Raw genomic sequence first — 53,153 nt, forward strand, 5'->3', positions numbered from 1 at the left:
ATCTGCGCGGCAGCCGCGAGCAGGCCCCGGTTCTGCTGCGGGGACATGTTGAGGAGGCTGTCCAGAATTCCTGCCATGATGGCTCCTTAGCCGAAGTTAAAAATGCTCGACAGCGACCCGGGCATGGAGAGCGTGCCGGGATTCGTGAGGAGGTTGCCTGCTGACCCTGTGGTCCGGAGAGAAGTCGCACCAGACGGCCCGCCGAAAAGCCCAGCCAGCGAATTGCCGAAGCTCAGCCCAGCCAGGCCCCCGCCAAGCGCAGCCGCACCGGAATTCGATGACACCGGCTGTTGCGTTGGCGTGTTGGCCATAAACGGAGCCAGGAGGCTGTTTACCCCCTGCGCGCGGGATAGGCCCCAGTTGTCCTGGGCGTTGACTGCCGTGGACGCGCCACCGAGAAGGCCGGACAGCAGGCCGGCGCCGGCGAGCGACGAACTGTTGTTCTGGCCGTTGGTCTGCAACTGCGCGCCCAGGTTGGCCAGGTTGGTCTGCTGCGTGTTCCCCACGTTCATGAATTCGGCTGCGTTCTTGGTCTGGGCGTTCTGCTGCGCCACGCCGTACTGCTGGCCGCTCAGGCCCTGGGTGGCGGCGAGCTGGCGATTGCGGTCGGCGTCGTAGGCGCCGGCCTGGGCGGCAACGGCCGCGTCGGTGTTGTTCTGGCCGAACTGCGACGCCGCGCGCGACATATTCGTGTTGAACGAGTCGATGGCCTTGCCCTCGGCCAGCGCCTGGCGGGAGCCGCCGAACTGGCCGGCCGCGATCGAGCCACCGCGGATGTTGCCGAGCAGGTCCTGCGTAGCCGACTTCGCATCGGTCATCATGTTGCCGAAGGCGTTGCTGCTCTGGTTGATGCCCTTCTGGATCGCGCCGGTCAGGTAGGAGTTGCTGCCCGGAGCACCGTTGATTAGGCTGTTGAACGAGCCGCTCAGGTTCAGGTTGTTCTGTCCAGGCGCCTGCACATCGCTGCCGACGGCGTAGGCTGAGATTCCCGCCTGCGGCGCGCTCTTGCCGCCCATGGCCGTGTAGGCGGCATAGCGCGCGGCATCCAGGTCGGCTCCAGCATTGCTGTTGATGTAGTTCGAATTGGCGGTGCCGAAGTTCTGGCCGGCCGCCGATTGCGGGGTATCGAGCATTCCCTTGTAGCGGTCGAGCAGGCCCTGCTGGCCGTCCTTGCCGAACAACATCGCCTCGATACGTGGGTCGAGTTTCCCGCTGTCCGCTTGTGCGCGTGCGGCATCCTTAGCTCCTTTGCTGGCGATGAGTCCGCCCGCGAGCGCGCCGCCGGCGCCGATAACTGCTGCCCATGCCATGTTATTTTCCTTCCAATAGTTGTTGCTGCTCGGCGCAGAACGCCAGATAGTCTTGCTCGTTGTGCGCAATGAATTGCTGCTCGATCTTGTCCACGTCCGTCTCGTGCGTGCCGTGGACGGTCAGCCATCGGCAATCCGTGTGGGCGTAGGCGGCGCGCTTCGTTCCCGGTGGAGACACAATCAGAAAGCCAGGCCCAACTCGCTTTACACCCTCCTCGGTGACGACCGACATTTCCCCTTCCAGAAGAACGTTCATGTTCTCGAACTTGTGGATGTGGCCGACGACGACTGATCCCGCTGGAATGCGGAGCTCGCGGCCATAGACGCCGTGGGAAAAGTGGTTGACCACCTCGCCATCGAGCAGCGGCAGCTCGTTTCGGATTGCTTGCTCGAGCGCCGCAGCCTGCGCGATCGACGGTGTGCCGCTTGTTTCTTCTATCCGAGAAATATCCATGTCGTCCCATTGAATCGGTAAATGCCTTCGCCGCTGCCCGGGTTCCACTCGGTGCCGTCGGCATAGCGGAGATCTCCGTCGCGCGGCTTGGCCGGCTCCGCGAACACCTTGTCGATGTGGCCGGCGGCCACCAGCGTGAGCACCGCGGCGATCTTGTGCAGCTCGGCGTCGAGGTAGCGCGCGAACTCCTTCGGATCGCTCGGCACCGGATCGGGCTTGTACTGGGCCGTGGCAAGGGTTGGCGTTCTCAATATCGGCTCCCTCGCTGGACTTCCAGGTCATAGCTGTCCAGACGCCACTGTGGCGCCGTGCCGGACTCGAACCGGATGGCCGGATAGCGGTAGTCCACGATCATGTCGGCCGCCACCGTCTGGCCGATGACGTGCTCGATCTCGACCGGGTATTCCGGATCCGCGTAGGGGTCCGTCTGGTGGCCACCGACGCGGATCTTCACGGTCAGCCCCGGGTTGCCCGCGATTCGGGCGCGGACGCGGGTGATCCGCTTCGTGTACTCGTCTTCATCGAAGTGCAGCCCCCGCCGCTCGAGGTAGGCCTCGGGAGGCACGCCGTTGAAAGATGCCGAGGCGTCCAGCATGAAGAGCTGGCCGTCGTTCGACGCCATGAGCACCCTGGTCAGGTTTGGCGTGAAGTCCGGTCCGTTCCAGGCGGTCAGGTCGGTATCCCAGGAATCGTTGTCCGCCGCCCAGTTGCCGCCCAGCGTGTTGTCGACCGGGCCGTAGGCCGCGTGGTTCAGGTTGGGAATGTCCCGGTAGCTTACCGTCCGATCGCGGTAGTTCCAGACCAGCGCCTTGTTCGGCACGGTCGAGCCGATCGACACATAGCAGACGTAGACTTCGTTGAGGAACGGGTTCTTGAACACGAAGGCGCGGTCGTTGTAGGCCACGTCCATGTCCTGGAAGAGGGCGCGGCGCGCCACCTTGTCCAACACCGGGGTGGGCGACTGGCCGTCGTGCACGACCACATCGGAGCCGGTCAGCACGAAGTGGTAACCGTCGACCTCCACGATGCAGTTCCGGTTCATGGCGCCCGACACGCCCAGCACCTTGCGGAAACTGAACACGTAGGGGCCGCCGGTGAAGTCCATGCGCCAGACCGACTGCTGCTTGTAGATCATGAAGCTGTCGCGCAGCTGCAGGCCGTCGATCACGTAGTCGCCGCCCTCCGCCAGGTCGTACTCGCCGGCGTCCTGCGTGGCGTCGGCCTCGTTCCAGGTGGCCGGCACGCCGCCCGGGTCCGCCGGGCTGGACCACTTCACCATGAAGGGGAAGTTCGTCCCGCTCTTCGTGACGTTCAGCGCGATCAGGAAGTTCTTGTAGGCGCGCATCGCCTTGCAGAACGTCGCGGCTGGCCAGTTGTCTAGCTGCTGGAAGCGGTGCGTCGAGTCTAAGTCCCAGCGCTGTGGCGGGTCGACCTCGTTCCCAGGGTTCAGGATCGGAATACCCGACAGGACGGCGCTCGTCCAGGCGTTCTGCTTCCCGGTGTAGTTTACGTCGTTGCCGGCGGTCTGCCGGGTCAGGTTGGTGTGCGCTGGCGTGCCGCCGCTGATCGTGGCGCCGTAGATCTTCTCGGCGCCGGCGTAAAGCCAGTGCACGGCCTGGCCAATGTTCACCTGCACCACGTGGTAGGGGGTGACGGCCGGCCCGCCGTAGACCGGCCCGTGGCCGAAGAACTGGCGACAGTAGCCGTCGAGGAAGCGAATATTATTCGCGTCCGTCCAGGCCTGCGGCGGCAGCTCGTGCGCCGACAGGTCCTTGATGACCCCCGCCGCGCCGGCGTTGGAGATCGTGATCCTAGACATTCAGCGCTCCCGCCTTGATGAACAGCTGGTCGACCTCGGCTTCGGTCTTGCCCAGCACCGCCGGAATGGCCAGCACCAGGTCGTGGTCACGCGCCATCGTCAGCGCCTTATCGAAGTACGCCCGGGCTTTTTCGCCCTCGGGTCCGGGCATGGTGTCGAGGAAGGCGCGAAGCTCCGGCATCCAGCCCTCATCGATCAGCACCAGGTGCGCGTTTAGCATTGGGATGCGGTCGGGAACAACCGGTCGCGCTGCCTGCGCGCGCCTCTCGTCGATCTCGGCAATCTCCTCGGGCGTGCAGTCGCGCTCCACGCCGCTGTCCATCGTTTTGTACATGTCGATTCCTTATGCGGCGTTTCGGACGCCGTACACACGCACGGTTCCTTTTGTGAAGTTGACCCCTGTGTTCCAGAACAGACGGAACCCGGTAACGACACTGTTACTGTTGAAGAACGACTCCCCACAGATGCCTTCTCGGGTCGTATTGTTTTCGTGGACGAATACCCCTCGTGCGCCGATACCCTTCGGCCCAGTGGTCGAATTCACGTTGCGAAGCTCGATGGTGATGCCGGGCGCTTCGCTAGAGGGTGTGTAGTTGCCGGCGCCGCTGCCCATCTGGGCGAAGACGGCGGTCGACGCGCTGCTAGTGGCGTTGCCGAGCATCGGTGAATAAAGCCCAGTGGTCACCACCGCGCCCGCCACAGCCGCGCGTAGCGCCAGCATGCTCGCTGCACTGGGCTGAACACCTAGCACTTCGATGACGTACTTGTCATACGTCGCGGTGAAGATGTTCAAGAAGTCGATCTGCGCGACCGGAGACGCGACTACTGCAGTCCCAAGCAATGTATGAGTTTGCCCATCGACCGCAAGAGCCTTGCCGTCTGCACGCTGGTAGTGCGTCACGATCGCCCCAGCAGCATCGCCGCGCACGGTTGCGCGGTCTCCCGCCTGCGTAGCGATGTTCGCGGCGCCAGGGAGCAGCAGGGCAGCGCTGTGGGTAAGCGTCAGCGCGCCGTCGAAGATCAGTTCGCGTTCGGCGCCCACCGGGATGGTGATTGCCGTGATCCCGGTCGTGCCGGTCACGTGCACGAGATTGCCGGTTGCGGTCGTCAGGTTGATCGTGGCCGCCGACGCGATGTCGGCGCCCTTAACCTCGTTCTGCGCGTAGCCGGCGTGAGTTGTGCCGAAGCTGGCAGCGGCGCCGGTCGAGCGCAAGAAGCCCAGGACCTGCGCCGGCAAAGAAGTGGAGAAGGCGGCTTGGTCGACGTAATCCTTCGACGCAACCTGGTCGTGCGCGACCAGCATCGGGCCGGTGATGTTCGGGAAGCACTTCTTCAGCACCTTCTTGATCAGGCGGAGGTGGTCGTCGCCCTGCGCCTTCGGATCCCCCGGCGTCGGGTTGGTGTCGACGAGGTCGGAGATGTAGTCGCCAGTTTCCAGGCCCATCGGTATTCCTTTCGGATATTTAGCGGAGGCCGACCAGGTCGGCTAACTCGGTGCGCAGCGGCGCGACCGCGCGCGAGCGGCTCTCGGCTTGGTTGATTTCTTTCACAGCCCGGTCGTACATGACCTGCCAGAGCGCCAGGGAGTCCGCGTCGCGGATCCGCGGCGCCGACTCGAGCAGCGTCCCGTAGAGGTAAAGGTCCGGGTATTTCGTCAGCAGGGTGTTCGTCGGCGCGGCGTCGTTCAGCTTGAATCCGCCGCGGTAGCGCAGCGTCACGGGGTAGGCGGCGTCGGCCGGGCAGTCGAAGGCGAGATTGCCGCCGTCGACGGCCCAGTAGCGCGGCCTGCCGGCCTGGGAAGAGACGGGGAGCTGCTCGGGAACCACCGCCGACAGCACGTCGCGCGGCTGCACGTCCGCCAACCACACGGCAAGCGGCGCAGTGAACCCGTCCGGCAGAGCGATCGAGCGCGAACCAGCCGTCAGCGTGAGCGGCACCTCGTTTTCCATCAGCCGGACCTGGGCGATGCGGTTGAAGCGCCGTTCGGCCAGGTCGATGAAGTCGGGGATCTGGCCCGCGAGATCGCTACGGTGCAGCCAGCCGACCACGGCGGCCCGCAGCTCGGTGTAGTTGGCAAACGGCATATCAGGCTGCCTTCTTCTCGGCCACCAGTGCGGCGAGCTTCTCGGTGCTGATGTTGCGGGCGAACTCGATGCCGAGGGTTTCCGCCTCGGCCTTCAAGGCGTCGCGGTCGAGCGCGGCGTCGTCGGCGGTGTTCATGCGCTCATTGTCGGCGTGCCAGTCGTCGTAGCCGTTGGCGCGCGCCGCGTCTTCCTGCTCTTCGTCGTCCACCACCAGGGCTTGGCCGGACAGGTACAGGGCTTTCGGGTATTCGAGGAATTCCATGTGCTGCTCCAAAAAGAATGCCCCGCCGGCTTGCGCGGGCGGGGCGGGTGGGGTGGATTACTCGGTCACGCGGCAGGCGTGGTCCGGGCGGACAGCGGCGAAGCCGTACAGCACGTCGATACGGGTCGATTCGGTGTCGGACTGGCCGTTACCGAAGGTCATGACGCGCACCGAGAAGCCGCCCACTGTGGCGGTATAGCCCTCGCACGATGCCAGGACCGGCAGCGGCGCGAACGCGGCGGTGAAGGCGTCCTTGTGGAACGCCAGCTCCTGGCGATAGCCGGTCGAGGCCGAGCCCACCAGGGCTGCAGCTGCACCGTTGGCAGGCAGTGCCGACACGGTGCCCACCTGGGATGCAGTGGTCAGCTTCAGCTCTGGGAAGATGCTGATCGTGCCGGTGGTGCCGCCAGCGGTGAAATCAGCGGCGACCACGAACTGACGCAGTTTGCCGGTCGAGACGCCGATGATCGGGTGCACGGAGAAGACGCCCGGGATGCTGAAGACCGTCCCCTTCAGAATGGTCTGGCCCGCCGTAACGCCGCCGATGTTCAGGGTGGTACCGGTCTGACCAGCGCCGTTGACGGTGAAACCGGTCGCGGTGCCGTTCGCGAAGAAGGGCAGCGACTGGTTCTCGTACATGTCGAACATCTGGGCGCGGGTGATGTAGCCTTCCTTGAACGCCTTATTGCCGGTGTCGCTAGGATTCTGCTGGTTCTTGATCGCGTCGGCCAGCTCGTTGCTGGCGTCCGAGGTCACCAGGACGGTGCGGTCGCCGCCCGGGGTCAGGTAACGCTCCATCACCGCGCGTGCCTGGCCGTAGGTCTTGAAGGTGCTCGGCAGCGAGCCAGGGTTGCCGACCACGTTCGGGGTGGCCAGCACCGCGCGCTGGATCAGGTCAGCCTGCACGATCGAGGCGAGCGAGTTCATCGCCGGCTTGAGGAAGCGTTCCTTGAAGTCGCTGATCTGCAGAGCCTTTTCTTTCGCGGTGAAGGTCAGCGGCACGTGCTTCTGGGTGGTCAGCTGCAGGCTGACCTTCTGCTCCTTTTGATCCGGCGCATCACCGCCACCGGCAAAGAGGGCGCCGTCATAGACGGTCGGCACCGGCGGGATGCCGATGTCGACCTTGTCGCCCTTGCGATAGCCATTCGGCTGCGACTGGAATTCTTCTTCGCGGCCGCGGTTGATGTTCGACAGGAAGTTAGCTTCCTCGACGAGCATGGCGGCCGCCTCACGGGCCAGCATTTGATGAGTCAGGATGTTGTTGGTGGTAGGCATTCAAAGCTCCAGAAAAACAAAACCCGCCTCGGTGGGCGGGTTGAAGTGGAAGGGTGTGGTTTAGCGTTTCCGGTGCGACTGTTGGCGGTCGCGGTACCAGTCGGCGTCCGACTGCTTGGCCGGATCCGGTTTCGCGCTTGCGCGGGAAGCGCCTACGCGGGTGACCGGCGCCGGCGGCGCGGTCGGCGCCTGGGGCTTCGTGGACTGCTTTTTCGCGAGCTGGTTGAACATCTCGGCCTGGTGGAGGATCTTGATCAGCGCAGGCTGCTGAACCATCAGCTTGGCGAACGACTGGTCGATCTTCACGCCCTGGGCCTCGGCGTAGGAGTTCAGCCGGGTGGCCGTCTCCTGGTTCCAGCCCGGGATTTCACGCTGCACATACGCTTCCGCTTCCTGGACTTGCTTGGCAAGGGTTTGCTGCTCGGCCAGTGCATGCTCGTTCTGTTTCTGCGTGACGGCCTGGGCGGCCTGGTGACGCTGGTTCTGCAGGGCGTTCATCTGCGCCTGCAGCTTTTGGGCGCCGACGGGGTCGCGGTCGATGAGGTCTTGCCAGTCGAGCTTTTGATACTCGGCCAGCTGCTCATCGATCGCGACCACCTTGGCGATTTCCTGCACGTACTGCTGTTGCTGCTGCGCGTGCTGGCGGACCTGCTCGCGCTCGGCCTCGATGGCCTTGCGCGTTTCCGCCACTTCCTGCGTCTTGCGGGTGTAGTCGGCCTGCATCAGGCGCTCGGCCTTCAGCTGCTCGGCTGCACTCTTCGGCAGGGCGAACTTCTTGCCGCCGACCTCGATTTCCTCGTCTTCCTCGATTTGCTCTTGCGAGTTCAGGTCGACTTGGTCGTCGTGATGCTGCGCGTCGTGGTTGCGATCCTCGGCGGCAGCGGTGTCTGCGGCGTTGGAATCCGGCGTCGCCGCCAGTTGTTCCAGTTCATCCATGGGTGTTGCTCCTTTGTGTTCCGCAAGACGCGGAGGGTTGTGCGGCTATCGCCGCGAAACTGGTTGGCGCGGGCGCGTTCGGCGCCGCAGGATTGCGACGGCTCGCGCGACCACGCCGGAATTCGTGTAGCCGGCCGATCCGGCAAAGGTGATGCTCCCGGCGGCGGCCCGGATGGCGGTGGCCACGCGCTGGCCGACGCCCGAGAAAGCGATGCCGCCGGCAGCGACTACGACCAGCAGCTGCGCCGCCGCACCGGTGACGACGCTGGCCGCGCCCGAGAGCTGCAGGCCACCGGCAGGGATGACAGAGCGACTGCGCGCCTGGGCTGCGGCGCCGGCCAGGGAGAAGCCCCCGGCTGCGGAGACGATCAGCACTTGGCCACCGGTGGCCGCCTGGGGCAGCGTACCCAGCGGTATCGTGCCGAGAGGATGCAGGCCCAGGCTCACGAGGCCTCCGGCCAGCCGGTGGCGATGTCGAAGGCGAGCACGTCCTCGAACGTGGTCAGCGTGCCCAGCGCGGCCTCCTGGGCGTCCGAGGTCAGCCGGATGTTTGCGGCCCGGTGCCAGAGCGCCTGCAAGGCAACTACTTCATCCTGCTCGGCCGTGGTCCACTCGCGCGCCATGCGGATCATGTTCAGCTCGTTCATGCGCGCATTGCAGTTCGACTGCTTCCAGTCCGGGAGGAAGGCGAGGATCATGTCGCGGGCAAGCGCCTTGATCGCCAAGATCATCGGTGCGCGCGCCTGCTCCAGCGTGTAGCCGTCGATGATCGCCTGCACGGCGTCGTCGGCATTGGACACCCATACGCCGTTGACCTGGCGCAGCACGTGCCCGGCGGCCGCGACGGCGGCATGCATGCCTGGCCCTTTGTTGCGGTAGATGATTGGCATTATTCAACCCCCAGGTACACGATGGCCATTGCGCCGTTGCTCGTCCCGGTAGGAGCTGGCGTAGTGGGCAGCGATACCTCGGACAAGCTTTCAGTGCGTGAGTCGATGGGCACAAGTGAAGCATTCAAGCCCAGCGGCGTTGGTCCGATCACGTTGGACACATTACCGGTGTAACCGGTCAGGCGCAGGCTGCCGCTGCTCCCGACATAAGCCGTGTAGTACCAGCCCGGCGGCAGGAACAGTGGCGTTGGCAGGGAATAAGTTCGCAGGCCCAGTACGCTCATGTCCAGGTCGGTACTTTTGGCGATCAGCGCTCCTGGCTGGCCGTTCTCACCACAGGCGTACAGGCCAATTTGCGCGGTAGCTCCTGCCACTTGAGTAGTCACGTTCACCGCCAGCGCCGTGATGCGCGCCGCGCAGCGATGGAGATGTGGCATGTAATACGCCAGGCCAGTACTTGGGCCCGCTGCCGTGGTGGCGTTGTTGCGATGGGCTGAAGTCAGGTAGCGGTTCGGCGCTGCCGGGTCGATGCCTGGCAGAACGGATTCCAGCGTGGCCGCGTGCGGCGTGGCCAGCACGGTGGTGGTTCCAGACAGGTTAATCGCGGTCGGGTTGGAGTCGTTATAGACGCCGCCCGAATAGGTCGCCGTGACTTTCGCGCGCACCAGCGTCGAAGCGCCTGAAAGGTAGCCGATACCGGCCTCAAGGAACAGCCCGCTGGCGTCCAGCAGAGTGTATGCAAGCGGGCGATTCAGGCCGAACGCGGCCGAGAATGTCGGCCACCCAGCAACTGCCGACAGGGTCAACGCACCCGTGCCGGTCGTGCTGGTCGTTTGCTTAATGCCGTTCGCAAGCATGGGTCAATCCGCCGTGATCTGTGGGGTCAGCTTGATCTGGTCGCCGCTGGCCGCCGGGGTGAATGGGGTGAACGTCTCGGCCAGCACCAGGTCGCCGGAGGTGGCGCGCTTGGCGAAGTAGCCGTAGATCGTCGCGTTGCCGGTGAGGGCGCCGCTGAAGTTCCAGGTCTGCTGGGCGTAAGCGGCCGCCGAGGGCGCGCCGCCGGTCACCGTCCAGTTCGCGCCGGTCAGCGCGATCGAGGCGTAGCCGCCGCCCGCCGCCTCGGTATAGGTTGCAAGGGTGTCGGTTTCCGCCGGCGTGATGTTGTTCGTGAAGAGGCCGTAGACCAGGTTCTCGGTCGTGCCGTACTTGTTCACCAGGTACGAAAGGGCGATGACCTCGCCGGTATTTGGGACAACGAGCATCTGCGCCTCAGCTCTGGTAGCCCAGCTTCACCAGCGCGGCAGGATCGCCGCGGCGCGAAGCCGGAATTTCGTGGATGCGCGCCTGCTTCAGCGCGTCGAACTGGCACACGACTACGTGCGGGACGGCAGTGTCGTTCGGGCCGATGGTCATCTGTGTGAAGCCGTCAGGCCTGACCATGGTGACTTCGGCCAGGCCGTCCAGGCGCGCGCCGGTGAGGATGCCCACCGAGCCAGCGGCGGTCACCCACATGTTCAGCCGCTTGCTCGTCGCGTCGAGCGCCGCCCGGTTCACGTACGGGGCCTGGGCCACGACGACCACCTGGCCGCCGGTGCTCGGCTCTGGCGCCGGCGCGGGCGGCTGCGGGAACAGGCTCCCGAGGACCTTGTTGATGAGGTTCATGGTCAGATTCCGGTGGAGACGTAGACATCGAGGACCGCGGTGCCTGCTTCGGTGCGCGTGGCGAACTGCAGCGGATTCACGCTCGAGGCGATGCCCAGCGTGATATCGGAGTTGGCCAGCACGGCGACACAGCCCCACTCCGGATCGGCCTGGGGCACCTTCGCCACCTGCTGGCCGTCACCGATCGCGAAGTAGGCGTCGTCCGGGCCGTGATTAACCACGCGGACGGACGCGCCGGTCATGCCGAGCGCGACCGAGACCGCACCGGTACCGGCGCCGGCGTTCACCCGCTGGCCTTTCGCCTGGGCGCTGAAAAGCTTGTTCATCCTGCTATTCCTTCAATCGGTGGTTGTGGTGGTGCCTGGGGAGGCGCTTCAGGCATTCCCGGTTGCGCGGGAAGCGCGGGCGTCGGCTGAGGGTCGCCCGGCATGACATCCGGCGAGGTAAGCACCTGCTGGAGCGTCTGGAAGACCAATGCCTGCACCTGCTCCGGCGACATGCCGCCGCCGACCGCCTTGATGCGCTCGCTTTCGGCCTTGTAGGCGTCGATACGCAGCTTCGCGACCTCGACCGCGTGCTCGCGCTGCTGGTCCTCGAGCTGCCGCTGCAACTGCTGGACGATCTGCCCGGCCTGCTGCATCTGCTGCTGGGCCTGCATGAGCTGCGGGTTCTGGCCTTGCAGCTGCGGCGGCAACACCATCTGGAGGTCTTCGGCGATGTCGTCCGCGCCCGGCCAGTCGAGGTTCTTGGCGAGCCGGTGGCCGATGATCTGGCCGGCCCCGGGTACCGCCTGGATGAATTCGATCATCTGGGCGGCTGCTTCCTGGCGCCTCGTCGTATAGCTCGGCCCGGATTCACAGGTCACGTCGTACTTGCCGCTGGTCAGGTCGTAGATGCGGGCGATGCCGACGGCCTGCTCCTGCTGCGCCTGCACTTCCTCGGGCAGCGGCTCGGTCGGGCCGTTCACCTTCACGCTGCGGTTCGTGCCGTCCTCTTGGATCGTGCGGATGACGCGCTCGACCGTGTACACCTTCGGGATCAGGTCGGCCATGATGCGGCCGGCGTGCCGGATGGCGCGGTTCAGGTTGTCCGTGAAATTGAAGGTGCTGGTGTCTCCCTCGCGCTGACGCGCCAGGATGGCCCGGCCGCTGATCTCGTTGCCCTGGGCGCCCAGCGAGGCGTCGTAGAGGCCCGTGATCGACTTGATATCGTCCGAGGCGTTCAGCGCTTCCTGCAGCGCGCCTGCGGGTGGCCCGGCGAAGGGCTGACGCTGCGGCACCTGGCCGGGAGCGTCCGGAACCGGGTCGTATTCCAGGAACTGGTGGTTGCCGGTGTTCGCGGTCGCCCAGTTCGCATCGCTGGCAAAAGAGCCGGTCGGCCCGATGAAGGGTGCTTTCGGCGCCAGCGCGACCAACTCGGTGCTGGTGGTGCGCCAGTAGTTCAGCATGCGCTGGGCGTCCTTGGCGTCGTGGATCAGCGACTTGAGGTACCGCTTGCCGTCGATGATCACTTCGTCGCCGTAGACCGGAACGATCGGGATGAACTTGCCGGCCCACTCGTTGGTCTCCAGGATCTCGCAGCCGTTCATCAGGTGCTGCGTGACCTCCATGGTGCGGGTCTCGCGGCGCGCGACCTCCTTCACGCCCTGGACAGCTAGTAGCTGCTGCAGCTCCGGATCGGCGAATTGCTTCTCCGTGACGATCTGGCCATTTGACAGTTTGATGATCACCGCTGCTACCTCGCGGCGGCGCCACCATTCGGCCACGCGTACCAGGTTGTCGCTCAGCCAACCTTCAGCCACGCCCTTGCCGTCACCTTCGAAGCTGGCGGCGTCGGCCTCGGGCCACTTCGCCTTGAAGGCGTCGAGCGAGTAGTCCTCGGTCACGAAGCCATCCATCCAGCCCGCCGAGTCGGCATCCATGCAGTAGGCATCCGGCACGACCGAGAGCGAGTTCGCAATGCGCTCGATCTTGATGTCCTGGTCGAACACGTCGTCGGCGGCGTAGTCCGTGGTGATCCGGAAGTAGCCGACGTTGCCCGAGACAGCATTGTCGACCGCGGTGTCGTAGGCCACATCCGCATTGCTGCTGTACTCGATGTTGCGCACCAGGCCGTCCAGAACCTTGGCGGTCCACTGGTCGGCGCCGTCGCCCACCGCGTGGAACTTGATGGCCGGCTTGTTCTGGCGCGCGTCGTTCACCACCTGGCGGATCACGGCGGCCATGCGGTTGATCGTCAGGCAGGGGCGGCCCTCGGTCTCGCGCTGCTTGCGGATCTTCTCCGGCCACTGCTCGTTGAGGCGCGCGAAGCGGATGTCTTCGGCGTAGCGCTCGCGGTTGTGCGCGTCCGCCTCGACGGCGTGCTTGTAGATCCGCAGGCCTTCGGCGTGCAGATCCTCGTCTTTCTTGTCAGCCATGTTCGGTTATCCCATCCAGCCGCCGGGTGCGGCATGGTGTCGTTGCTGTTGAGGGCGTGGCGCCACGGCAGGCCGGGCGAAGGTGAGCACGAAGGCGTCGGCGCGGTCGGGAGACTTGCCGTAGAGCCCCTTGTATTCCTTCTTCGACTGCATGAGCAGTAGCCCGTCCTTGTACTTGTACTTGACGGAGGCCAGCTGCGAACGCAGCTCGCCGCACGCCGGCATCGACACCGGCTGATCGGCCAGGTAGTCGCGTGCGTCGCGCCAGATGCGCGCCTTCACGTTGTAGTTCTTGCCATCCTGCAGTCGAGCGCCGGTGTGCACGCCCACCACCTTGGCGGCGTACTTGCCGGCCTTGAGCTGGTCGAAGCACGACACGCCCGGGCCGTCGAGCTCGATCACGATCACGCCGATCTTTCCGCCGGCGGCGACTAGGTCGTCGCATTCGCTGCTGACCACCGCGGCCAGGCCAATTCCATCCAGCCCGCGACGCGTGACCTGGGGGAGGTTCAGGCGGCCGCGCCGCTTGTGGATGACGCTCTCGTCGTCGCCGAAGTGCGCCGCGTCGACGCCGATGCTCCAGTCGCCGACCGGCTCCACGTCAGCCGGACCCTTGCCCTGGGCCGCGGCGATCACGTCGCCGAGGATCCAGGAGTCGGAGGTCGACGCGTTGTAGTCGATGTCGATTTCCTGGGCCACGATGACCGGATCCAAGCTCTCGCGCTGTTTTTGGTACCAGGCGTCGTCCTTGCGCGGGTCCTGGCGCCAGTGGAACGTGAAGACCTTGACCTTGCCGCTGTGCCGCTTCCGGTAGAACGGGTTGCCGTTGCCGTTGACGGTGGACAGGTCGATCTTGCAGTTCGAGGTCTGCGACAGCGCCGCATCGATTGCGTCGGGCCGCTCGTAGAAGGCCGATTCGTCCTTGAAGTAGATCGAGGTGCGGTTACCGCGGCCGATGTTGTCGCCGGCCTCGCCGACGATCGCTGCACCGGTCTCGGGGTTCAGGATGCGCATGTGGGGCGCGTGCTTGGCCTCGATGTAGCCCTTCGGGCGGAACTCGGCGGGCAGCAGGCCGATGAACTGGCGCACCTTCCAGAAGAGCGACTTCGGATCGCCGAGCTTGTCGACGTATTCTTCCTTGCGGCTGCCGAAGCCGATGACCACGCCCGGGTAGAAAGTCCACATCCAGACGGCGATGCCGACGCACAGCCACGAGATGCCCATGTCGCGCGACTTCTCGGCCAGGCCATCCTCGCGGCCGAGCCAGCGCTCACGGACCCAGACGACGAAGTCGGCCTGCTTCGGAAACAGCAGGAAGGGGATCACGGTCGGCAGCCCGATCTCGGCGTTTCGCGGATCGAACGTCATGCCCCAGTCGTTGATGAAGTCGACCGGGTTGGCCTTGTAGTGTTCCTTGAGGCCCTGGACGATGCCCGGGTCGGTGCGGATGCGCTGCAGGCGTTCGGCGCGCAGCGCGTAGATGCGCTCGTAGTCGGGCGCCTTGAAGTCGAACCAGTCAGGCGCCGCCATCGAGCATCCTCTTGTACGCCTCCTCGGCGGTCACGGTGACGGTGGACTCGCTCTTGATCGCTGGGAGGTCCTCAGCGCCGCCGTGGGCCAACTTCAGGCCGTACTGCTTCGGCTTCAGGCGCTGGGCCGCTTCGATGCGGGCATAGATGCGCAGCTTGGCCTTAGCCACCGAGTCCTTGTCGGTCTTGCAGTTGTCGGCGATCTCGACGATTTCGTCGAACTGGGTGTCGATCTGGGCGCTCTTGGCCGCGTCGTACATGGCGGCGAAGAGGGGATGCTCGGCCTTCCAGCGAAAGACGGTCGCCTTGCTCGGCATGCCCTTTCGTTTGCAGATCGTGGCGATGCTGTCCGTGGTCGACGCCATCGCCGCGCAGAAGCTGGCGGCCAGCTCGGGGTCGTAGATGGTCGCGGTCATGGTATTCGGTCAAAAAAATGGCCCGGCGCGCTGGTGGGCGGCCGGGCCGAGGTGCGCTGGTCAGGCGCAGGAGACACAGGGGAAATGGTGGCCGTGCTGTTCCGGCCTGTCAGAAGCTCCCATGAGGCAGGGTGGTCGATCGATCTCTTTCGTGACTCAGGAGGTGCTGCTGCAGCGGTGCCGACGCGCTGCGCTTCGGGGAGGGTGCCGGTTACAGCGTCCGGCGTCGTGCACGCGGTGAGCGCCGACTGTCTGGCCAGTGCCAGGGCAGGGAAACGATCAGGCCTCGCCGCGCAGGGCCCAGAAGATGCCGTCGACCAGCTTGCCGCCGGCCCAGCGGAGGGCGGCGACGCCGGCCACCACGACCAGGCCGCATGCCAGGGTGAGCGCGAGAGCTTCGATGGGGTGCATGCTGGTCCTTTCGTGGTTGGAAAAGCAAAAAGCCCTGCGTCATCGCTGATCGCAGGGCTTTCTGGTCCGTTCACGCCGCGGGCTCCCATCAGGGAAGCTCTACACGTCGGAATTTCTGGACGGAATTAAGTTGTGGTACGGAATTTACTGCTGAGATTTCCTGTTGTCAAGGAATTTTGCGCGGTTCGCCTGTGGCGGCGTTGTCCGGCTGCGTCGGCTCAGGCGGGCAGGTGCAGTACCAGGTCGCGTTCCAGGCGCGCTGAATCGGCGGAATGACCTTCAGGCCGCACTTCGCGCAGACGGGGTATCGATTCTGATCGTTGTTCATCCGGTCATCCTTTCGTTCATCTTGACCAGGGATTCTACCGTGGCCTGCGCCTGCCGGAACACGTTGACGAAGACCGTCATCGGCCGGTGCGCGATGCTCAGCTTGCGGCAGACCTCCTCGGGCCTAGCCTGGTCGATGTAGCAGAGCTTGAGCAGCACGCGGTCGCGGTAGGACAGCAGGCGCATCGCATCCTCGATGGCCTGGGCATCTGCCTCGTCCACCTTGCGGCGCTCGCCGGTCGGTTTCTCTCCGTTCGCCTCGCGCTCGAGCTGGTCGCAGAACTTGCCCGTGGCGCTGACGCCGATCTGCCGAGTGGGGCGGTAGACCCGAGCCCAGTTTTCAAGCCGGGCCCCGATGTCGCGGCGGTCGGTCAAGGCGTGGCCTCCCCCGCGAAGGCAATGACGAGGATGGCTGCGAGCCAGCCCAGGATCAGGGCGTCGGCCTCGGTCAGCCGCCCGCGCCCAAGGGCGACGTAGGCGATGGCCGAGCAGATGGCCAGGGGAATCATGCGGCCTCCGGGATCAGGCTGGCCTGGGGCTGCGCGGTCGGGATGGCGGTGATGGTGACCACCACGCGGGCCTCGCCGTCGGGCTCCATGCGCTCGGCCGTCAGGCGGCGCACCCACTTGTCGTCCTCGATCGCCACGTCCTTGAGCGCGTCCAGCAGCACCTTGTTGGCGTTGTCGATGTCGATGCACATGACCGTGTCGTCCCAGGCGGCGCCGGCGAGGCGCATGCGCTTCTGCCAGTCGAGCGGGCGCTTCGGGTAGAGCTTCACATCGACGTGCACGCGGCCGGTGATGGCGCTGACGACGCCCTGGGCGCGGCACAGGGCCTGGATCTCGGCGCGGAAGGCCTTCGCCTCCTTCGTCGGGACGATGCTGATGTGTGCGCCGAGCTTTACCGGGCGCCAGTAGCGGTTCGCCGACAGCGGGTAGGGCAGGGTGAGGGTGATCGGGTTCACAGCTTCCACTCCCCAGGCTTAACTGGACGCTGGAGCTTAATCCGTGGCGCTGGCGCCGACATCGGGATCAGCGGGCCGTAGGGGTTCTGCGCAGTCGCGCCGCATTGCGTGCAGGTCGGCACTGGCGGCACATCGCCGCTCCAGAGCTCGGGCGTTTGCACTGGGCCGCGGCAGTTTGAGCAGGTTCCGATAGTTGGCATGGGGTGGGTTCTCCTGTTGTCGTTATGCCGCCCGGCGGACCGGGCGGGGTGGTGCTGGTCAGTCGAGAGCGCCGGTCGCCTCGACCTTACCGGTCAGGTACAGCTCGTAGGCCTTGGCGGCTGCCAGGTGCTCGCCGTGGCCGGTGAGGCCAGGTGTGCGCAGCGCCGCCTGCAGGGCTTCGTAGCGCACGCTGCCGTACAGCCCGCTGCTGCTGCCGATGACCTGGGCGCATGCCGCCGAGGCCTGCGTCGATCCACTGGCGTGCGCTTCGCGCTCCATGTCGATGTGCTGCTGCAGGCGCACCGCGTCGGCCTGCTTCTCGGCCTGCTGCTTCTGGTACGGCATCCAGTGCCAGGACGGGAAGCAGCCCGGCTCCTGTTCGGGGTCGGCGTGCGTCACGTTCGTGTGCGTGTAGGCCTCCTCGTCTTCCGGATCGATGCCGAAAACGCGGAGGTTCACGGAGAATCGGCCGTGCACGGCAGTGACGATGGCCGCCCGGACTACGTTGTCCTTGCCGCGGTACCAGACGATCCGGCCGATGGTCGGGGTGATGTGGGTGGTGCTCATGCTGCTCCTTCAGGTTGTTGTGGGGTAGTGGTTGGTCAGGCAGCCGCCGGGCGCCCGTCGATGCTGACGAAGGCCAGCTTCTCCTTCAGCAGGTAGCCTTCCAGCGGCCAGATCTTCTGGGCGGCGTTCTGGCGCGCGATCTTGCGGCCGATCTCGGCGTCGAAGTTCTCCGGGCTGGCGCAGGCGCTTTCGCCGGTGACGGTGAAGCCGTTGCGCAGGACCAGCACGCAGAAGGTGAGCAGGCGCAGCGGAGCCAGATCGGTGTTCGACAGATCAGGGTCTTCGCTCGCCGGGCAGAAGCTCGTCGCCTCGTCCGGGGTCTCTGCACGGATGCGCGCGATGTCAGCGCCGTCGCCGGCCGTGAAGAAGTATTCGCGGGCGATGGCGGCCTCGATGTCCGCCGGCGTGACGCGCGGCGCAGTCTTGCCTTTGGCTTGAATCTCGGATTCGATCGCGCTGTCTTCGGTGTGGATACGTTGCATGTCTTGCCTTTCAGGTTGGTGCTGCGGTTGTGCGCTCGCGCGCGAAATGGTCTCGGTCAGGCGTCGGTCTCGGCTTGGAGGGCTTCCCGGGCGAACTTCGGGATGATCGGGCTGAGGAACGTGCCGCCGGCCTGATCGTGGGCGACGGCGCGTCGGGCCCAGCCGCGGTGATCGAAGTTCGCCGGCCGGTGCGTGACCTTGGCGACGAGCTGCTGGATGGCGGCCTTGGCCTTCTCGGTGTTGGTGGTGGTCTTCCCGGGCGCGGTCAGGGCCAGCAGGGGGCGCGGGACTTCCTCCCAGGTGGCCTTGGCCAGCTGCTGCTCGAGCGCGGTCTCCCAGCGCGCTTTGACTTGGCTGTAGGTCTGCTGCTGCAGCTCGGTGGCCATGGGCATAGCGGCCCAGTAGATCGCCGGGTGCGACCAGGTGCCGTGCTCGCCGGCGAAGCGGGCCTGCACACCGGCCACAGCCTCGTAGTACGCGCGCAGCGGGTCGACGGTAGGGCGGCAAGCCTGGATGAACTCGGCGCAGCTGGGCGGCCAGGCGAAGCGCCGACGGCACTCGCGCAGGCCGACCTTCACGTCGTCGGGGGTGATGCCTTCCTCCTCGAAGGCCTCGACCCAGCTTTCGGCCCAGTTGTCGATCGCCTGCTGGTTCGTGAAGTTCGAGCGCCACTTGTGCGGGTAGGCACCGTCCAGGCGGTTGAACAGGTGGTCCATGAGCGAGATGCCCAGGCCTGGTGCTGGATCGAACCAGCGGGAGAACGGGCGCGTGGTCGGCGCCGAAGGCAGCTCGGGGTAGTCGGCAAGGTTGGTCATGGCTTCACTCGGTTGCGGTTGACACTGGCGAGGGGATCGAACTTGGGCGGCTGGCCGTTCAGGTGCGAGACCTGGTGCGGCTGCGCAGCGCCGGTGGCGCGCAGCTCCGCTGCATCCTTCGCCCAGCGCTCGACGATCGAGAACACGTAGGCGGGCGGAATGGCCTCGTCGGGCTTCGACTTCTTCGCCGCTTCGCAGGCGGCATTGACGGTGTCCACGGTGATGCCCTGGTTGGCCAGTGCGATCAAGCGCAGGTCCCCAGGGCTCGAGTTGATGCCGAATCGACGCATGGCCATGCTCAGGGCACCAGCTGACGTCGGCTCGGCGCCCAGGACCACGCGCAACTCCGGTTGAGTAGTCGCGGGGTGTGAGGGGTTGGCTTTTAATTCTCCCTGTCCCTGTCCTTCTCCCTGTCCCTTAAGAGCGTTTTCCAGTGGATTTCCGGCGAGGCTCTGTTCATTTCCAACGGAATCGTCATCACTTTCCAGCGGAATCTGCTCGACTTCCTGCGGAATGTTGTCGGAAGCGCTGCCCGGTTCCGGTGGAAGAGGCAGCAACGGACGACCCTCAGCCTCGCGTTGCTTGTTGGCTTTCCGGATGCGATCGCACTCTTTCTTCCACTGGTGGTGGACCTTCGCCTTCCAGCTTTCCAGGGCCTTCTCGGCGACGACAGGGTGATAGAGACGGCCATCCGCGCACTTCACCCAGCCGTGCAGCGCACCCTCGCGTACGTTCATCCATTCCTTGACCACGCGGCCGTAGCCGGCAGCCTTCGCCAGGAAGCGGTCGTCGTCAGGAAGAGAAGCGGCGGGCACCTGGTGCCATGCGGCGCTCCAGAGGAGAACCGCAGCCCAGCAAGCCTCGGGGGATTCGTAGGCGGCCATGTCGCTGTCACGCAGGCGCGCGACATCGAGCGGCATGAAGGCGAAGTCCTGCAGGTTGCAGTCTTCAGGGGTGAGCGGCGCCGGGAGGTTGGTCGAGGTCGTCATGGTGGCGACACCTCGAGCTGCTCGGCCTCTACCGCACAGCGGTCCCATTCCTTCTGCCAGGTCTCGATCGCGCAGGCGGAATGCCAGTTGAAGCCATGATCGTCACGGCCTTTGCCGCGGGCGAACGCTGCCCGGGCTTTGGCCTGGATCATGGCGATGGAGATGATCGGATCGCTCATGGCCGGCCTCCTGCCTTGCGCAGCTTCTCAGCCGTTTCTTCCAGATCCTGGATGCTCTTGTTGAGGCGGCCGTACTCGCGCGATTCCTCGCTCGAGTGGCGCGCACGTTTGTAGACCCGGTTGCGGATGACGACGTTGTCGGTCATCGCAAGCAGCTTTGAGGCATCGGGCCCGCGTGCTGGTGTGTCCATCGTTTCACTTCCTTTCAGGCCCTGGGGTGGTTCCAGGCCGGTGCTTCGTTGATTCCTGGTGGCGCAGTCGGAACCCATTAAAGATGCCTCCGCGAGGTGGTCACGCCGCGTGCGCGTCCAGCTGCACGGCCAGGACCCGGACAATGTCGGGATTCCGGTCCGCGCGGCGCGGCCGTACCATGCGTGCGCACTGCGTTGTTGCTCAAGCCGCGGAGGAACGTGCTGCGCGCCAGGCCGAAGGCTTGGCAGACGCGGTCCAGGCTGGATAGCTCGGCTGGGTTGAACAGGACTTCCACACATTCGGTGCGGGCGTTGGGGTTGAGGCTCATGGTTTCTCCTTGGTGGTGCGGGTTGCTAGGGGTGGTGCAGGTAGTGCTGAGGTTAGGTGGTCGGAGCGGCGTGGTCAGCCAGTTCGGGCCAGATCTGCTGCCAGTCATCCGGCCGCAGTTCTTGTCGCGTCGCGATGCCGGCCTTTTCTAGGGTGGGCGCCAGGCGGATCAGCTTGTCGTCGGGGATGCCCCCGCTTTTCCATGCGTGAACCGAAGGCGGCTTGACGTTGAGCAGCTTGGCCACTGCGGTCGGGCCGCCCAGCTTGTCGATGATTTCACTCGCGTTCATGGGGAGGTCGAGTTGGTTTGAGGTGATGCCATATTAGGAGTAGCTAACGACAAAGTCAATAGCCACTCCTAATCGATTTAGTATTAGGATTGCCTAATGTCGTTATCCGAAAGAATGAAAATTGCCATGCAGGCCGCCGGCGTTAGCCAGGTGGAGCTTGCGCGCGCCTGTGGTGTTGCTCCGCCAAGTGTCCACGGCTGGTTGAGCGGCAAGTCGAAGTTCCTTCGCGGCGAGAACCTGCTGCAGGCTGCCCGGGTCCTCAAGGTCAACCAGGACTGGCTGGCCACCGGAAAAGGCGGGATGGCACTCGAAGAGGCGCCAGCACCGACTCCGCGTCAAGAGGGCGACTCACCTTTTATTGAAAATCCATCAGATATCGACGGCGCACGCCCCGTGCGAGCTGGGGAAAATCCAGACACCGTCTCGATCCCGCGAGTGAAATTGAAATTACGTGCTGGCGTAGCGAACTTCGATACCGAACCCGACATGAACGGGGATGGTCATGAGTTAATTCCTAGATCTCTCATTGCAGAATTGCAGTTAAATCCTGCCAATCTTATAGCAGTGCGGGTGCGCGGCGAGAGCATGGAGCCGATGCTATTCGAAGATGATGTGGTCATCATCGACAAATCGGATAAAAAGCCGATCAGTCGGGAAATCTATGCCGTTAATTTCGATGGCGAGCCATGTATTAAACAGCTATTGCATAAGGGCGGTCAGTGGTATTTGCATTCGCTGCATTCCGATCATGGACCGGTGAATGTGAAGAGCGGGCAATGCAGTATTGTAGGACGCGTCGTGATTCAGCCGACGCGAGTATTGACAGGAAGGCTATAAAAAAGGCGCTACGGCACGTCATGATGCCGAATTGGGGAAAGAATGAAGAAGGCGTTTATTGTTTTTGGAATTGCATCCGCTTTATCAGCTTGTTCGTCTACTGGTCCAGTACAGATTAGCAAGGACACCTACATGAATTCGAAGCAAGGAGCCGGGGGTGCCTTTTCCAGTCCAGTGATTCTCCGCACTGACCTTATCAAGGAGTCTACCGCTTTTTGCGCAGCATCCGGTAAGGTGTTTCAGATCAATTCGTATAACGATGTCAGTCCGGGTCCCGCGAGACTCGCGTCATCTGAGATCTACTTTAACTGCCTTGACCCGAATGATCCTGAGATTAAGCGCGTGAAAGCTCAGCGGGCGCCGGACGCAGTCATCGAAACTCGTCAACGATAATAGCAGCCCGCTGTAGCGGTGAGTGGAGAGAACATGCTTGAGCTCGGCGCAGTGTCCAGTGCGATGGAAAGTGCTCGCACAATTTTGGGGATGGCAAAGACATTTATTCAAGTCGGGAATTCAGTTGAGGTCAACAGTGTTGCTCTTGATCTGAATATGAAAATGCTTGAACTGCTTGATCGTTTACAAGATGCTCGGGCGACGGAATCTGCACTTGCTCAGAAAATTCAGGAGCTTGAACGCGAGCTCCGTGAGAGCGAAGTTTTTCAAAGCGAGCTCGAAAACTATTTGCTTTTTTCCCCATGGCCCGGCGCTTTTGTATACGCTCGCAAGCGATCTCTGGTTGGCGCACAGTACCCTCACTACCTTTGCACAAACTGCGTAGAGGGTCGTGTAAAGTCCATACTCCAGGCGGTAGATACCCCGAAGGGCTGGCTTAACTATAAGTGCCCTCGCTGCAGCCTTGAGCTTCAAACTGGTAGCCGTGGAGGAGTCGCCCCGTACTATCCAGATGAGCCATAGCCGCAGGTTGTAAGCGCGTCCACGCGCCCAGGTACTCCATTCCATTTCATCTCCCAGGCCCGCTACGTGCGGGCTTTTTTACGCCCCGAGCGCCGGGGCCGCGTACCCTCGACAGGGCAGGCTAATTTTCGCACAGTAAATTAGGAACTCCTATTGACAGGAAAATTAGCTTGTCCTAATATGACTCCATCGACACACGCTCACCCGAGCCCGACTGGAGACGAACATGGCCCTGCACGACCCCACCGACGACCTGCAATACGAAGCCGCCCTCGACCGCAAGACCCGCGAGAACGCGCACCTGATCGTGACCGCGCTCAAGGCCGGCAGCCAGCTGAACACCGCCGCGATGATCGATGAGCTTGGCGAAGTGCTGGGCGACGACCAAGCGCTGGGCGAGCTGATCCAGCGCACGGCGCGCGGCGAGAACGCATTCCGGGACCTCATCAACCGGCTGGCCCTGGAGCAGGGCGAGCGCCAGGCGCGCGCCGAGCTGGCGAAGGCCCCGGCGCTGCGCCGCCAGCAGGCCGCCGAGGATCGCTTCGACATGGCCCTGCTGGACCGCGCAGCCTGAATACGGTGCGGCGCGCCCCGTAAAGCGCGCCTTGCCTTGCCCGGGTCAGGAAAACGGGAATGTGGGATCAGAGCATGCCCTGACGGCTTGGAAAGTCCAGCGACCACAGAGCAAGGGCAGCACGGAAAGCGGACGTGCGGGAAGGGCGGGAACAAGCGCTCACCAGGGCAGGCGAGAGCCGCCGAGGTTCCGGTCATCGACACAATCAGCGCGGATGCGCCGAAGTCCCGAGAAGCGGAGCGATGACACCAGCTGGAGTAGCGCCCAGCCCCTTGCTCTGTGGTTGACGCCAGCCTGAGGCGCACAGGCCTGCGACGAGCGCAGTCAGAGCCCGCGAACCGGTGGAAGGCCGGACCGAACAACCAAGGCCGAGCACGTGAGCGATGAGGAAATGGCCTTTAGCTGGTACGGGTGAACGTCGTGCAAGACCGTATCTAACCGCAGTGACGGCTGCGGGACAGCGAACGAACCCTGACGGGGCTGGCGTGACGACGTCGCCGGATCAGTAACCGGCACCAGAACACGAACCAGCCGGCCGCGCCGGCGCCCACGACAGGAGAAGAAATGCGCATCACCGCCATCAACCGCATCGCGCGCCGCCTGGTGCGCCACCTGCTGAAGCCGCTGCGCCTCTGGCTCACCGAATGCCAGATCGAGAAGTCGCGCGAGAACGTCAGCTACTACGAGTCGGTGCGCGTCTACTTGGCACAGCGCGAGCAGGAAGAGGTCGCGCACCAGGCGCAGCTGGCCGCCCGCCGCATGGCCATCGAGCGGGGCCTCGCGTGATCCGCTTCGTCGTCCACCAGTATCGCCACGCCCGGCGCGCCGGCTTCGGCCGCCAGGCGCTGAGCCACGCCGTGCGCACCTACGTGCGCGGCTTCTAACCCGAGAGAGGATCTACCACATGAATCAAGTAGTCGCCAGCCCGGCCAAGAGCCTGAGCACCTTCCTGGACAAATACAAGGGCCAGATCGCCAACGCGCTGCCGAAGCACATCAGCCCGGATCGCATGGTCCGCCTGACCATGACCGCCTTCAGCCAGAACAAGGCGCTGCAGAACTGCGACCTGCACAGCATCTTTGGCTCGGTCGTAGTGGCCGCCCAGCTCGGTCTGGAAATCGGCGTCGGCGGCCAGGGCTACCTGGTGCCGTACAAGGGCAAGGCCACTTTCGTGCCTGGCTGGCAGGGGCTGGTCGACCTGGTTTCGCGCGCCGGCCGCGCCACAGTCTGGACCGGCGCTGTCTATGCCGGGGACGACTTCGACTGGGCGCTGGGCGATATGCCATACGTGAAGCACCGGCCGCAGGGCGGCGGCGACACCTGGCGCGACATCACGCACGTCTACGCGGTCGGTCGCGTGAACGGCAGCCAGTACCCGGTGCTCGAAGTCTGGACCATGGACCGCGTGGTGAAGCACCTGAACAAGTACAACAAGGTCGGCGGCCAGCACTACGCGCTTAAGGACAACGGCCAGAACATGGAGATGTACGCCCGCAAGGTGGTGCTGCTCCAGGTGGTCAAGTACATGCCGAAGTCGATCGAGGTGCAGCGCGCCATGGACGTGGCCAACGCCGTGGACGCCGGCAAGCCGTTCACGATCGACGGCGACATGGTCGTCATCGATGACCGCGCCGACGACCAGGGCGACACCGGCACCGGTAGCGAAAGCGGCGAGGCCAGCACCACCGTGCGCGCCGGCGCCGAGAAGCCGGTTTGCTCGCCAGAGGAGTTCGACGCCAAAAAGACGGAATGGCGCGGTCTGATCACCTCCGGCAAGAAGACCGTCCAGCAGCTGCTGGCCATGATCCAGACCCGCCAGGTGCTTACCGAAGAGCAGAAGCTGACGATCGACAGTTGGGCTCACGAAAACGACTGATTCCCGGGTTCCCGCACATGCGGGAACCACCTACTACCCCACCAAGGAAGACGACATGCAGATTCATGATCTCGAACAGGGCAGCCCGGAGTGGCAAGCCTTCCGCCTGGAGCGCCGCGGCGCCAGCGAAGCGGCAGCGATGCTCGGCCTCTCGTCCAAGGTCTCGCGCACCGAGCTGCTACACATGAAGGCCACCGGCACCGCCCAGGAGTTCAGCGACTGGGTGCAGACGCACATCCTCGACTATGGCCATCACGTGGAAGCGCTGGCGCGCCCGCTGGTGGAAGACCTGATCGGCACCGAGCTGTATCCGGTCACCTGCTCGGACGGCCTGCTGTCGGCGTCCTGCGATGGCCTGACGATGGCCGAAGACGTCGCCTTCGAGCACAAGCAGTGGAATCAGGCTCTGGCCGACGCCATCGCCGCCGGCCAGCTGCCGGACGAGTATATGCCCCAGCCGCAGCAGATCATGATGGTCACCGGCTGCAGCAAGGTCGTGTTCGTGTGTTCCGACGGTACGCTCGAAAATTTCGTGCATCTGGAGGTGCTGCCGGACGCGGGCTGGCAAGAGCGCATCCGCGCCGGGTGGGCGCAGTTCGAGGCCGACCTGGCTAACTACGAGCCGAAGCAGTATGCGCCGAAGCCGGAGGCTGAGCCGATCATGTCGCTGCCGGCGCTGGTAATTCAGATCCGCGGCGAGGTGGCCACCAGCAATCTGCCGGCCTTCCAGGCGCGAGCCGAACGCTTCATCGCCAGCATCAAGACCGACCTGGTCACCGACCAGGACTTCGCCGACGCCGAGGCTACCGTCAAGTTCTGCGAGCAGGCCGAAGGCGATCTGGAGCAGGCCAAGCGCGCGGCGCTGGAGCAGACCGCGGACATCGCCGAGCTGATGCGCACCATCGACCACATCAGCGAGCAGTTGCGCGCCAAGCGCCTGACGCTGCAGCGCACCGTGAAGGACAAGAAGGAGCTGATCAAGGCCGGCATCCTGGCCCAGGTGAAGCTGGCCTTCCAGGAGCACGTCGCCGCGCTGGAGACCGAGATCGCACCGCTGCGCCTGGTGTTTCAGGCTCGCGACTTCGCCGGGGCCATGAAGAATAAGCGCACCCTGGCCACTCTGCAGGACGCCGTCGACACCGAGCTGGCCAACGCCAAGATCGCCGTCGACGCGATCGCCCAAGCCGTGCGCGGCCGCCTGACCTGGTACCGCGAGCACGCCGCCGGCTACGAGTTCCTGTTCGCCGACCTGCAGAGCGTGATCCAGAAGGCCGACGACGACTTCCAGCTGGCGGTGCGCACCCGCATCGAGAACCACCAGCGGCAGGAGGCCGAGAAGGCCGAGCGCGCGCGCCAGGAGCAGGAAGCGGCGCGCCAGCGTGAGGAAGCCGCTGCCCAGGCCCGCGCCGAACTGGCCGCAGCGAAAGCCAGTCAGGAGGGCGCGGACCTCTCGCCGGCAGCCCAGGCGCTGCTCGAGCAGGAAGGCGCGACCCGCTTCGCTGCCACGCATCCGGCTGGAGCCGCCGCTGTCACGCCGATCGCCGCCGCGCGCCCGGCAGCCGCCGGCGCAACTCCGACCCTGCGCCTCGGCCAGATCGCCGAGCGCCTGGGCTTCAGCCTGACCGCCGACTTCCTGGCATCGCTGGGCTTCGGCGCCGCCGGCCGCGATCGCGCCGCGGTGCTGTACCACGAAGCGGACTTCCCTCATATGTGCGCGGCCCTGATCCGCCACATCACCGCCGCCCAGGCGAAGCAGGCGGCGTGACATGAGCACGCAGCGCCTCTCCACCTGGTTGGCCCTGCGCTGCCGGGAGCCGCTGTTCCAGCGGTTCCTGCGCGTGCCAGACGAGCAAACGGCGGCGCACAGCGTGCGCGCCATCTGCGAAGTGAAGTCGCGCGGCGAGATCGACAAGAACCCGACCGCGGCCGAGCGCTTCCACCAGTTCATCCGGCTGCCGTTCCTGCAGTTCCAGCAGAACCCGAATAACCAGACTACCACCACCCAGGAGATGTAACCCATGTTCGACCTGAAAAACCAGACCGTCCGCCTCGCCAACATCAACCCGCGCGCGGAGAAGCACGGCGACGACACGAAGCCGGCGCTCGACCTCAAGATCGAGGCCACCTGCCCGAGCAGCGTGCTGATCCACTTCCATCCGGAGCTGCGTCAGCACCTGTACAAGAAGGACGAGAACCCGGACCTGGTCGACCAGGTGACGGAGGGCGGCGACGGCCTGACGGTTCTGCGGTACCCGAAGATGGGCTCGATCAAATGGGACTGGGAAGGCGTGGGCTACACCGCAACGGTGGACTATGGCCTGGGCGGCGAGAGCAACGTCGTGCTGCAGGACGTGAAGGTCGATCACTTCGCGATCGAGGCGCAGAACGGCGGCTCGGTGGTGATCACCTTCCGCATCATCGCGCACCCGACCGCCGACCAGGTCGGCAAGCTGTGCGAGTTCATTCAGCGCGACATCGAGCTCGACCTGATGCCGCCCGAGGCGAAGACCGTCCACGAACTGTTCCCCGAGGCGGCCTGATCATGGAGCGCGTCTACAAGCTGAACCACAGCCCGGACTCGGGCCGGCTGATCGGCCGCCCAGCGAAGGAGGCGCGCCGCGCCGCCGCTGTGGTGCGCATCCTGGAGCTGTTGGCCGAGCGCCCGATGACCGCCGCCGAGGTGCGCGCCGCCCTGTACCTGAACACGTCTACCGCGTTCGCCTACCTGCACTACATGGCCAGCCAGCTGCGCCAGGTGCGCAAGACCGGTACCCGGGATGCGAAGGGCCGCGAGCTGTGGGAGCTGGGGGAAGACCCTACGCTGCCCACTCCGGACCAGACGCTGGATCTGGCCTTCGCGCAGCGCCGGTCCACGGTGCCGGCGCGCCAGGTCGGCATGTGGCGCGACAGCCTGGTGGCGGCGCTGTTCGGACCGAGCGTATCGGAGGCCCGACTTTGATGAGCTTAACTTGGAGAGTTGCTATCGCTCAGCGAGGCGTGGTAATTCGTCGCTATGACCTGGGCAATGCGGACGATCAACTCGTCCGAGACATCGTCCGGGTCCAGCGAAAATTCTTCCTCTGCGATCTCTTGAGCCAAGCTAAATTGCTCGCGGGTGACAGCGGCAGCTCGCTTGAGAAAGAGCGTCTGCCGCTTGCTCAGCTGATCCGGGTCTGCCATTTAGTTCTCCTTTGTTGTGATTGGTTTGGCAATCCTAGCATGCGCTTTGATGTTGACCTGAAATGGGGACGGGGATGATCCAGGCCGACATCTTCGGCGCCGGTGCGCGCCGCCTGCAGATGACCGAGTCGATCGAGCTGACGATCCAGTCGCTGCAGGCCTACGGCGCCGAGCACGAGCACTGGGGCATAGCCTGGTCTGGCGGCAAGGACAGCTCGGCCACGCTGACCCTGATCATGTACCTGCTGGACACCGGCAAGGTGCAACGCCCGAAGTCCCTGACCGTGTTCTACGCGGACACGCGCCAGGAGCTGCCGCCGCTGGCCATCTCCGCGCGCCACATCATGGACGAGTTGGAAGAGCGCGGCATCCGCTGCGAGGTCGTGACGGCGCCGATGGACAAGCGCTTCATGGTGTATATCCTCGGCCGCGGCGTGCCGCCCCCGAACAACAACACTCTGCGCTGGTGCACACGCCAGATCAAGATCGACCCGATGGAGCAGGCGCTGCGCGACCGCCTCGATGAGTTGGACGGCCAGATCCTGATGATCACCGGCGTGCGCCAGGGCGAGAGTGCGATTCGCGACCGCCGCATCGAGATGAGCTGCGGGAAGGATGGCGCCGAGTGCGGCCAGGGCTGGTATCAGCAGGTCCTGCCGAACGCGAAGGGACTGCGCGGCCGCTTGGCCACGCTGGCGCCGCTGCTGCACTGGCGCGTCTGCCACGTGTGGGAATGGCTGAAGCACTGGGCGCCGGCCGCCGAGTTCGGCGACTGGAGCACCGCGATGATTGCGGACGCCTACGGTGGGGATGAGGCGGAGGAGATCAATGCGCGCACGGGCTGTATTGGCTGCGCGCTGGCCCAGGAAGACAAAGCACTCGACAGCGTGCTGCTGTTACCGGCTTGGTCGTACCTGGCGCCGCTGAAGGGCCTACGTCCGCTGTGGCGTGAGCTGCGTGAGCCGCAGCACCGCCTGCGCAAGGCCGGCGCTGAGCTGCTGAAGGACGGGAGTATTGCGAAGAATCCACAGCGCATGGGGCCGATCACGCTCGAAGCCCGCTTGATGGGGCTGGAGCGGGTGCTGGGCATCCAAGGTGAGATCAACGCCGCCGCGCGCGTGTTAGGCCGGCCGGAGATCGACCTGATCAATGCGGAGGAGGAGGCCCGGATCCGCGAGCTGATCTCCGCCGGAACCTGGCCACAGGGATGGGAAGGCGACGAACCGATTGCCACCACGGTTATGGACGTGGTTTACCAGAACGGCGCGGTGCAGCCGCGCCTGTTCTCGGAGGCAGAGCTGTGATCGGACTACGTGTCAAGCAAATTTGCCGTCTTCCGCAGCTTCGCGACCGCGTTGTGCATGAGCTGGCGTGTTCCAACATCGGTGCCATACCAGTTGATGTCCCAGTTCCGGCCATCAATATGTTCGTCGCTTTGGACCACGAAGCCCTTAAAGACGCATTTCTCACCGCACATTTCGGCAGCGTAGTTGAGCAATCTGTTGAGCTGGGTGTCGGTCAGCAGGTGGCGGCCATGGACATGACGAGTGAAGAGTATCTCGTCGTACATCGCCCTTGCCGCTGCCTCGTCAGGAAAACTGACCGGGGAGTAGTCGAGCAGTCTGTAATCGGGAACAAGCGGCGCGTCTTCCGGGCGCCAGATATAGCGACCATCGACCTTTTCAAAAACGACTGGCATGACCATAGATTGCCCCACTTATGGTTGTTAGGAAATTAATACTATCACGACACAAAGGACGCCCATGAACCAGACCCCCGAATACCTGCTGTCCCCGCACAAGGCCGCCGTCCTGGCCGCCGCCCGCCAGCTGATGCATGCGGCCGGCTCCGATGGCTTCGCCTTCGAGATCCCGGGCACCGAGCCGAAGCAAATGATCGTCGTCGCGCCTGAGGCCGAGCTGGGCCGCCTGGTCGACGCGGACGCGCGCGAACCGATGCTGGGCGGCCGGCGCAAGTCGGACGTGCCGCCGAAGGGGCCGCTGAACTGGGACGAGCCGGAGGAGGGCGCGCCGCGCCGGTGGACGATCCTGCTCACGAGCGACAGCGGGAAGTACGGTCTTGTGGGCGAGCCGGGCGCGACCTGGCAGGCGAACTCGCCGCAGTACGAGCGCGTGGACGTGCTGGAGGCCGGGCCGGTGCTGGCGCGTATCGCGGAGCTGGAGGCGCAGCTGGCTGCTCTCGATCAGAACAGGAAGGAGGATTGACGATGGTGGAAGCGATGAGCCCGGCCCTGAGCCCGGACGAAATCTACGAGCTGACGCACTACCGGCGCCCGAAGGAGCAGCTGCGCGCGCTGACCGAGCTCGGCATCCCGGCCCGGCGCCGGCACGATAATACGATCTGCGTGCTGCGCATGCACCTGGCGCAGCCGCCCACGAAACCAGAGCCGCCACGGCCACGACTGAAACTGAACTGATGCCCAGAACGAGAAAAAACGGACGAGGCCTGCCCCAGCGGGTCTACGTCAAGCACGGCGCCTACTACTTCGTGCCGCGCGAGCCGATGCTGGATCCGCGCGATCCCGCCTCGAAAGAAAGAAAATCCTGGCTGTACCTCTGCCGCGTCGATGACGGCGATTCCAAGCTGTACACCGAGCTCGGCAAGCTGCTGGACGAGAAGCGGGCCGCGGCCGGCTCCATGCCGTTCGCCTGCGCCGAGTTCAAGGCGCACAAGCTTGGCGAATACACCGACGAGACCCGCAAGGATTACACGCGCTACCTGGACACGATCGCGGCCGTCTTCGAGGACTTCCACGCCGCCCAGGTCACGACGAAGGACTGCGCCGACTTCCTGCGCGCCAAATACAGGGAGACGCCGAACACCGCGCGCAAGGTCGCCGCGCTACTCGGCAAGCTGTTCCGCTTCATCATCGGCGAGCTGGGCCTGCGCCAGGACAACCCGATCGACCAGCTGGACCTGGGCGCGTACAAGATCGGCCGGCGCACGAAGCTGCCGACGCATGCACAGATCGCCGCCATCCGGGCGGCCGGCATGGAGAGCACGCCGCGCGCGGACAACGGCACCGTGTACGCTACCGCCAGCGGCCCCATGTTCGCCTGCATCATCGACATGTCCTACCTGCTGTGGGCGCGCGCGATCGACATCCGCACGCTGAAGGAAGCGCAGGTGGTGCGCACCGAGATCGACGGCCAGCCGCTCGACGTGTACATCCGGATCAAGCCGACGAAGACGGAAAAGACCAGCGGGAAGATGGTCGACATCATGGTGACGCCGGAGATCGCCGAGGTGCTGAAGCGCGCGCGGGCGATCAAGCGAGAGTACCAGGTGGAGAGCGATTACCTGTTCCCGACGCAGAAGGGCGAGCCCTACACGAAGTCGGGCCTGTCCTCGATGTGGCGCCGTGCGAAGGCACGCGCCGGAATCACCGACGACGTCACGTTCAAGGACATCCGCGCGCTCGGCGCCACCGATGCTGCGAAGGGCGGCCAGGACCGCAAGGACATCCAGACGCGCCTGGCGCACACCTCCGGCAAGACGACCGAGATCTACATCAAGGAGGCGGTGCCTGACGTGTCGGACATCGCGGTTGTACTGCCCTGGACGGCCTGAAAACCGTCAAATATGAGTCGGGGAACGGTGGGTTTGTGGGGCAAGACGAACGCTTTTCAAAGCACTGTATATTTGACGCGCTGAGCTGGAACGTAGTATCCATGCGGGTTTCAGCGGTTTGAGGTCCTGCATGGGGTGCAGGGGGTCGGAGGTTCGAATCCTCTCGCCCCGACCATTAGAATCAAGGCTTATAGCGAAAGCTGTAGGCAAGAACAGCACCGATATTATCGCTGAGATAATATCGGTGCTTTTTTTATGCCTGTTCGAAGCGCATCGGCCACCAGCATAGAAGCCTGGCCGGCGTCGCCCTGCGGCCGCCCCTCGCCCCTGAGGGTCATTGCGCCGATGTGCGCCGTGGTGAGCTTGGTAGTGGATTGGGAGCAAAGGCTCGCCGGCCTTCTACAGACCTCCGCCGACATAAGCCATCGTGGCGTTGACGGTGAGCGGGACCCCATAACGACCAGTATCGAAGATGTGCAGCGGGTCGACCATATCCATCTTGATACGAACCTCAACCGTTTCAGGGAGTGGCCGCGAGCCGAAACCGTCGCACGCGTCCTCTCCACAAAAAATCTCGATACGCGGTGCCCGGCCGCCTGGATTCAGGTCCGCCATCTCCATCTGCACGATCGCCAGCGCGACGTTCCTGGCATGCTCCGCAAGCTCGGGTTCGCGCATCTCTTGCGTGGAGATGGAGGAGAGATAGCGAGCGGCGTCGGTCGCCGCCTTCTGTGCCGCAGTGTAGTGCCAAGTGACCCTGGAGATGAAGAACACGGCGGTAAGAAAAACCAGCAACATCGGAAGAATGAATGCCAGTTCGACCGCGGCCGATCCCGTCTGGAATGTGTGCGACGCCTGCGAACGTGAGTGCATGTGAGCTCTCCAAGGATGCTGTGGAGATCCTAGCTGCCGGCAGGGCCTGGATATTGATGAACTGCAACCGCGCCTGCTTGCATGCCGAACGCCGATCATGACTTTCCAGCGGGTCCGTCGGTTCATGCGTGTGATCCGGCAGGTATTCTGGTTGATCCAGGGCCGGCCTGCTCTCAGCGCACTTCCTCATGCTCCGCGATCAGCAAGGCGGCGCTGTACAGATCCGGCGCCATGCGCGTCGGCAGGCGGCGTGGGCCGAGCCGCCATTCGGTCTCGTTGCCGTTGTCGATCAAGAGCGTACGGCAGCCGGCCCGGTTGCCCGCTTCGACATCGTGCAGCACGTCGCCGATCATCCAGGAGGCGCGCAAGTCGATGGGATGTTCGCGGGCGGCGCGCAACAGCATGCCCGGCGAGGGCTTGCGGCAGTGGCAGGCCATGGCATAGGCGGCGACGGTGCCGAGTGGATGGTGGGGACAGTAATAAAAACCGTCGAGCGTGAGCCGCTCGCGGAACAGCAGGTCTGACAGGCGGTCCGCCACCGGCGTCATAGCCTCCTCGCCGAAGCAGCCGTGGGCGATGCCCGACTGGTTGGTGATCACGAACAGGCGGTAGTCGAGACCGGCGAGCAGGCGCAGCGCCATGCCGGCGCCCGGCAGCAGGTGGATGCGGTGCGGTTCGATGTTGTAGGGGAGGTCGTCCACCAGGGTCCCGTCCTTGTCGAGGAAGACCGCTTTCATTGCGCTTCCCCTGGACCGCCGCACAGCTCCGGCTGCTGCGCCTCCTCCAGGCGGGCGCGGCCCGCGGGCAGGCGTTCATGCCCTGCGCCGATATGGCTGCGCGATGCGCGCAGGTGCCGGCGTCCCGCCAATCCCATCGCCTGGGCACCCGCCGGCCGGCGGTACAGCCTGTCGAGACGTTCGGCCAGCGCCTCGGCGTCGCGCGCGGGAACCAGGAAACCGGTCACGCCGTCGACGACCAGGCCCTCCATGCCCCGGATCCGCGTGCCGACCACCGGCCGGGCGTGGGCCATCGCCATCGCCGCCGTGAACCCACAGGGCGCATACCACGGGGTGCTGGCCACCACGTTGGCCGCGCCATAGTAGTCGTTCAGGCGCTCGCCTGGGCCGTCGCGCCCGGCCGGCGCGGCGAAGCGCACCTGCGCCTTGACGCCGAGATCGGCGGCGAACAGGCGCAGGCGCGCCAGTTGCGGATGGTCGCCCTGCAGTTCGCCGCGAAATTCGCCTTGGCCGCCGCCGGCGACGACGATCAGGCAGGCATCCGCGCCCCAGCGTGTGCGCAGCATGGCCAGGCCGTGGATGGCGGTGTCCGCGCCGGCGCGCGGCGCCAGGCCGGCGGCGTGCAGCACGATGAAGCGCCCCGGCTCGAGACCCAGGCGGCGCCGGGCCGCCGCCATGCGGGTGGCGGTGTCGGGATGGACGGGCATGGAGGGCTCAGGCGAAACGGACGCGATAGCGCACCGCGCCGGCCAGGCGCCGGAACACCACCAGCGGCGGCAGCAGGGCCGAAGTGAAGACCATCTCAGCCACATGCGAGAGGTTGCGGGCGGCCCCGTGCAGGCGCAGGACGCACAGGCGCGCCAGCAGCAGCGCGGCGACCGTCGCGTAGTGTTCCCAGCAGGGGCGGGCTTCGATCCTCTCGCGGTACAGGGCCGGGTGCTTCTTGTACAGCAGCGCATCGCAGACCGCGTGGCGGATCTGCAGCAGGCTGGCGCCCCATGGTGCGGGGCGTACCGGGTGCACGGCCAGCGCCTGCGGCCCGCGGTCGAGGGTGCGCGTGCGCCAGCCCGCCACCAGGTGCAGGGTGTGGTGGTTCGGCTCGTCGTCCACGACGATGAGCTCGTAGCTGCGCGGGTCCAGGCTCTGGCGCATCAGCGCATCCAGGCTGCGGTCGAGCAGGTCCATGCGGCCGCTGGCCGGCAGCACGATCGAAACGGCAGGCGCGGCGTCATCCCTTGCTGACATTGACATGTGGGTCTCGCTCAAGAGGGTGTCGAGTGCCGTTCGATTGCCCCGATATTGCCGAGTTCCTGCGCGGCGGGACGGCTTCGATGTGCATCAATGACCGGGCCGCCCCGGAGGCGCCGGGGGCATTTTCGGACGCTCATGCCGGCGGCGTTTGCTACACTGCCGCCTGACATCACCATCATCACCATAACAACAGGGACCGAGCATGAAACAACTGTATATCGATGGCCAGTGGATGGCCGGCGCAGGCGTCACCACCACCCGCAGCCCGTCCGACCGCAGCGACGTGATCGCCGAGTACGCGAGCGCGGGCGCGGAGCAGGCCGCGCTGGCGGTGGCGGCGGCGCACGCGGCCGCGCCGGCATGGGGCCTGTCGGGCGTGCAGCAGCGCGCCGACGCCCTCGACGCCATCGGCACCGAGATCCTGGCGCGCAAGACCGAACTGGGCACCTTGCTGTCGCGCGAGGAAGGCAAGACGCTGCCGGAAGGGATCGCCGAGGCGGGCCGCGCCGGCGCCATCTTCAAGTTCTTCGCCCAGGAAGCCCTGCGCGTGCGCGGCGACCGCCTGGCATCGGTGCGCCCCGGCATCGAGGTCGACGTCACCCGCGAGCCGGTCGGCGTGGTCGGCATCATCGCGCCATGGAACTTCCCGATCGCCATCCCGGCCTGGAAGATCGCGCCGGCCCTGGCCTACGGCAATACCGTCGTGTTCAAGCCGGCCGAGCTGGTGCCGGGCTGCGCCTGGGCGCTGGCCGAGATCATCAGCCGCGCCGGCTTGCCGCCGGGCGTGTTCAACCTGGCGATGGGCCCGGGCCGCGTGGTGGGCGAAGCCATGCTGAACGAGAGCCGCGTGAACGCGATCAGCTTCACCGGCTCGACCTCCACCGGCGAACGCGTGATGCTCGCCTGCGCCCGCCGCCGTGCCCGCATGCAGCTGGAAATGGGCGGCAAGAATCCGCTGGTGGTGCTGGCCGACGCCGATCTCGACGTCGCCGTCAATGCCGCGCTGCAGGGCTCCTTCTTCTCGACCGGCCAGCGCTGCACGGCCTCGTCGCGCCTGATCGTCGACGAGCAGATCTACGGCAAGTTCGTCGACGCCCTGGCCGGCCGCATGGCGGCGCTCAAGGTCGGCCATGCGCTGCACCAGGGCATCGACATCGGTCCCGTGGTCGACAGCTCGCAGCTGGAGCAGGACCTGTCGTACATCGAGATCGCGAAAGGCGAGGGGGCGCGCCTGGTGTGCGGCGGCGAGCGCCTGCGGCGCGACACCGACGGCTACTTCCTCAGCCCGGCGCTGTTCGCCGATTGCGAGCCGGGTATGCGCCATGCGCGCGAAGAGATCTTCGGCCCGGTCGCCTCGGTGATTCCGGCCAAGGGCTACGACCATGCGCTGGCGCTGGCGAACGATACCGAGTTCGGCCTGACCGCGGGCATTTGCACCACCTCCCTCAAGCACGCCACGCATTTCAAGCGCAATGCCAAGGCCGGCATGGTGATGGTGAACGTGCCCACCGCGGGCGTCGACTACCACGTGCCTTTCGGCGGCACCAAGGGCTCGAGTTTCGGGCCGCGCGAGCAGGGCAGCAACGCGGTGGAGTTCTTCACGACCGTCAAGACCAGCTATACCAGCGCGTGACGGGCGCCGTAGTCAGGCAATAAAACCATGCAATAAAACGGGGAGGGCTTCCTGCGCAGGAAGTCCTCCCCGCAGACGGCCTGCGAACGCAGGCCGTCAGGAAGCCGTATGGCTATTTGCGCGAGAAGCCGGTGTCGTCATCCATCTTGCGGTCGCCGGCCAGCTTGTTGGCGCCGGCCGGGCTGCGCGGCAGGCCGCCGACGGTATCGTTCGATTCATGCACCGCCGGGTCGCGCTGCATGCTGCCGCCCGGCTTCCAGCCCGGGTTGTCGCTGCGCGGACCGCTGTTGCCCGGGCTGCGCGGCAGGCCGCCCGCCACATCGTTCGACAGGTGCACGTCTTCGGTGCCGGTGTCGCGGGCGTGCTCGCCGGTCTGGGAGCCGTCGCGGTCGGCGCTGTACTGCGAGTGGCCGCCGCTGCGCTGCTCGCTGCCGCCATCTCCTCCCGCGGACTGGCCACCGCCGGACTGCGCATTCTGCGGACCGGCCTGCATCGCACTGCGCGGCGCATGGAAGCTTTCCTGGTCCCGGCCGTAGAGTTCCTCGTGCGGGGTCGCGGACAGGTCGGCCTGGGCGCTGCGCACCGGCGACTCGCCGACCACCTGCGGCGCGTCGTAGTGCTGGTGGTGATGACCCATGGAACCGCCGCGCAGCTCGGGCTGGGCGACGTTCTGTGGATTCAGGTCATGCGCGGCCTGGCTGTTGCCCGCATGCGGATGGACGTCCACCCCGGTGTTCTTCGCATGGCGGCCGACAGGCTGCTCCAGCAGGCCCCATGCTTCCGAATGGATCTCCATCTGGCGCTGGTGGCTGTCGGTGATGCCCTGCTGCGGACCCGAGCCGCCGGTCTGCTGGCTTTGCATCGAGCCCCCGTGCAGGTCGCGCCCGGTGGCGGGCAACTTGCTGTCGTCGCGCTGGAACCAGTCCTGCCCGGCTGCCCCGGCGGGCTGGCCCTGCTGCTGCGTGCCGCCAGGGCCCATTCCCGGCTGGGCCTGCTGCATCGTGGCGCCGTTCGGATAGGTATGGTCGTTCGGGCCGCTGGTGGTATCGCCCTTCGCACCCTCGGTCCATTTTTCGTTGGCGCCGTTATTGGTCTGGTTATTGGTTTCGCTGCGTTGGTTCGCATCCATCTTGGCCTCCTGTTCGTATCGTCAGGGGCGGCGCGAAACGAGCGCCGCCTGATATTGCCATATTGCTCGTGCCTCTTTAAATACAGTATAGGAAGACGTAGGGGTGCTGTGTAGGACTGTTTCTGACCAGTTGATGAAGCAATTTATTGACGACTGGAAGTACATTTTCGCTAATGCATTTTCTGTCGCGTGTAGTCCTACAAAGTCATCTGAAAGCGTCCTATACCCTCATCCGTCACGCGTGCCTAAGATGACTTCGACCCTCGCTCATCGGCGCATTGCCGCGAGCCTGGATCAAGCCTGCCGCAGGACGCGGCGGTTTCTAAAAGCGAACAGGGAGAAGACCATCATGGCCTCAAGCAATCAAGGTAGCAAACAAGGCAGCAATCAAGGCGGCAACAGCCAAAGCAGCGGTACCCGCAATCGCGGTTTCGCTTCGATGGATCCGGCACGCCAGCGCGAGATCGCCAGCCAGGGCGGCAAGGCTGCCCACGCAAAAGGAACGGCACACGAATTCACTTCGGAAGAAGCCCGCCGTGCCGGCAGCATGAGCCACGGCAACCGCCAGTCGGCCAGCGCCAGCGCAGGCGGTGCTTCCCGTACCAGCAGCAAGACCGGCGGCAACCGCCAGAGCTCGTCGAGCGGCAACCGCAGCGGCTCGAAAGAGTAAGTCATCCCAGCAGCCTGCCGGCGCGCGCCGCCAGGCTGTCGCCAGTATCCAGCGGGGAGCCACGAGGCTCCCCGTTCTGTTTCCCGCGGGCGCTTTCCGCCATTGGCTTTTCCGACATACTCAAGGCCGATGGGATGCGGTAGAATCGCTGCGCCTTTTTCAATATTCCTAAGGAACAACGTCGTGAAACCAGCGGTTATCCGTCAAGTCAAAAGTCTGTCCATGTCGTGCGACCGTGTCGGCAACCTGTTGCTGACCAAGTTCTCCACCCAGGGCGCGAACGACCTCGCCATCCACGTTCCCGCATCGATCGTGTTCTGGCTGCTCAAGCACCTGCCGGTCAACCGCGACCCGAACCTGGCGCCGCCTCCGCAAGGCCCGGCGATCACCCAGCACGACTGGGACAATCCGTATACGCCGCGCGCCCAGTACGTGAACTGCAAGGAACTGCCGGGCGCCATCCGCATGCACTTCGCGCTCGACAGCAAGCAGGACCTGACTGTCGTTCTCGACCGCGGCAACGTCGAGCTGATGCGCCAGATCATGGCGATGTACGCCAAGGACCTGATCGACCTCGACGCGCAGTAATCTTCCCGTTGCGGCGCGGCGGATGGCAGGGAGGTCCGGCGGCCGAGCTTCCGGTATCATTGACCGGTATTGTGTAACCGGCCACGAAAGGACCCCCTCATGCCCATCAAAATCAGCCAGATGTTCGACTCCGGTTCCATCGAGGTGGTCCGCGCCGACCATCCCCGGCAGATCGACCTGAACCTGCGCAAGGATTCGCACGCCGACATCCACCAGTGGTTCCACTTCCGCCTGCAGGGCGCGCGCGGCCAGGCTTGCACCCTGCGTTTCCTGAACGCGGGCCAGGCCACCTACCCGAAGGGCTTCGAGGACTACCAGGTGGCCGCCAGCTACGACACCGAGAACTGGTTCCGGGTGCCGACCTCCTTCGACGGCCAGGTCATGACCGTCAACCACACGCCTGAGCTCGACAGCGTCTACTACGCCTACTTCGAGCCCTATACCTGGGAGCGCCACCTGCGCCTGCTGGGCGAAGTGGCCGAGAACCCGATCGCGCGCGTGCATGACATTGGCTCCACGGTCGACGGCCGCGACATGAACCTGGTCGTGATCGGCAATCCGCAGGCTGAAAAGAAAATCTGGGTGATCGCCCGCCAGCACCCGGGCGAGACCATGGCCGAATGGTTCGTCGAAGGCATGATGGATGCGCTGCTGGACAATGCCAATCCGGTGTCGCGCAAGCTGCTGTCGCGCGCCGTGTTCTACATCGTTCCGAACATGAACCCGGACGGCTCGGTACGCGGCAACCTGCGCACCAACGCCGCGGGCGCCAACCTCAACCGCGAGTGGATGAGCCCGAGCCTCGAACGCAGCCCGGAAGTGCTGTGCGTGAAGAACAAGATCCACGAGACCGGCGTCGACATGTTCTTCGACATCCACGGCGACGAGGCGCTGCCCTACAACTTTGTGGCCGGCAACGAGATGCTCGAAGACTTCACCCCGGAACGCATGGAGCGCCAGAAGGCTTTCGTGGAGCGCTACATGGCCGCCAGCCCGGACTTCCAGAACGTCTACGGCTATGCCGCCAGCAAGTACAACGACGAGCTGCTGACCCTGGCCTCGAAGTACATCGGCCACACCTTCAAGTGCCTGTCGCTGACCCTGGAGATGCCGTTCAAGGACAACGCCGACCTGCCCGACGCCCATACCGGCTGGAACGGCGCGCGGAGCGGCGCGCTGGGCGCGGCGATGCTGCAGCCTATCCTGCAGTCGCTGGACTGATCCCATGGGCGTCGAGATCGAGCGCAAGTTCCTGGTGCAAAGCGAGGCCTGGCGCGCGCTCGGCGAACCCGTGCTGCTGCGCCAGGGTTACCTGTGCGCCGACCCGATGCGCACCGTGCGGGTGCGCATCGAAGGCGGGCAGGGCGTCCTCACGATCAAGAGCAAGAGCGTCGGCGCCACCCGCGGCGAATGGGAATACCCGATCCCGCTGCCTGAGGCGGCCGAGCTGCTCGACCGCCTGTGCGAACGCCCGCTGGTCGAAAAATACCGCCGCCGCATCGCGCACGCCGGCTTCACCTGGGAAGTCGACGAATTCCTGGGCGAGAATGCCGGCCTGGTGGTGGCCGAGATCGAACTGCCGTCCGAGGACACCGCTTTCGAGCTCCCGGCCTGGATCGGCCGGGAAGTCACCGGCGAGCAGCGCTATTACAACTCCAGCCTGATCCGCCATCCTTATTCCACCTGGACCAATTCATGACACACATGCCGCGCCGCAGCTTGCTGGCGCTCTCCGCCGCCGTGCTGCTGACGGCCTGCGGCACCACCGGTACCACCGGCAGCGCCGACAACCCGGGCTATTTCCCGCCCGCGGGCGACTGGGCGCGCAAGTCCCCCGCGCAGCTGGGCATGGACCCGGCGGCCCTGGCGGCCGCGGTGCAGTATGCGCAAGCACACGAGACCACCCGCGCGCGCGATTTCTCCGACCAGGAAGCCACCTTCGGCGCGCGCCTGGGCTCGATGCCGACCCGGCGCGCCCCTACCAATGGCCTGGTGATCTACAAGGGCTATGTGGTGGCCGAGTTCGGCGACACGCAGTTCGTCGACCCGACCTATTCGGTGGCCAAGAGCATGCTGGCGACGGTGGCCGGCGTGGCCGTGCGCGACGGGCGCGTCAAGCCCGACGAGGCCGTGGCCCGGCGCGTGAACGACGGCGGCTATGCCTCGGCCCACAATGCGCCGATCACCTGGAAGCAGCACCTGCAGCAGGAATCCGAGTGGCAAGGCAGCATGTGGGGCAAGAACGGCGACTTCGTCGGCAAGGCGGAATTCGGCGCCGGCGAGCGCAAGCCGCGCGCGCTCCAGGCGCCGGGAAGCTTCTACGAATACAACGACGTACGCATCAACCGCTTCGCGCTGTCGCTGCTGCGCGTGTTCGGCCAGCCGGTGCCGGAGGTGTTCCAGGAACAGGTGATGGACCCGATCGGCGCCTCCCAGACCTGGAAGTGGGTGCCCTACCACAACAGCTATGTCGACCTGGACGGCAAGCAGGCGGCTTCCGTCAGCGGCGGGACCCGCTGGGGCGGCGGCATGTGGATCGACAGCTGGGACATGGCCCGCTTCGGCTACCTGTGGCTGCGCGGAGGGGCCTGGAACGGCCGCCAGATCGTGCCGCCCGACTATGTCAAGGCCGCGCTCAGCCCCAGCGCCAATGGCCCCGACTACGGCTATCTGTGGTGGCTCAATACCAAGGGCAAGAACCTGCCGGGCCTGCCGGCCAACGCCTATGCGGCGCTGGGGGCAGGGCAGAACACCATCCTGGTGTCGCCCGACCACGACCTGGTGATCGTGTGGCGCTGGCATAGGGGCAACCCTGCGGAGTTCGCCACCAGGGTCATCGCCGCCATCCGCCGCTAACTATTCCTCGCCTGAATGCCGGGCTGGACCTTCGCGTCCGGCGGCGGCTGGGCGAAGCGAGCCGCCATACGGACATATGTATCTAGATACCAACAGTATCTAATATATTTCAGGTAATCTTTGTTTCAGTAATACAAATATCGGAGCCAAACTGATAACATCGTCGGGTTTCCTCTCTGAACTCCGATCATGTCCCCCTTTCGACTCCTGACCGCGCTGGCGCTTGCCGCTGCAGCGCTGGCGACGCCCCATGCCGCGTTCGCTGCCAACCTGAAGACCGCCGCAAGCGCCTGCCGCGTAGGCGAAGACGTCAAACGCTACAGCGACGATGAGCGCGAATCGGGTGAAACCCCGTTGGCGATCGACGGCGCCATCACCGTGACCTCGCCCGAAGCGCGCTGCATGATGAAGAAGCTCGGCAAGGAGCTGATCGTGATCGCCGCCGTGGACGACGAACGCAAGATTCCTGGCGCCATCGCGATGCGCTGGGCCGCAGGCGCCGAAGCAGGCGTGCAGGCCAAGCTGGCCGATGCGCTGGCCGGCCTGACCGAGGGCCGCAAGGCGCGTCCCCTGCTGGTTTATTGTCACCACCTCAAATGCGGCTTGTCCCAGCAGGTGGCGGCGCGCGCAAGCAAGGCCGGGTACACGAACATCTACTGGCTGCGCTGGGGCATGCTCGGCTGGAAGCAGGCCGGCTACGGCTTCCAGGGCGAAACGGAAGACGATCCGGCCGTGCGTTACGCACGCCTGCTCGAGATCTGCACGGCCGGCGCCTCGACCGAAGCCATTGCAAAGGGTGCGGCGACGATGCCGATGAACGAGTTGGACTTTGAACTTGGAAAGTGGCTGAAGGGGGAGCAGAAGAACCGCAAGGCGTGCCTTCAATCCATTCTTCCCGAGGTGGAAGACCACAAGGGACGCAAGGCCGACCTGGCGCAGAAGATCGCCCGCAGCGACGCCGACGCGGTGCGCAGCCTGAAGGCGGCGCGCGCCGCCTTCGACAGCAAGCCGGCCGAGTACCTGGTGCCGGTGCTGTCCCAGGCGCCTGTCTCCACTCTGCGAAAGATGGTTGAGCGTGCCCGCGCCGTGAAGCCCCTGTCCAGCTGCGGCAGTTTCGATTACCAGGCTCCGGACATGAACAACACCGCCCTCGAGAACATGAACCAGCGGCTGCGGACCTACCACGCCTGCCTGGACAGACTGGTGGCGCAGGACGCCGCCGCGCCCTCGCTCGACGCGGACGAGTTCGGCAAATACGTGCTGATGGCGGAATTGACCCAGCCGTATACCTGCTCGGCCAAGCGCATGCCGCATTGCGTGCCGGACGAGGTCTGGGCGCGTCTCGGACGGGTCGCCACCCGCGACCAGGAGCGCCTGGTGGAAAACGCCGCGCAGCTCGAGGAAGGGCTCGAACAACAGGTCGACAAGGTGCGCAGCCGCCTCAACGAGTTTGTCGATGCCACCAACGCCCGCGTCAGCCGTTTCGAGGCGCAAGCACAGGAAGAAGAAGATAGGCGCAGCAACAGCGGCTACGGGGGCGGCTACAGCTATACCCCGCCGGCGCCGCCGCCGGTGCAGTATCGCCAGCCGTCGAACGTCAGCGCCGCGGGGATCCGATGAGATCCGCGCGTCCTGCCCCTTCTGCATCCGCTGTCCCGTTCCGTTCGCCCGAGACCAGGTTGAAAACTTTCCGCCAGTTCGTTGTGCTGCTGTGCCTGCCGATGGCGGCCACGCAGGCCCTTGCCCAATCCTGCCCACCGAGCACCGAGGAAGTGCTTGCCCTGACCGCGGCGCGCAAAGTCGTCGACAGGCAGGAACAGGACTCCATGCATGGCGCCATCGTCGCCTACCAGGGCGCCAACTACAAGCTGCTCGGCGTGGCGCCGACCGAGGTGCGGGTCGGCATGCGTGACCGCAAGATCCATGAGGCGATTATTGGCTTGCCAGGCAAGAACGTGCCCGCTTATTTCGCGGCGCTGAAGCGGAACCTGCCGTCCGGCGGCAAACTGGAATGCAGCGAGGACCAGTGCAAGTGGGAACTCGGCCGCGAAGCGCGTATCGGCGAACTCAAGGAAATCCTCGTGTACGACACGATCTACTTCGACAAGGACACCACGCTCTGGTGTACGTATGCGGCGCCCAGCAAGCGCAGCATCGTGGACATGTTGTACCAGATGGAGCAGCAAAAGAAGCGCTGACTGGCAGTGGATGCCGGCCTCGACATCGACAGGGCGCCTCGTGCGCCCTTTTTTGCGCGGCCCGCCCCAGGCTTAGAACGTGATCTTCACCGAGGGTGCGCTGCGCTTCGCCTCGCCGTGGTAAACGGCCTCGATATTGTTGCCGTCCGGGTCCAGCACGAAGGCCGCGTAATAGCCCGGGTGATACGGCCGTTCGCCCGGTCCGCCGTTATCCTTGCCGCCATGCGCCAGCGCCGCCTTGTAGAAGGCGTCGACCATGGCGCGGTCCCGGGCCTGGAAGGCGAGGTGGTGGCGTCCCGTCAGCGCACCTTGCGCCGCCTCGCTTTCGGCTGTCGAGACGAACAGTTCGTCCACCCAGAAATACCCATCCCCGGTGCCGCCCATCGGCACCTCCAGGACTTCGAATACCGCCGTGTAAAAGGATTGCGAAGCGGGGAGGTCGCGCACCACCAGCTGGATATGGTCGATCAGCCGGCCGCGGTGGAGTTCCTGGGTTTCCATGCTGTGCTCCTTGGCTTGAGAACCTGTCCGGCAGACGGTAGCCGCTGCCGGGACGGGTTCCGGGGGTTAATGGAATGGTCCGGCGATCATACCGCCGGTCCGGGCGGCACGCGTGCGCGCCATCCGGATTTTATTGAATGAGCATGCGAATGAGAACAATTCTCGTTTACATCATCTTAAATTTTATTTACAATTGCCGCCATCCAATGCAATCCCGTCAACTTGACCAGAGAAAGTTTTGTAATGAAAGCAATAAAAAGCCGCAAACGCTCGACCGCCAACAACCACGTGATGAGCACCGCCCTGGCGGCGCTGCTGCTGCCCTTGGGCGCGCAGGCCGATAACGTCGCGCCGCCGCCGGCCGACGCCAAGCCGGCCACCACCGTGGAGATTGTCGGCCAGGTCGACAACGGCTTCCGCGCCGAGTACGCTTCCTCGCCCAAGTACACGGAAAAGCTGGTCGACACCGCCCAGACCGTGCAGGTGATCAAGAAGGAACTGTTCGAGCAGCAGGGCGCCCTGACCCTGACCGAGGCACTGCGCAACACCCCGGGCGTCGGCGCCTTCTTCCTCGGTGAGAACGGCAACACCAACACCGGCGACGCGATCTTCATGCGCGGCTTCGACACCTCGGGCAGCATCTTCGTCGACGGCGTGCGCGACGTCGGTTCGGTCTCGCGCGACGTCTTCAACCTGGAACAGATCGACGTGGTCAAGGGCCCGGCCGGCACCGACACCGGCCGCGGCGCCCCGACCGGCTCGGTCAACCTGGTCACCAAGAAAGCCAACCTGACGCAAGCGGCGTCCGGCTCGCTCACCGGCGGCAGCGCCTCGCAGAAGCGCGCCACGGCCGATGTCAACACGGTCCTCAACGCCGAGCGCGGCATTGCGCTGCGCCTGAACGTGCTGGCCCAGGATGCCGGCAATCCCGCCCGCGACGTGGTCAACAACAAGCGCTGGGCGGTGGCCCCGAGCCTGGGCTTCGGCTTGAACGGTCCGACCCGCGTCTACCTGGACTACCTGCACGTCGACCAGGACAACATCCCCGACGGCGGCGTCTCGACCGTCGGCCTGCCCGGCTACACCAGCCCGGACCCGAAGCGTCCCTTCATCGGCGCCGCCGCACCGGTCGATCCGGAGAACTTCTATGGTTCGAAGCATGACTTCGACAAGATCGAGGCCGACATGGCGACCGTGCGCGTCGAGCACGAGTTCTCGCCGACCCTGCGCCTGCAGAACACCAGCCGCTACGGCCGCACCACCCAGGATTACCTGCTGAGCGCCTGGACTGCCACCGCCGCCAACTTCAGCACCCCGGTCGAGGGCGATCCGTCGACCTGGACCGTGGCGCGCACCACCCGTACCTCGAAAGACCAGGAAAACAAGATCCTGACCAACCAGACCAGCCTGACGGCGGACTTCACCACCGGCGCGCTCTCGCACACCGTGGTGGCCGGCCTGGAACTGGCCAACGAACGCCAGATCAGCTACGGCCGCACCGGCCTGGGCACGCTGGCGCCAGCCAACCTGTACCGTCCGGATTCGAACGTCGTCGTGGGCGACTTCAACCCGCGCCGCACCGGCGCCTACAACAAGGGCGACATCGACACCCAGGCCCTGTACGCCTTCGACACCATCAAGCTGGGCGAGCGCTGGATCTTCAACGGCGGCGTGCGCGTCGAGCGCTACGAGGGCGACTACTCGGTCGTGGCCTTGACCAACAACGTGCTGGTGCCGACCCACTTCACCGTGAGCGACACCCTGGTCAACGGCAAGGCTTCGCTGCTGTACAAGCCGACCACCAGCAGCAGTGTCTATGCGATGGTGGCCAGCTCGAAGCAGCCGCCGGGCGCGAACTTCACCGTCTCGGGCAACGCCAACAGTCCGCAGAACCCGATCTACGAACCGCAGAAGACCACCACCACCGAAATCGGCGGCAAGCTGGACCTGCTGCGCCAGAAGCTGTCGCTGTCGGCCGCGCTGTTCCGCACCGACGTGAAGAACGAGGTCGAGCAGGATCCGGTGGACCTGACCTGGTCGCAGACCGGCGAAAAGCGCGTGCAGGGCATCGAGCTGGGCGCCACCGGCGCGCTGGCGACGGGCTGGCTGGTCAGCGCGGGCTACCTCTACATGGACACCAGCGTCGAGCGCGGCCGCATGATCACTGCATCGCGCGAGAACACACTGACCTATACGCCGAAGCAGTCGTTCACCCTGTGGACCGCCTATGAACTGCCGGGCGGCTTCAAGATCGGCGGCGGCGCGCGCTTCAGCGACAAGCTCAAGCGCGGTACCGACGGCGCCATCGGCACCCCGGCCTTCACCGACTCGTACTGGGTGTTCGACGCGATGGCATCCTACAAGGTCAACAAGCACCTCGACCTGCGCTTGAACGTCTACAATCTGGCCGACGAGCAGTACGTCGCCAGCATCAACAAGAGCGGCTACCGCTACACCCCGGGCGCCCCGCGTTCGGCCAGCCTGACCGCGAACATCCGCTTCTAAGCGGCGTGAAGGCAAACCGGCCGGCCTTCGCCCGGCCGGTTTGCCATTTGAGGGAAGGATTGTTCATGCTCCTGCATATTCCGAACGTGCTCACCCAGGACGAGGTGCGCATCATCCGCACGCGCCTGGAGCGCAGCGACTGGACCGACGGCCGCGCCACCGTGGGCGCCCAGGGCGCCCAGGTCAAGCGCAACCGCCAGCTGCCCGAAGCCTCGGCCGAGGGACGCGAGCTGGCCGCCATCGTGCAGGCGGCGCTGGCGCGCAATCCCATGTTCTTCGCGGCCGTGCTGCCGGTGCGCTCGATGCCGCCGCTGTTCAACCGCTACGGCGAGGGCGAGCACTACGGCGACCACGTCGACGGCGCGGTGCGCGTGGTGCCGGGCATGCCGGGCATGCTGCGCACCGACGTCTCCAGCACCCTGTTCCTTTCCGCGCCCGAGGAGTACGAGGGCGGGGAGCTGGTGGTGCAGGACACCTACGGAGAGCACGAGGTCAAGCTCGACGCGGGCGACCTGATCGTCTATCCCTCGACCAGCGTGCACCGGGTCCAGCCCGTCACCCAGGGCGAGCGCATCTGCAGTTTCTTCTGGACCCAGAGCATGATCCGCGACGACGCCCGGCGCAGCATGCTATACGACCTGGACCGCACCATCGAGTCCCTGCGCGGCCGCCTGGGCGATTGCCCGGAGACGGTGGCGCTGACGGCCCACTATCACAACCTGCTGCGGCAGTGGGCCGAGACCTGACGTACCGGTACTGAGCGCTCAGGCGCCGAAGCCGCCGTCGACCAGCAGGTCGGCCCCGGTGACAAAGGACGATTCCGGGCCGGCCAGGTAGGCCACCATCGACGCCACTTCTTCCGGACGGCCGTGGCGGGGCAGGGCCATCAGGCCATGCAGGGTGGCGCCGAAGTCCGACTTCTCCGGATTCATGTCCGTGTCCACCGGTCCCGGCAGCACGTTGTTGATGGTGATGCCGCGCGGCCCCAGGTCGCGCGCCAGGCCTTTGACCAGTCCGCTCAGCGCCGACTTGCTCATCGCATAGACCGCTGCGCCCGCGAAGGGCATGCGCAGCGCGTTGACGCTGCTGATGTTGACGATGCGTCCGCCTTCACCCATGTGGCGCAGCGCCGCCTTGGCGCCCACGAAGACCGCGCGCACGTTGACGGCCACCGTCCTGTCGAAATCCTCGATCGCGAACTCGTCCACCGGCCCCATGTGCAGGACGCCGGCATTGTTGACCAGGATGTCGAGCCGGCCGAAGTGGTCGGCGGCGCTATCGATGGCCTGCTGCAGGGCGGCCGGGTCGGCGGCGTCGCTGCGGATGGCGAGCGCGCGGCCGCCGGCGGCTTCGATCTCGCGCACCAGGGCCTCGGCCGCGCCGGATGAGCTCTGGTAGGTGAGGGCGACGGCCGCACCGTCGGCCGCCAGGCGGCGCACGATGGCGGCGCCGATGCCGCGCGAACCGCCGGTGACGAAAGCGACTTTGCTGGTGAGGGTGTGCATGGTGTTCTCCTGGTGGGTTGTGGATGAACACAGTATCTTCCTTACCTCCGGTTGAAACTAGCCGGTAGTTTGTCGAAACAATTTCAACCAGCGGTATAAAATGGGCGTATGCTCGAATCGATCAGCCACCTCGTTTCCTTCCTCTACAGCGCCGAGGAAGGCGGCTTTTCCGCTGCCGCGCGCCGGCTCGGCCTGTCTCCGGCCGCGGTCAGCAAGAACGTCGCCGCCCTCGAGCGCCATCTCGGCGTGCGCCTGTTCCAGCGCACCACGCGCCAGCTGCGCCTGACCGAGGAAGGCGAGCAATTCCTGCGCGAGGTGGCCGAGCCCTGGCGCCAGATCGAAGGCGCGGTGCTGGCCGCGCGCGAGGGCGCGGCCCAGCCGGCGGGCAAGCTCAAGGTGAGCATGGCGCCGGCCGTGGGACGCACCTATTTCGTGCCGATGCTGGAAGTTTTCCGCGAACGCTACCCGGCCGTCGTGCCCGACCTCTACTTCGAGAATCGCCAGGTCGACCTGGTGGGCGAGGGCTTCGACGTCGCGATCGGCGGCGGCATCGAGTTGAGCGAAGGCCTGGTGGCGCGCGAATTGACCCAGGTGCACATCATCGTGGCCGCGTCGCCGGCCTACCTGGCGCGGCGCGGACGGCCGGAACATCCGCGCGAGCTCGCGCTGCATGATGGCATTGCGCGGCGCGCCATCCGCACGGGCAGGCTCTATACCTGGACCCTGCGCACTGACGAGGGAGAAGAGGTGCCGGCCGACTTTCGCGCGGCGGCGGTGTGCGACGATCCGGAAGCGATGGCCGCCGCGGCCCGCGCCGGCATGGGCCTGGCCCTGCTGCCGGCGCCGCATGCGCTGCCCTTCCTGCACAGCGGCGAGCTGGTGCACCTGATGCCGGACTGGTATGCGCTGGCGCGGCCACTGTGCATCTACTACCCGAGCCGCAGGCTGCTGCCGGCCAAGACGCGGGTATTCGTGGAGTTCGTGGTGGAGCGTTTTCGTGCGCTGGGGCTGGCGGAGCAGTTCAGGGTGCCGGGAGCAGGGGGCATCGATGAATCTCATCGCTACCCGTGAGACCGTCGCACCGGCGAAGGCCGGCGCCCAACTTGGTGGCGCAGCGGGAATGCCGACAGAACTTGGGTTACGGCCTTCGCCGGAGAGACGTGCCGGGGTGATCGGACTATCGTAAAACGGTCAGGTAGAAACTAGGCAAAAGCGCTGTCGTAGGCGACGACACCCTGCGGAGCCGGACTGTCGAAGGCCAGCGCCATGAAGTACTCAGGCGGCGGGCCGGGATAGCGCAGGCCGGCGTCTTGCGCAAAGCCGAAGCGGCCGTAGTACGCGGGCTCGCCCAGCACCACGCAGCCGCGCGCGCCCTTGCGGCGCAGTACCGACAAGCCTGCCTCGACCAGGGCCGTACCCACGCCCTGGCCCTGCAGCTGCGGCAATACGGCGAGCGGCCCCAGTCCATACCAGCCTTCGTCACGGCCATCGATGCTCACCTTCGAGAAGGCGACATGGCCGGCCAGGCGGCCGTCCGGCAACAGGGCCGCCAGCGCCACGCTCAGGCGCCCGCTGGCGCGCAGCCGTTCGACGATCAGGTGCTCGGTGTGATTGCTGTGCGGGTTGCCGGCAAACGCGGCGTGGAGCAGGGCGGCGATCGCCCCCGCATCGGCGGGCTGTTCGGGGCGGATGTGGAGGTCGATCATGGCGGGAAGGGAAAGGGCGCTTCCGGGAGCTCGGGAGACGCCCGCGGCATCAGTGGAAGTGCTCGGTGCCGGTCGGTGCGTCTTCCGGCATTTCGGCATGCACCAGTTCACCGGTCGGGTCGGAGAACAGCGGTGAGCCGCAGTCGTCGCAGTACTCGGCCACGTAGCGCTCGTTGATGCGCTTGATGTGGGCGATGCCCGCATCGTTGAGGTGGGCGACGATCTCGTTGATCGGCGTGAGCGGCGTCGGGCTGGCGGCCAGCGGGCCTTCCATCGGCGTGCCGTTCTCGTCTTCCTGGCCGTACAGCGGCCAGACGATGCCGTAGACCACGTCCGGGCTCTGGCGCATGGTGAAGGAGACGCGGTACTCGTCGATCTGGATGTCGGCGGCTTCCTCGCCGAAACCGGCGATCACGGCGCGCAGGTCCGAGGCTTCCACACCCAGGGTGTTGGTGAGGTAGTGGACGGCGGCGCGGATCGAGATCGGGCGGATCAGCTTGTCGGCTTCGCGGCAGGCCACGTAATACGCCTCCGGCAGCAGCAGCTCGATGCCGCAGCCCGGCAGCAGGCGCGCGACATTGGCCGTGGCCTGGGCGCGCCATTGTTCCAGCGCGCGGTTGCGTTCCTCGGCGAAGTGCAGGTGGTGCTGCGGTTCCTGCCAGCGGAACAGCGGCGCGCCCTGGGGCGCGACGATGGCCACCAGCAGGTAGCGGGTGTCGGCAAGGAAGGGCGCGGTCTCGGCCTCGCGCGCGGCCGGCTTGATGGTGCCGCCCTTGTGCGCGGCCGCGGCCAGCTTGCTGGTCAGGGCGTAGGTCTCGGCGTGGGTGCGCGGCAGCTGGTCGATCGAATACAGGGTGGGTGCGATGGCCAGGCGGGCGCCGTCGGCCAGCAGGTGGGCCGAGAAGTGCGCGGACAGCGTGTTCAGCAGCTCGGACGGGATGTTCCCGGTCGCGATCGAGAAGCGGGTCCAGGCCAGGATCGGCGCGGCGACCAGCAGCGACTGCCAGGTCACGTCGCCGCCGTCCTGCTGCTCGACCATCGTGGCCGATTCGCTGATCGCCTCGACGGTATCCATCAGGACATCGTAGGCGCCGAGATCGTCCTTGAAGAGGACGTTCAGGGCCAGGTCGATGCTGTCCTGGTGGTTGGTCTTGAGCAGTTTCTGCAGTTGCGTGTCCAGTTGGCGTTCCCAGGCCCGCTCCTCGACACGGCTCGCAGCCTGCATGATGGCTTGCGAGACGCTGACGAGGCGCTGGCTTTCTGCGGATAGTTTAGGAGATGAATCTTTGGATGGACGACGCATGGCGCTAAGGGGTCTCTTCAATAAAGTGTGGATCGAAAGTCCATGGGGGCATCATAAACCCTTATCCCCGGTATTGTAGTTGATTCGGCCACATGCCACGAACACAAGGGAAACTGTACTTGCCCGACAAGGAGGCCTGCCCCGTCCATGCTTGCCAAACGCACAAATACGAAAGATAATACGAATCGTTCTCATTTATCAATGGGCCGGCAATGCGTCGTTCGGACGCGCCGGTGACGCGGTCCCGTGGACGCGCACCTGAAGTGGATTGTTGTTTCTCGGAGTACCACCCCCCGCCGGGCAACCGGATTCACCCTCCTGATCCGCTCAGGAGGGTTTTTTTCGTTGGGGACGATCGGTGCGCGGCTGACGCCCGCGCATCAGGGAGTGGCCGAAAGCGGCACCGGCTCGCGCCCGCCGGCGGACAGGATGGCGCGCCGCAGCGCCTCGAGGACGTCGCTGGCCTGGTAGGGTTTGGTCAGCAGGGTGGCTTCCGGTAGTTCGAAGTGCTCCGCGAAATACCCCGTGGCCAGTACCAAGGCGATGTGCGGGAACCGCTCGCGCACCTGCTTCGCCAGCATCACGCCATTCAGCTTTCCCGGCATCACGATATCGGTGAACAGGATATCGACCTGGTGGCCGGCTTCCAGCAGGCGCAGCGCGTCCTCGGCGTTGCGGGCGCACAGGACTTCGGCCCCGGCCTGTTCCAGGATCGGCATCACGCTGTCGCGCACCAGGCTGTCGTCCTCCACGAACAGCACCGTGGCCGCCAGGCCGGGCGAGGCCGACGCCCCGTCGCGGCCGGCAGGCAGAGCTTGGGCCACGGCGCCAGGCGCGGCGCGCGGCAGGTAGAGGCTGGCCGTGGTGCCGGCGCCGACCGCGCTCCTGAGCACCAGGGTGCCGTACGACTGGCTGGCGAAACCGTAGGCCTGTGGCAGTCCGAGCCCGCTGCCCTTGTCGACCGGCTTGGTGGTGTAGAAGGGATCGCAGGCCTTGGCCAGGACCTCGGGCGTCATGCCGGCCCCGGTGTCGGCGATCTCGATGCGGACGTACTCGCCGGCCGGGACCGGACCGTCCGCAGCGCCGTGTTCATGATGGTTCTCGACGCGGACCGTGATCAGGCCCTGGCCTTCGATGGCGTCGCGCGCGTTCAGGACCAGGTTGAGCAAGGCCAGCTCGAACTGGGTGAGGTCGATCCTCACCGCCCAGGCGCCGGACGCGATCGCGGTGTCCAGCCGGATGGCGCTGGGCAGGCTGTTCCTGAGCATGGGCAGGGCCGAGCTCACCGCCTCGTCGGCGCGCACGGTCTGCAGGTAGGCGTCCTGGGTACGGCCGAAGGCGCGCAGCTGGGCCACCAGGGCGGCGGCGCGGTCCACCGCGCGCTTGCACACGGCGATGCGGTCCGGCAGCCTGTCCGGATTCGCTTCGATGGCGATCAGCTGCAGCGCTGCGGTGAGGGTCTGCAAAACGTTGTTGAAGTCGTGCGCGACGCCGCCGGTCAGGCGCCCGAGCGCCTCGAGCTTCTGCGAATGCAGCAGGGCGCGCTGGGCCCGCTCGGTCGATTCGATCGCTTCGGCCACCCGCTTTTCCATGTTGGCGTTGGCCGCGCGCAGCTCGCCGCTGGCGCGCACCAGGGTGGTGTTCACCACGTCCAGTTCGGCGAGGCCGGAGGCGAAGGGCGTGACGGCGTCGCCGCGTCCCAGGCGCTGGGCGTCGTCGCGCAGGCGGTGGACGGGGGCCAGGATGCGTCTCAGGTAGCGCTGGGTCAGGGCCAGGGCGGCCGCCAGGATCAGGGTGAAGAGCGCGGCCAGCAGCAGCGAGGCGCGCAGCGCGGGGCCGTTCAGTTCGGCGACCGGGACACTCAGGATGATGGTCCATTCCGACATCGGCGCGCGGTAGAAGAAGGCCTTGACGCGGGTGCCGTCGAG

At 65.6% G+C, this 53,153-nt stretch carries 68 protein-coding genes (2 of these 68 cut by a window edge); 24 read left to right on the forward strand and 44 right to left on the reverse strand.

The window, feature by feature from the left end; genetic code table 11:
* The 32 genes from V7778_RS11955 to V7778_RS12110 form a co-directional block, all read right to left on the reverse strand.
* Nucleotides 1–77, reverse strand: the 5' portion of a protein-coding gene (locus V7778_RS11955; protein ID WP_335555450.1) for a hypothetical protein. The gene continues 1,252 nt to the left of window position 1, outside the view; only the first 77 of its 1,329 coding nucleotides appear in the window; it begins with the start codon at nt 75–77; the stop codon falls past the left edge of the window.
* A gap of 9 nt (nt 78–86) precedes the next feature.
* Nucleotides 87–1,310, reverse strand: a complete 1,224-nt coding sequence (locus V7778_RS11960) for a hypothetical protein (RefSeq protein ID WP_335555452.1) — start codon at nt 1,308–1,310, stop codon at nt 87–89.
* Nucleotide 1,311: 1 nt separating this feature from the next.
* Nucleotides 1,312–1,764: a hypothetical protein gene (locus tag V7778_RS11965; RefSeq protein WP_335555454.1), complete on the reverse strand. Its 453-nt coding sequence runs from the start codon at nt 1,762–1,764 to the stop codon at nt 1,312–1,314.
* Nucleotides 1,746–2,015 carry a hypothetical protein gene (locus V7778_RS11970; protein WP_335555457.1) on the reverse strand — a complete coding sequence of 90 codons (270 nt, stop codon included), beginning with the start codon at nt 2,013–2,015 and terminating at the stop codon, nt 1,746–1,748. The genes V7778_RS11965 and V7778_RS11970 overlap by 19 nt, the downstream gene beginning before the upstream one ends.
* Nucleotides 2,012–3,583, reverse strand: coding sequence for a hypothetical protein (locus V7778_RS11975; protein WP_335555459.1), 1,572 nt, complete (start codon nt 3,581–3,583; stop codon nt 2,012–2,014). The genes V7778_RS11970 and V7778_RS11975 overlap by 4 nt, the downstream gene beginning before the upstream one ends.
* Complete coding sequence (locus V7778_RS11980; RefSeq protein WP_335555460.1) at nt 3,576–3,917, reverse strand: hypothetical protein; 342 nt, start codon at nt 3,915–3,917, stop codon at nt 3,576–3,578. The genes V7778_RS11975 and V7778_RS11980 overlap by 8 nt, the downstream gene beginning before the upstream one ends.
* Nucleotides 3,918–3,926: 9 nt before the next feature.
* Nucleotides 3,927–5,027, reverse strand: a complete 1,101-nt coding sequence (locus V7778_RS11985) for a hypothetical protein (protein ID WP_335555462.1) — start codon at nt 5,025–5,027, stop codon at nt 3,927–3,929.
* Nucleotides 5,028–5,046: 19 nt separating this feature from the next.
* Entirely contained in the window at nt 5,047–5,667 is a 621-nt protein-coding gene (locus V7778_RS11990; protein ID WP_335555464.1) for a phage adaptor protein, read from the reverse strand.
* Between the two features lies 1 nt (nt 5,668).
* Nucleotides 5,669–5,929 (reverse strand): hypothetical protein, encoded by a 261-nt coding sequence (locus V7778_RS11995; protein ID WP_335555466.1) that lies wholly within the window; start codon nt 5,927–5,929, stop codon nt 5,669–5,671.
* Between the two features lie 57 nt (nt 5,930–5,986).
* A complete protein-coding gene (locus V7778_RS12000; protein ID WP_335555468.1) occupies nt 5,987–7,204 on the reverse strand; it encodes a P22 phage major capsid protein family protein in 1,218 nt (405 codons plus the stop codon).
* Nucleotides 7,205–7,264: 60 nt separating this feature from the next.
* Nucleotides 7,265–8,140, reverse strand: a complete 876-nt coding sequence (locus V7778_RS12005) for a hypothetical protein (protein ID WP_335555470.1) — start codon at nt 8,138–8,140, stop codon at nt 7,265–7,267.
* Between the two features lie 45 nt (nt 8,141–8,185).
* Nucleotides 8,186–8,587: a hypothetical protein gene (locus V7778_RS12010; RefSeq protein ID WP_335555472.1), complete on the reverse strand. Its 402-nt coding sequence runs from the start codon at nt 8,585–8,587 to the stop codon at nt 8,186–8,188.
* On the reverse strand, nt 8,584–8,997 hold the full coding sequence (locus V7778_RS12015; RefSeq protein WP_335555474.1) for a hypothetical protein: 414 nt from the start codon (nt 8,995–8,997) through the stop codon (nt 8,584–8,586). Before V7778_RS12015 ends, V7778_RS12010 begins: the two co-directional genes overlap by 4 nt.
* A gap of 32 nt (nt 8,998–9,029) precedes the next feature.
* Nucleotides 9,030–9,887 (reverse strand): hypothetical protein, encoded by an 858-nt coding sequence (locus tag V7778_RS12020; protein WP_335555476.1) that lies wholly within the window; start codon nt 9,885–9,887, stop codon nt 9,030–9,032.
* Between the two features lie 3 nt (nt 9,888–9,890).
* Entirely contained in the window at nt 9,891–10,292 is a 402-nt protein-coding gene (locus tag V7778_RS12025; RefSeq protein WP_335555477.1) for a hypothetical protein, read from the reverse strand.
* A 7-nt stretch (nt 10,293–10,299) separates the two neighbouring features.
* Nucleotides 10,300–10,692, reverse strand: a complete 393-nt coding sequence (locus tag V7778_RS12030) for a hypothetical protein (RefSeq protein ID WP_335555480.1) — start codon at nt 10,690–10,692, stop codon at nt 10,300–10,302.
* A gap of 2 nt (nt 10,693–10,694) precedes the next feature.
* The gene (locus V7778_RS12035) at nt 10,695–11,018 is read right to left on the reverse strand and encodes a hypothetical protein (RefSeq protein ID WP_335555482.1); all 324 of its coding nucleotides are present in this window, start codon (nt 11,016–11,018) and stop codon (nt 10,695–10,697) included.
* Nucleotides 11,015–13,108, reverse strand: coding sequence for a portal protein (locus V7778_RS12040; RefSeq protein ID WP_335555483.1), 2,094 nt, complete (start codon nt 13,106–13,108; stop codon nt 11,015–11,017). The genes V7778_RS12035 and V7778_RS12040 overlap by 4 nt, the downstream gene beginning before the upstream one ends.
* 6 nt (nt 13,109–13,114) lie before the next feature.
* Nucleotides 13,115–14,638, reverse strand: a complete 1,524-nt coding sequence (locus V7778_RS12045; protein WP_335555485.1) for a hypothetical protein — start codon at nt 14,636–14,638, stop codon at nt 13,115–13,117.
* Complete coding sequence (locus tag V7778_RS12050) at nt 14,625–15,053, reverse strand: hypothetical protein (protein WP_335555486.1); 429 nt, start codon at nt 15,051–15,053, stop codon at nt 14,625–14,627. Before V7778_RS12050 ends, V7778_RS12045 begins: the two co-directional genes overlap by 14 nt.
* Before the next feature lie 279 nt (nt 15,054–15,332).
* Entirely contained in the window at nt 15,333–15,464 is a 132-nt protein-coding gene (locus V7778_RS12055) for a hypothetical protein (RefSeq protein WP_335555488.1), read from the reverse strand.
* 166 nt (nt 15,465–15,630) lie between these two features.
* Nucleotides 15,631–15,792 carry a hypothetical protein gene (locus tag V7778_RS12060; RefSeq protein WP_335555490.1) on the reverse strand — a complete coding sequence of 54 codons (162 nt, stop codon included), beginning with the start codon at nt 15,790–15,792 and terminating at the stop codon, nt 15,631–15,633.
* Nucleotides 15,789–16,166, reverse strand: a complete 378-nt coding sequence (locus V7778_RS12065) for a hypothetical protein (protein WP_335555491.1) — start codon at nt 16,164–16,166, stop codon at nt 15,789–15,791. Before V7778_RS12065 ends, V7778_RS12060 begins: the two co-directional genes overlap by 4 nt.
* Nucleotides 16,163–16,300 carry a hypothetical protein gene (locus tag V7778_RS12070; RefSeq protein WP_335555494.1) on the reverse strand — a complete coding sequence of 46 codons (138 nt, stop codon included), beginning with the start codon at nt 16,298–16,300 and terminating at the stop codon, nt 16,163–16,165. Before V7778_RS12070 ends, V7778_RS12065 begins: the two co-directional genes overlap by 4 nt.
* Complete coding sequence (locus V7778_RS12075) at nt 16,297–16,755, reverse strand: RusA family crossover junction endodeoxyribonuclease (protein ID WP_335555495.1); 459 nt, start codon at nt 16,753–16,755, stop codon at nt 16,297–16,299. The genes V7778_RS12070 and V7778_RS12075 overlap by 4 nt, the downstream gene beginning before the upstream one ends.
* 258 nt (nt 16,756–17,013) lie before the next feature.
* Nucleotides 17,014–17,523: a hypothetical protein gene (locus V7778_RS12080; RefSeq protein WP_335555496.1), complete on the reverse strand. Its 510-nt coding sequence runs from the start codon at nt 17,521–17,523 to the stop codon at nt 17,014–17,016.
* Between the two features lie 35 nt (nt 17,524–17,558).
* A complete protein-coding gene (locus tag V7778_RS12085; RefSeq protein WP_335555498.1) occupies nt 17,559–18,005 on the reverse strand; it encodes a Gp49 family protein in 447 nt (148 codons plus the stop codon).
* Nucleotides 18,006–18,061: 56 nt separating this feature from the next.
* Nucleotides 18,062–18,820 (reverse strand): replication protein P, encoded by a 759-nt coding sequence (locus tag V7778_RS12090; protein WP_335555500.1) that lies wholly within the window; start codon nt 18,818–18,820, stop codon nt 18,062–18,064.
* A complete protein-coding gene (locus tag V7778_RS12095; RefSeq protein WP_335555501.1) occupies nt 18,817–19,809 on the reverse strand; it encodes a DUF1376 domain-containing protein in 993 nt (330 codons plus the stop codon). The genes V7778_RS12090 and V7778_RS12095 overlap by 4 nt, the downstream gene beginning before the upstream one ends.
* Nucleotides 19,806–19,988, reverse strand: coding sequence for a hypothetical protein (locus tag V7778_RS12100; RefSeq protein ID WP_335555503.1), 183 nt, complete (start codon nt 19,986–19,988; stop codon nt 19,806–19,808). The genes V7778_RS12095 and V7778_RS12100 overlap by 4 nt, the downstream gene beginning before the upstream one ends.
* On the reverse strand, nt 19,985–20,179 hold the full coding sequence (locus V7778_RS12105; RefSeq protein ID WP_335555505.1) for a hypothetical protein: 195 nt from the start codon (nt 20,177–20,179) through the stop codon (nt 19,985–19,987). The genes V7778_RS12100 and V7778_RS12105 overlap by 4 nt, the downstream gene beginning before the upstream one ends.
* A 381-nt stretch (nt 20,180–20,560) precedes the next feature.
* Entirely contained in the window at nt 20,561–20,797 is a 237-nt protein-coding gene (locus V7778_RS12110; RefSeq protein ID WP_335555507.1) for a transcriptional regulator, read from the reverse strand.
* A gap of 96 nt (nt 20,798–20,893) precedes the next feature.
* On the opposite strand from V7778_RS12110, the gene V7778_RS12115 reads away from it, so the two are divergent.
* The 9 genes from V7778_RS12115 to V7778_RS12155 all read left to right on the forward strand — a co-directional run bounded on the left by V7778_RS12115 (nt 20,894) and on the right by V7778_RS12155 (nt 27,958).
* Complete coding sequence (locus tag V7778_RS12115; RefSeq protein ID WP_335555509.1) at nt 20,894–21,634, forward strand: XRE family transcriptional regulator; 741 nt, start codon at nt 20,894–20,896, stop codon at nt 21,632–21,634.
* Between the two features lie 426 nt (nt 21,635–22,060).
* Entirely contained in the window at nt 22,061–22,549 is a 489-nt protein-coding gene (locus V7778_RS12120) for a hypothetical protein (protein WP_335555511.1), read from the forward strand.
* Nucleotides 22,550–22,775: 226 nt separating this feature from the next.
* A complete protein-coding gene (locus tag V7778_RS12125) occupies nt 22,776–23,123 on the forward strand; it encodes a hypothetical protein (RefSeq protein ID WP_335555513.1) in 348 nt (115 codons plus the stop codon).
* A 564-nt stretch (nt 23,124–23,687) separates the two neighbouring features.
* Nucleotides 23,688–23,909: a hypothetical protein gene (locus V7778_RS12130; RefSeq protein ID WP_335555515.1), complete on the forward strand. Its 222-nt coding sequence runs from the start codon at nt 23,688–23,690 to the stop codon at nt 23,907–23,909.
* Nucleotides 23,910–24,027: 118 nt separating this feature from the next.
* Nucleotides 24,028–24,999, forward strand: coding sequence for a recombinase RecT (locus V7778_RS12135; RefSeq protein ID WP_335555517.1), 972 nt, complete (start codon nt 24,028–24,030; stop codon nt 24,997–24,999).
* Between the two features lie 55 nt (nt 25,000–25,054).
* Complete coding sequence (locus tag V7778_RS12140) at nt 25,055–26,764, forward strand: YqaJ viral recombinase family protein (protein WP_335555519.1); 1,710 nt, start codon at nt 25,055–25,057, stop codon at nt 26,762–26,764.
* 1 nt (nt 26,765) lies between these two features.
* Nucleotides 26,766–27,014, forward strand: a complete 249-nt coding sequence (locus V7778_RS12145) for a hypothetical protein (protein WP_335555520.1) — start codon at nt 26,766–26,768, stop codon at nt 27,012–27,014.
* Nucleotides 27,015–27,017: 3 nt separating this feature from the next.
* Nucleotides 27,018–27,539, forward strand: a complete 522-nt coding sequence (locus tag V7778_RS12150) for a hypothetical protein (RefSeq protein WP_335555522.1) — start codon at nt 27,018–27,020, stop codon at nt 27,537–27,539.
* Between the two features lie 2 nt (nt 27,540–27,541).
* On the forward strand, nt 27,542–27,958 hold the full coding sequence (locus V7778_RS12155; protein WP_335555524.1) for a hypothetical protein: 417 nt from the start codon (nt 27,542–27,544) through the stop codon (nt 27,956–27,958).
* Between the two features lie 5 nt (nt 27,959–27,963).
* On the opposite strand, the gene V7778_RS12160 is transcribed toward V7778_RS12155, so the two are convergent.
* A complete protein-coding gene (locus tag V7778_RS12160; RefSeq protein ID WP_335555526.1) occupies nt 27,964–28,179 on the reverse strand; it encodes a hypothetical protein in 216 nt (71 codons plus the stop codon).
* A gap of 74 nt (nt 28,180–28,253) precedes the next feature.
* On the opposite strand from V7778_RS12160, the gene V7778_RS12165 reads away from it, so the two are divergent.
* The gene (locus tag V7778_RS12165) at nt 28,254–29,483 is read left to right on the forward strand and encodes a phosphoadenosine phosphosulfate reductase domain-containing protein (protein ID WP_335555528.1); all 1,230 of its coding nucleotides are present in this window, start codon (nt 28,254–28,256) and stop codon (nt 29,481–29,483) included.
* Between the two features lie 5 nt (nt 29,484–29,488).
* Here V7778_RS12165 and V7778_RS12170 read toward each other — a convergent pair whose 3' ends face one another.
* Entirely contained in the window at nt 29,489–29,884 is a 396-nt protein-coding gene (locus V7778_RS12170; RefSeq protein ID WP_335555530.1) for a hypothetical protein, read from the reverse strand.
* Between the two features lie 58 nt (nt 29,885–29,942).
* On the opposite strand from V7778_RS12170, the gene V7778_RS12175 reads away from it, so the two are divergent.
* From V7778_RS12175 to V7778_RS12185, 3 genes are read left to right on the forward strand one after another with little or no spacing between them, the layout of a single operon-like run.
* The gene (locus V7778_RS12175) at nt 29,943–30,404 is read left to right on the forward strand and encodes a hypothetical protein (RefSeq protein WP_335555532.1); all 462 of its coding nucleotides are present in this window, start codon (nt 29,943–29,945) and stop codon (nt 30,402–30,404) included.
* Nucleotides 30,405–30,406: 2 nt separating this feature from the next.
* Nucleotides 30,407–30,616 carry a DUF4224 domain-containing protein gene (locus tag V7778_RS12180; RefSeq protein ID WP_335555612.1) on the forward strand — a complete coding sequence of 70 codons (210 nt, stop codon included), beginning with the start codon at nt 30,407–30,409 and terminating at the stop codon, nt 30,614–30,616.
* The gene (locus V7778_RS12185) at nt 30,616–31,770 is read left to right on the forward strand and encodes a tyrosine-type recombinase/integrase (RefSeq protein ID WP_335555533.1); all 1,155 of its coding nucleotides are present in this window, start codon (nt 30,616–30,618) and stop codon (nt 31,768–31,770) included. The genes V7778_RS12180 and V7778_RS12185 overlap by 1 nt, the downstream gene beginning before the upstream one ends.
* A gap of 399 nt (nt 31,771–32,169) precedes the next feature.
* Here V7778_RS12185 and V7778_RS12190 read toward each other — a convergent pair whose 3' ends face one another.
* The 4 genes from V7778_RS12190 to V7778_RS12205 form a co-directional block, all read right to left on the reverse strand.
* The gene (locus tag V7778_RS12190; protein ID WP_335555535.1) at nt 32,170–32,643 is read right to left on the reverse strand and encodes a TadE family protein; all 474 of its coding nucleotides are present in this window, start codon (nt 32,641–32,643) and stop codon (nt 32,170–32,172) included.
* 173 nt (nt 32,644–32,816) lie between these two features.
* On the reverse strand, nt 32,817–33,380 hold the full coding sequence (locus tag V7778_RS12195; protein ID WP_335555536.1) for a D-glycero-alpha-D-manno-heptose-1,7-bisphosphate 7-phosphatase: 564 nt from the start codon (nt 33,378–33,380) through the stop codon (nt 32,817–32,819).
* Nucleotides 33,377–34,087, reverse strand: a complete 711-nt coding sequence (locus tag V7778_RS12200) for a glycosyltransferase (protein ID WP_335555538.1) — start codon at nt 34,085–34,087, stop codon at nt 33,377–33,379. Before V7778_RS12200 ends, V7778_RS12195 begins: the two co-directional genes overlap by 4 nt.
* A 7-nt stretch (nt 34,088–34,094) precedes the next feature.
* Nucleotides 34,095–34,631 (reverse strand): glycosyltransferase family 2 protein, encoded by a 537-nt coding sequence (locus V7778_RS12205; protein ID WP_335555540.1) that lies wholly within the window; start codon nt 34,629–34,631, stop codon nt 34,095–34,097.
* Between the two features lie 202 nt (nt 34,632–34,833).
* Here V7778_RS12205 and V7778_RS12210 point away from each other — a divergent pair, with 202 nt between their 5' ends.
* Nucleotides 34,834–36,264, forward strand: a complete 1,431-nt coding sequence (locus V7778_RS12210; protein WP_335555542.1) for an aldehyde dehydrogenase family protein — start codon at nt 34,834–34,836, stop codon at nt 36,262–36,264.
* Nucleotides 36,265–36,376: 112 nt separating this feature from the next.
* Here V7778_RS12210 and V7778_RS12215 read toward each other — a convergent pair whose 3' ends face one another.
* The gene (locus tag V7778_RS12215) at nt 36,377–37,393 is read right to left on the reverse strand and encodes a hypothetical protein (protein WP_335555544.1); all 1,017 of its coding nucleotides are present in this window, start codon (nt 37,391–37,393) and stop codon (nt 36,377–36,379) included.
* A 250-nt stretch (nt 37,394–37,643) separates the two neighbouring features.
* On the opposite strand from V7778_RS12215, the gene V7778_RS12220 reads away from it, so the two are divergent.
* The 7 genes from V7778_RS12220 to V7778_RS12250 all read left to right on the forward strand — a co-directional run bounded on the left by V7778_RS12220 (nt 37,644) and on the right by V7778_RS12250 (nt 43,705).
* A complete protein-coding gene (locus V7778_RS12220; protein ID WP_442920720.1) occupies nt 37,644–38,063 on the forward strand; it encodes a KGG domain-containing protein in 420 nt (139 codons plus the stop codon).
* 222 nt (nt 38,064–38,285) lie between these two features.
* Entirely contained in the window at nt 38,286–38,651 is a 366-nt protein-coding gene (locus V7778_RS12225) for a hypothetical protein (protein ID WP_335555546.1), read from the forward strand.
* 99 nt (nt 38,652–38,750) lie between these two features.
* Nucleotides 38,751–39,872, forward strand: coding sequence for a M14 family metallopeptidase (locus V7778_RS12230; protein WP_335555547.1), 1,122 nt, complete (start codon nt 38,751–38,753; stop codon nt 39,870–39,872).
* 4 nt (nt 39,873–39,876) lie between these two features.
* On the forward strand, nt 39,877–40,350 hold the full coding sequence (locus V7778_RS12235; RefSeq protein WP_335555549.1) for a CYTH domain-containing protein: 474 nt from the start codon (nt 39,877–39,879) through the stop codon (nt 40,348–40,350).
* Nucleotides 40,347–41,507 carry a serine hydrolase domain-containing protein gene (locus V7778_RS12240; RefSeq protein WP_335555551.1) on the forward strand — a complete coding sequence of 387 codons (1,161 nt, stop codon included), beginning with the start codon at nt 40,347–40,349 and terminating at the stop codon, nt 41,505–41,507. Before V7778_RS12235 ends, V7778_RS12240 begins: the two co-directional genes overlap by 4 nt.
* A 189-nt stretch (nt 41,508–41,696) precedes the next feature.
* Nucleotides 41,697–43,127: a rhodanese-like domain-containing protein gene (locus V7778_RS12245; protein ID WP_335555553.1), complete on the forward strand. Its 1,431-nt coding sequence runs from the start codon at nt 41,697–41,699 to the stop codon at nt 43,125–43,127.
* 59 nt (nt 43,128–43,186) lie between these two features.
* Nucleotides 43,187–43,705: a hypothetical protein gene (locus tag V7778_RS12250; protein WP_335555554.1), complete on the forward strand. Its 519-nt coding sequence runs from the start codon at nt 43,187–43,189 to the stop codon at nt 43,703–43,705.
* Between the two features lie 72 nt (nt 43,706–43,777).
* Here V7778_RS12250 and V7778_RS12255 read toward each other — a convergent pair whose 3' ends face one another.
* A complete protein-coding gene (locus V7778_RS12255; protein WP_335555556.1) occupies nt 43,778–44,206 on the reverse strand; it encodes a VOC family protein in 429 nt (142 codons plus the stop codon).
* 243 nt (nt 44,207–44,449) lie between these two features.
* On the opposite strand from V7778_RS12255, the gene V7778_RS12260 reads away from it, so the two are divergent.
* Nucleotides 44,450–46,711 (forward strand): catecholate siderophore receptor Fiu, encoded by a 2,262-nt coding sequence (locus V7778_RS12260; RefSeq protein WP_335555558.1) that lies wholly within the window; start codon nt 44,450–44,452, stop codon nt 46,709–46,711.
* 65 nt (nt 46,712–46,776) lie between these two features.
* Nucleotides 46,777–47,457 carry a Fe2+-dependent dioxygenase gene (locus tag V7778_RS12265; RefSeq protein WP_335555560.1) on the forward strand — a complete coding sequence of 227 codons (681 nt, stop codon included), beginning with the start codon at nt 46,777–46,779 and terminating at the stop codon, nt 47,455–47,457.
* 18 nt (nt 47,458–47,475) lie between these two features.
* Here the strand turns inward: V7778_RS12265 and V7778_RS12270 are convergent, their stop codons facing one another.
* Complete coding sequence (locus V7778_RS12270; protein WP_335555562.1) at nt 47,476–48,216, reverse strand: SDR family oxidoreductase; 741 nt, start codon at nt 48,214–48,216, stop codon at nt 47,476–47,478.
* Between the two features lie 108 nt (nt 48,217–48,324).
* Here V7778_RS12270 and V7778_RS12275 point away from each other — a divergent pair, with 108 nt between their 5' ends.
* Nucleotides 48,325–49,287 carry a LysR family transcriptional regulator gene (locus tag V7778_RS12275; RefSeq protein WP_335555564.1) on the forward strand — a complete coding sequence of 321 codons (963 nt, stop codon included), beginning with the start codon at nt 48,325–48,327 and terminating at the stop codon, nt 49,285–49,287.
* Between the two features lie 131 nt (nt 49,288–49,418).
* On the opposite strand, the gene V7778_RS12280 is transcribed toward V7778_RS12275, so the two are convergent.
* The 3 genes from V7778_RS12280 to V7778_RS12290 all read right to left on the reverse strand — a co-directional run.
* The gene (locus V7778_RS12280) at nt 49,419–49,922 is read right to left on the reverse strand and encodes a GNAT family N-acetyltransferase (protein WP_335555566.1); all 504 of its coding nucleotides are present in this window, start codon (nt 49,920–49,922) and stop codon (nt 49,419–49,421) included.
* A 49-nt stretch (nt 49,923–49,971) separates the two neighbouring features.
* Entirely contained in the window at nt 49,972–51,225 is a 1,254-nt protein-coding gene (locus V7778_RS12285) for a DUF2863 family protein (protein ID WP_335555568.1), read from the reverse strand.
* Between the two features lie 380 nt (nt 51,226–51,605).
* Nucleotides 51,606–53,153, reverse strand: partial view of a hybrid sensor histidine kinase/response regulator gene (locus V7778_RS12290; RefSeq protein ID WP_335555570.1) — the 3' portion only. The gene runs 708 nt beyond the window's last position; only the last 1,548 of its 2,256 coding nucleotides appear in the window; the start codon falls outside the window, past its right edge — the gene reads right to left on this strand; its stop codon occupies nt 51,606–51,608.

It is taken from the genome of Massilia sp. DD77, assembly GCF_036961685.1.
Taxonomy (GTDB): domain Bacteria; phylum Pseudomonadota; class Gammaproteobacteria; order Burkholderiales; family Burkholderiaceae_D; genus Telluria.

Bases quoted from the DNA above. Each gene is read 5' to 3' on its own strand.
- V7778_RS12035 (WP_335555482.1), bottom strand. From the start codon at position 11,018: ATGAACAAGCTTTTCAGCGCCCAGGCGAAAGGCCAGCGGGTGAACGCC.
- V7778_RS12070 (WP_335555494.1), bottom strand. From the start codon at position 16,300: ATGATTCCCCTGGCCATCTGCTCGGCCATCGCCTACGTCGCCCTTGGG.
- V7778_RS11980 (WP_335555460.1), bottom strand. From the start codon at position 3,917: ATGTACAAAACGATGGACAGCGGCGTGGAGCGCGACTGCACGCCCGAG.
- V7778_RS12255 (WP_335555556.1), bottom strand. From the start codon at position 44,206: ATGGAAACCCAGGAACTCCACCGCGGCCGGCTGATCGACCATATCCAG.
- V7778_RS12020 (WP_335555476.1), bottom strand. From the start codon at position 9,887: ATGCTTGCGAACGGCATTAAGCAAACGACCAGCACGACCGGCACGGGT.
- V7778_RS12240 (WP_335555551.1), top strand. From the start codon at position 40,347: ATGACACACATGCCGCGCCGCAGCTTGCTGGCGCTCTCCGCCGCCGTG.
- V7778_RS12145 (WP_335555520.1), top strand. From the start codon at position 26,766: ATGAGCACGCAGCGCCTCTCCACCTGGTTGGCCCTGCGCTGCCGGGAG.
- V7778_RS12025 (WP_335555477.1), bottom strand. From the start codon at position 10,292: ATGCTCGTTGTCCCAAATACCGGCGAGGTCATCGCCCTTTCGTACCTG.
- V7778_RS12095 (WP_335555501.1), bottom strand. From the start codon at position 19,809: ATGACGACCTCGACCAACCTCCCGGCGCCGCTCACCCCTGAAGACTGC.
- V7778_RS11960 (WP_335555452.1), bottom strand. From the start codon at position 1,310: ATGGCATGGGCAGCAGTTATCGGCGCCGGCGGCGCGCTCGCGGGCGGA.
- V7778_RS12170 (WP_335555530.1), bottom strand. From the start codon at position 29,884: ATGGTCATGCCAGTCGTTTTTGAAAAGGTCGATGGTCGCTATATCTGG.
- V7778_RS12090 (WP_335555500.1), bottom strand. From the start codon at position 18,820: ATGACCAACCTTGCCGACTACCCCGAGCTGCCTTCGGCGCCGACCACG.
- V7778_RS12040 (WP_335555483.1), bottom strand. From the start codon at position 13,108: ATGGCTGACAAGAAAGACGAGGATCTGCACGCCGAAGGCCTGCGGATC.
- V7778_RS12000 (WP_335555468.1), bottom strand. From the start codon at position 7,204: ATGCCTACCACCAACAACATCCTGACTCATCAAATGCTGGCCCGTGAG.
- V7778_RS12200 (WP_335555538.1), bottom strand. From the start codon at position 34,087: ATGCCCGTCCATCCCGACACCGCCACCCGCATGGCGGCGGCCCGGCGC.
- V7778_RS12165 (WP_335555528.1), top strand. From the start codon at position 28,254: ATGATCCAGGCCGACATCTTCGGCGCCGGTGCGCGCCGCCTGCAGATG.
- V7778_RS11995 (WP_335555466.1), bottom strand. From the start codon at position 5,929: ATGGAATTCCTCGAATACCCGAAAGCCCTGTACCTGTCCGGCCAAGCC.
- V7778_RS12245 (WP_335555553.1), top strand. From the start codon at position 41,697: ATGTCCCCCTTTCGACTCCTGACCGCGCTGGCGCTTGCCGCTGCAGCG.
- V7778_RS12100 (WP_335555503.1), bottom strand. From the start codon at position 19,988: ATGAGCGATCCGATCATCTCCATCGCCATGATCCAGGCCAAAGCCCGG.
- V7778_RS12225 (WP_335555546.1), top strand. From the start codon at position 38,286: ATGTCGTGCGACCGTGTCGGCAACCTGTTGCTGACCAAGTTCTCCACC.
- V7778_RS12195 (WP_335555536.1), bottom strand. From the start codon at position 33,380: ATGAAAGCGGTCTTCCTCGACAAGGACGGGACCCTGGTGGACGACCTC.
- V7778_RS12230 (WP_335555547.1), top strand. From the start codon at position 38,751: ATGCCCATCAAAATCAGCCAGATGTTCGACTCCGGTTCCATCGAGGTG.
- V7778_RS11985 (WP_335555462.1), bottom strand. From the start codon at position 5,027: ATGGGCCTGGAAACTGGCGACTACATCTCCGACCTCGTCGACACCAAC.
- V7778_RS11965 (WP_335555454.1), bottom strand. From the start codon at position 1,764: ATGGATATTTCTCGGATAGAAGAAACAAGCGGCACACCGTCGATCGCG.
- V7778_RS11990 (WP_335555464.1), bottom strand. From the start codon at position 5,667: ATGCCGTTTGCCAACTACACCGAGCTGCGGGCCGCCGTGGTCGGCTGG.
- V7778_RS12005 (WP_335555470.1), bottom strand. From the start codon at position 8,140: ATGGATGAACTGGAACAACTGGCGGCGACGCCGGATTCCAACGCCGCA.
- V7778_RS11975 (WP_335555459.1), bottom strand. From the start codon at position 3,583: ATGTCTAGGATCACGATCTCCAACGCCGGCGCGGCGGGGGTCATCAAG.
- V7778_RS12110 (WP_335555507.1), bottom strand. From the start codon at position 20,797: ATGAACGCGAGTGAAATCATCGACAAGCTGGGCGGCCCGACCGCAGTG.
- V7778_RS12260 (WP_335555558.1), top strand. From the start codon at position 44,450: ATGAAAGCAATAAAAAGCCGCAAACGCTCGACCGCCAACAACCACGTG.
- V7778_RS12150 (WP_335555522.1), top strand. From the start codon at position 27,018: ATGTTCGACCTGAAAAACCAGACCGTCCGCCTCGCCAACATCAACCCG.
- V7778_RS12120 (WP_335555511.1), top strand. From the start codon at position 22,061: ATGCTTGAGCTCGGCGCAGTGTCCAGTGCGATGGAAAGTGCTCGCACA.
- V7778_RS12105 (WP_335555505.1), bottom strand. From the start codon at position 20,179: ATGGACACACCAGCACGCGGGCCCGATGCCTCAAAGCTGCTTGCGATG.
- V7778_RS12220 (WP_442920720.1), top strand. From the start codon at position 37,644: ATGACTTCGACCCTCGCTCATCGGCGCATTGCCGCGAGCCTGGATCAA.
- V7778_RS12185 (WP_335555533.1), top strand. From the start codon at position 30,616: ATGCCCAGAACGAGAAAAAACGGACGAGGCCTGCCCCAGCGGGTCTAC.
- V7778_RS12085 (WP_335555498.1), bottom strand. From the start codon at position 18,005: ATGCAACGTATCCACACCGAAGACAGCGCGATCGAATCCGAGATTCAA.
- V7778_RS12205 (WP_335555540.1), bottom strand. From the start codon at position 34,631: ATGTCAATGTCAGCAAGGGATGACGCCGCGCCTGCCGTTTCGATCGTG.
- V7778_RS12030 (WP_335555480.1), bottom strand. From the start codon at position 10,692: ATGAACCTCATCAACAAGGTCCTCGGGAGCCTGTTCCCGCAGCCGCCC.
- V7778_RS12140 (WP_335555519.1), top strand. From the start codon at position 25,055: ATGCAGATTCATGATCTCGAACAGGGCAGCCCGGAGTGGCAAGCCTTC.
- V7778_RS12180 (WP_335555612.1), top strand. From the start codon at position 30,407: ATGGTGGAAGCGATGAGCCCGGCCCTGAGCCCGGACGAAATCTACGAG.
- V7778_RS12270 (WP_335555562.1), bottom strand. From the start codon at position 48,216: ATGCACACCCTCACCAGCAAAGTCGCTTTCGTCACCGGCGGTTCGCGC.
- V7778_RS12115 (WP_335555509.1), top strand. From the start codon at position 20,894: ATGTCGTTATCCGAAAGAATGAAAATTGCCATGCAGGCCGCCGGCGTT.
- V7778_RS12265 (WP_335555560.1), top strand. From the start codon at position 46,777: ATGCTCCTGCATATTCCGAACGTGCTCACCCAGGACGAGGTGCGCATC.
- V7778_RS12015 (WP_335555474.1), bottom strand. From the start codon at position 8,997: ATGCATGCCGCCGTCGCGGCCGCCGGGCACGTGCTGCGCCAGGTCAAC.
- V7778_RS12285 (WP_335555568.1), bottom strand. From the start codon at position 51,225: ATGCGTCGTCCATCCAAAGATTCATCTCCTAAACTATCCGCAGAAAGC.
- V7778_RS12280 (WP_335555566.1), bottom strand. From the start codon at position 49,922: ATGATCGACCTCCACATCCGCCCCGAACAGCCCGCCGATGCGGGGGCG.
- V7778_RS12055 (WP_335555488.1), bottom strand. From the start codon at position 15,464: ATGCACCCCATCGAAGCTCTCGCGCTCACCCTGGCATGCGGCCTGGTC.
- V7778_RS12210 (WP_335555542.1), top strand. From the start codon at position 34,834: ATGAAACAACTGTATATCGATGGCCAGTGGATGGCCGGCGCAGGCGTC.
- V7778_RS12135 (WP_335555517.1), top strand. From the start codon at position 24,028: ATGAATCAAGTAGTCGCCAGCCCGGCCAAGAGCCTGAGCACCTTCCTG.
- V7778_RS12275 (WP_335555564.1), top strand. From the start codon at position 48,325: ATGCTCGAATCGATCAGCCACCTCGTTTCCTTCCTCTACAGCGCCGAG.
- V7778_RS12130 (WP_335555515.1), top strand. From the start codon at position 23,688: ATGCGCATCACCGCCATCAACCGCATCGCGCGCCGCCTGGTGCGCCAC.
- V7778_RS12155 (WP_335555524.1), top strand. From the start codon at position 27,542: ATGGAGCGCGTCTACAAGCTGAACCACAGCCCGGACTCGGGCCGGCTG.
- V7778_RS12125 (WP_335555513.1), top strand. From the start codon at position 22,776: ATGGCCCTGCACGACCCCACCGACGACCTGCAATACGAAGCCGCCCTC.
- V7778_RS12160 (WP_335555526.1), bottom strand. From the start codon at position 28,179: ATGGCAGACCCGGATCAGCTGAGCAAGCGGCAGACGCTCTTTCTCAAG.
- V7778_RS12050 (WP_335555486.1), bottom strand. From the start codon at position 15,053: ATGACCGCGACCATCTACGACCCCGAGCTGGCCGCCAGCTTCTGCGCG.
- V7778_RS12235 (WP_335555549.1), top strand. From the start codon at position 39,877: ATGGGCGTCGAGATCGAGCGCAAGTTCCTGGTGCAAAGCGAGGCCTGG.
- V7778_RS12060 (WP_335555490.1), bottom strand. From the start codon at position 15,792: ATGAACAACGATCAGAATCGATACCCCGTCTGCGCGAAGTGCGGCCTG.
- V7778_RS12190 (WP_335555535.1), bottom strand. From the start codon at position 32,643: ATGCACTCACGTTCGCAGGCGTCGCACACATTCCAGACGGGATCGGCC.
- V7778_RS12045 (WP_335555485.1), bottom strand. From the start codon at position 14,638: ATGGCGGCGCCTGACTGGTTCGACTTCAAGGCGCCCGACTACGAGCGC.
- V7778_RS12175 (WP_335555532.1), top strand. From the start codon at position 29,943: ATGAACCAGACCCCCGAATACCTGCTGTCCCCGCACAAGGCCGCCGTC.
- V7778_RS12080 (WP_335555496.1), bottom strand. From the start codon at position 17,523: ATGAGCACCACCCACATCACCCCGACCATCGGCCGGATCGTCTGGTAC.
- V7778_RS12215 (WP_335555544.1), bottom strand. From the start codon at position 37,393: ATGGATGCGAACCAACGCAGCGAAACCAATAACCAGACCAATAACGGC.